Origin of the sequence: Streptomyces sp. NPDC093510 (assembly GCF_040683555.1) — a bacterium.
Taxonomy (GTDB): Bacteria; Actinomycetota; Actinomycetes; order Streptomycetales; family Streptomycetaceae; genus Streptomyces.
This window is the reverse complement of the sequence record NZ_JBFBEE010000005.1, coordinates 234,202-290,783: the sequence shown is the minus strand read 5'-3', so window position 1 is coordinate 290,783 and position 56,582 is coordinate 234,202. Positions and strand designations below refer to the sequence as shown.

Here is a 56,582-nt window from a genome sequence, read left to right as displayed (position 1 = left end):
CACCAGCATCACCGCCACCGCCGGTGTCGTGGACCTGCGGAGCCCCAGCGCGATCAAGGTCAAGTCCACCAAGGTCCTCCAGGCCCCCGGCTACAACGGCAAGGGCAAGGACTGGGCGCTCATCAAACTGGCGAAGCCGATCGACCTGCCCACGCTGAAGATCGCCAAGACCACCACGTACAACAAGGGCGACTTCACCGTCGCGGGCTGGGGCGCCGCCAGCGAAGGCGGCTCGCAGCAGCGCTACCTCCTCAAGGCGACCGTCCCGTTCGTCAGCGACGCCGACTGCAAGGCGGCGTACGGAAACGACCTCACGCCCAGCGAGGAGATCTGCGCCGGCTATATCGCCGAGGGCGGCATCGACACCTGCCAGGGCGACTCCGGTGGCCCCATGTTCCGCAGGGACGAGACCGGCGCGTACATCCAGGTCGGCATAGTCAGCTGGGGCAACGGCTGCGCGCGGCCGCAGTACCCGGGTGTCTACACCGAGGTGTCGACGTTCGCCGCGGACATAGAGAACGCGGCGGCGGGACTCTGACGTTCCGTGGCGGGGCGCCTGCGGCCGCGGGCGCCCCGCTCTGCCCTGCGCGTCCGCTTCCCCACGGGTCCTCTTCCTCCTGGGCCCCGCACGACGGTTACCCCCTCCACCGGTCGGACTCACGCAGGTGACCCGGACGGGTGCGGGCGGGTGTCGACGAGCAGGGTGCCGCTTGATACCGCTGACCTTCTCGACACCGTCGTACCCATGCAGGCCACCGCGCTCACTGGCCCGGACATGGTGAGGGACCCGGAGGCGATGTCATACGTGGATCTTCTGGGCTTCGGCAGACACGAGGCGGATCTCGTCGCGGTCCAGCCAGGTCATGCCGGCGTTACGCAGGAGGTTGGCGGTGACGTTGGCGTAGTAGGGCTCCTCGTGGTCGATACGGCCGAGGAGCATCGTGTCGTCGCTGACCGGTCGGAAGCCTTCCGAGACGAGGGTGGCGCGGGCGGTGTGCAGCTTGGTGCCGGTGAAGGTGGCGACGGCGACGCTGGGGTGCTGGGGGTGCAGGGTGAGGTGAAGGTGAGCGTCGGGTGCGATCGGGCGTAGGGGGCTCGTTTCGGGGTCCGGGCCGACGAGGGGTCCGCCCGGACCGGGGGTTCTAGCGGGTGGTTCGGACGGGGGTTGGGGCGGTCCGCGGTGGCGGCCCGGCCCGCGGGGCGGCCGCGGCCGGCCTGCGGGGTGCCGCGGGTGGCGCCTTCGGCGAAGAAGGGGGCACGGTCGCGGCAGACGATCTCGATGCCGGGCCGCTCGGCGAGCCAGGCCGCCAGCGTGTCCGGCTCCCGGCCCGGCAGGAGGTCCACAGGGCGACGTGTCTCGACGTCGACGAGCACAGTTCCGTAGATGTGTCCCTTGCGCTGGGCGTATTCGTCCACGCCGACCACGCGGGGCGTGGCGGTAGGCGGGTCCGGCAGCGAGGCGATCAGTCTCAGCAGGGTGTTGCGGCTCACCGGCGCCCCGAAGGTGTCCGTCATCCGGGCGCCGGCCCGGCCCGCGAGCGCAAGACCGACCGAGACCGAAGCCGATCGCAGTCGCTCGGTCCGCCGGCCGAACCGGCGGGCGAGCCCGGGCACCTGCTCGGCGAAGGTCTTGCGCGGACAGGAGTCCTCCGCGCAGACGAATCGACGCACCCGTAACGACACCACGACGAACTTGCCGACTGCTGGCAGATCACGGGGAAATCGCAGGTACGAACCGTGTATTCGGCCCGACCAGCACCCGCATCCCGGGCAGGCTGCCCGCCTGACGGTCGTGCGGGCCTCAACCTGGACACTCGTGTCGGTCACCTCGACCGACTCTACGAACACGCCCTCCACCGAGGAGAACAGCAACTCATCCAGCTGCGGCCGTACGTCGTTCACGGCGCGGCACTGTCGACCACACCGCATTCCGACTGGGCGATTTTCGGGCGACCTCAACCGCCGCCACACAAAGATCGACAGTCACGTTGCGTACGTGACCACAAGAAGTGGACCAGAGCCAAATGCAGGGGAGAGGAAGTCTCCTACCCCACCTGCCGCTGCGGGGGCCGCTGCCGCGATCCCGGGACCGAGGAGCGCCCGCAGATACGCAAGGCGTGGCTGGGCGCCGGCTACCGCACGACCGCCATCGACCACGGCGCCCGCCTGGGCATCGACGTCCACCGCGTTCAACGCCCCCCAGGCGTCAAGGGATTCACGGTCACCCGAGACGCTGGACGATCGAGCGGAGCATCGTGGCTCATGCACCACCGCCGACTCGCCCGCGACTACGAACCCCATCCGCACCATTCCGAAGCCATGGTCCACCTCGCGATGATCGACCTCATGGCCCGCCGTCTCATCGGCGAAGCCACCTTCAACTGGCGCGGAGTCTGACCCGGGATCAAACACACCTCGCAGGGCGAAACGCTCAGTCAGCTCAGACCTGGCAGAGGTGTCCCCGACGAATCCGCTGCCCGCTGCCCGCTGCCCGCTGCCCGCTGCCGAGGCTCAGCGCTGCGAGCGCTGCGGCTCCAACGGATTTCTCGCCTGGGCCGCGGGCGGCGCCGTGCTCGCCGAGCGGGTCACCGAGCGCGTCACCGCCAGGTCCCCGCTGTGCGCGGAGGTCCGGGCGAGCGCGCTCGGCGGCTCGGCGGTGTCGCGCGGCGCGCTGCCCGCCGCCATGGACGCGGCCCAGGACGAACTGTTCGGGCCGAGTCCCTGAACCGCCCCCGCTACCGCCCCTTACGCCTTGTGCCCTGCGGACCCGAACGGGCCGCTCTCGGGGGCCACGCACGCTTCGACGATCGTCCTCTCGCCGGCCGCGGAGCCCTCCACGCAAAGTCGTCCGCCCTTGTCGCGCAGGTCGAGGGTGAACCGCGTGGTCCCCCCGGACCGCTTGAGGCCGTGGATGCGCTCGTCGACATAGCCGAGGTCGTTCAGGACCGTCCTGACCTCCGCGGGGGTGGGGTCCGCGAGATCCCACAGTGCCCGGGTGACGCGCTCCTCATGGTGGGCGGCCGCGCACCAGTCGCGGGCGTTCAGCTCCACTTCCGGCCCCGAGGTCGGGGTGACGGGCTCGACGGGACGGTCCGACGGCGTCTCTCCCGGGGCGGGCGACGCCGGGTTCACCGGTGCGGCGGGTGGCGTCTTGGGCGGTGCGCTCGGGGGGCACGACCGCGCGATCCTCTCCAGCATCGCCGGGAACGCCGCTTCGGCCCGGCCCCCGACCGTGTCCGCGCGTCCGGCCCGCTCTCCACCGTCGTGCTTCGTCGCGGTGTTCTCGGTGCCGCACGCGCCTAGTGCCAGCAGGGCGACGGCGGTCGCCGCGCAGGCGAACCACGGGCGGCGCGAGGAGCGGCGGGCGACCGCGTTGGTCGAGGAAAGGTTTCGTCTCATGAGGGCAGTCTCTGATCAAACGACCGCCGTCCGCGTGAGTACGCGTACTCGCGCGGACGGCGGTACTCACTCAGATCGGGGCTCGAACTACCCGGCTAGGAGGGGGTGTTGCGCGCACGGGTCAGCAGGCGCCGAGGCCCTGCCAGACGCACCACTGGCCACCGGCGCCGGGCTCCTCGCTCTTCGTCCACCACTTGGTCTTCCAGGGCGCGACTTGTGGGAGACGGTCGTCCCCGAGCCGCACTCAGACGACGGCCTCCACTGTGGATGTAATCGACATCAGCAGGGGCACTGTGCAGAGGTTTTGCCACCGGAGCCCTTGAGGGCCTCGCCCAGACGGAGACCGCCTGTACGCCGGTGCCCGTCCTGATTCACGTCAGCGTGCCGAAGGATGAGTTGGATGCCGAACGCGATGAGGCCCACGCTCGCCCCCCCCGACACGCCCACCAGCCACCACTGGGCGTTGCTGGTGAACGATGAGGTGAACAGGCCAAACAGCAGTGCCGTTCCGCTGCCCCAAGGGCGGACGACTCAGCCATGGGAGCGGGCCTTGGCACTACGCTGCCCGGCAGAGTAGGTGAGCAGCTGGCTCCACTGATCGTCGCCGAGGTCGGGAGCGGTCGCGGTTTGAGTGGTCATGTCGACGGTGGTGCTGCCCGAGACCACCTGGTACTTCGGGCAAGAAGCCATTGCGTCGAAGATACGGCCGACGCCGTGGAACTTCGTGGGCCGCTCGCAGGAGGAGATCGAGACGGCCCGCACCGACTGGATGACGTGTTCCCGCTTCGGCGAGGTGAAGGGCTACGACGGCCCCGCACTGCCCACCCCGGAACTGCCGCCGGTGGCCCTGAAGCCGCGGGGGCGGATGCGCTGAACCGTCGGACTCTCGCTGACCCAACTGGCAAGTAGTCAGGTGGGTGCGCTCGCACGGCTCCGCGGCCGCGAGCCCGGTGTCCTACGTGATGGGGAAGTCGAAGTAGGTGTCCGGATAAGGCTCGCCCTTGAGCGTGTAATGCCACCACTCGCACTCGTACGCACTGAAACCGCAACTCTCCATGAGGGAACGCAGGTGCTGCCGATTCCGTGCTTCGAGAGGTGTGATCCCTTGTGCGCCATGATGCGAGATGGAATCCATCAGGTCGTGGTCGCCGCCCATGGGAACGAGCTCACCGGTGGCCAAGTCGTAGAGGGTGAGGTCGACGGTGCTGCCTCGGCTGTGGCCCGACCTGGCGGCCACATAGCCCTTCTCGAACATCTCGGCCCTGTCGATATGGGGATAGTGCCGCGCCTTGGTACGGCCGTCCTCCGGCTGCTGCGACCAGCGCAGGAAGCAGTCGACGGCGTGCTGCGGGCGATAGCCGTCCCAGAGCAGCAGGCCGAATCCCCGGGTTTCGGCCTTCTCTCTGGCCCGTTCCAGAGCCGCGCACAGAGCCCTCGTACCGACGACTCGATTGGCCAGGTACCCGTCCACTGGCTTTCCGGTGAAGTTGTCCCACGTGGCGTACTTGGCATCCCAGCGTATGCCGGACGCCAGCTCGTCCACGAAGACGAAGTCACCCTTCGCCGACTCCGCCGACTCCGCCGACCCCACGGGCTCCATCGACTGCACCGGCTTCATCGGATTTGTCCCGTCAGGGCGAGTGACACCATCCGGTCGATCACATCGGTGAGCAGCAGCCCCGCTGCGGCCATCATCCTCGGATAACGGCTGTACGAGGTCATTCCGGGGAAGGTGTTGACCTCGTTGAGGACTACTTTTCCGTCCTCCTTGAGGAACATGTCCACTCGCGAAAGACCGCTGCATCCAAAGGCGCGGTACACGGCCTTGGCCGTCTCCTGCACAAGCCTCCGTGACTCGTCCGGAATGTCGGCGGGAACGATCGCCATGGAGTTCTCGGAACCGGTCTCGGGGGAGTCTTCCTGGTGGATCCTGAAGAATCCGTGCGAGAGCGCGATCCGGTCCACCTCGCCGACGATCAGATCCGACTCGTTCCCGAGGATGGCGCAGCCGATCTCGTCGCCGACGACCGCCTCTTCGATCAGCACCTTCGCGTCGTACTGTCGTGCCGTTTCCACCGCACTTGGAAGTTCCTCTTCCCGGGACACCTTGGTCACGCCGAAGGACGATCCGGATCGGGCCGGCTTCACGAAGACCGGATAGGTGAGCCGGGCGGGATCGATGGTTTCGTCCGCCGTGACGGTCCAGAAGTCCGGCGTGGCGATTCCCGCACTTCGGGCGACGACGTAGGCAAGGGCTTTGTCCATGCACAGAGCGGAACTCTGGATGTCGCAGCCGATGTAGGGGATGCCGGAGAGTTCCAGCAGACCCTGCATCGCGCCGTCCTCGCCGAGGGTGCCGTGCAGCACCGGCAGTACGACGTCCAGACGTATCGTTCCGTAGCTCCCCTGCCCCGGGATGAGCAGCCCGTGCACGCTGCTGTCCGGCGACAGGACGACGGCGCGACAGTTTCTGTTCTCCCACTCCGCGTCGGGACTGTCGCAGAGCTTCCAGGCGCCGCTCTTCGTGATCCCGATGTAGAAGGGTTCGTACTTCTCGAGATCGAGGTTCCGGGCCACCTCACGCGCCGATTTGACGGAGACGGAGTGCTCCTCGGAACGGCCACCGAAGATGACGCCAACCTTCAGCCTAGCCATGGTGATTCCTGCTTTCGAATGTCAGACAGTTGGTGAGGGAATTCTCCACGGTGTCGCGCAGGGCGTGGTCCGTGTAGTAGGCGGTGTGCGGACTGATGAGCGCGTTCGGCAGCTCCTGCAGTCGCAACAGCCCTTTGTTTTCCATGGGTTTGTCCCGGCGGTCGGCGTAGAAGATTCCTTCCTCGCCTTCGATGACATCCAGTGCCGCGCCACCCAGCCTGCCGCTTTCCAATTGCTGCACCAGTGCCTCGGTGTCGATGAGCGCACCACGTGCGGTGTTGACGATCAGCGCACCGTTCTTCAGCTGTGCCAGGCGCTGCCGATTCAGCAGATGGTGCGTCTGCGCGGTGAGCGGCACATGCAGCGTGACCAGGTCGCTCCGCCGCAGCAATTCATCGAGCGGAATGAGCTCGACAGCGGCACCGGATCGCTCCACGGGTCGGTTGTCATGGGCCAGGATGCGGCAGCCGAAACCCCGGAGACGGTCCATGACCGCCGCGCCGATACGGCCCGTCCCGATCACTCCGACAGTCAAGTCGCGCAGTTCTCTCCCGCGCGCATCGCTCAGCCGGTAATCGTGCATGTCCGTGCGCCGGATGATGGCTTTCGCATCCCGTACCGCCATCAACATGAGCATCAGCGTGTAGTCGGCCACGCTGTCCGGTGAATAGGAGACGTTTCCGACAGAGATGCCGATGCTGTCCGCGTATTCCACGTCGATGTGGTTGTAGCCGATGCTCCGCGTGGAGATATAGCCCACGTCGGCTCGGCCGAGCGCACGCAGAGTGGCGCGGGTGATGGGCGTCTTGTGGCCGACGCTGATGCACCGGCTGCCGACGGCCAGTTCGGTATTGGCTTCGGACACCGGCGCGTCGGTGATGACCGGCTGTACACCGAGGCCGGGCGCCAACTCGCGGAACAGAACGGCTTCGTCCGGGCCGCACCCGTACATGGTGATGCGGGTTGTTTCGCTGTGGGTCATGCCTCCAGTCAAGGCGGCGTGCTGTTGCCGGAACGTATGTGGTTTTCGATATGCCCGCGATACGCCCCATTGCCTTGGCTGGAGCCATGACTTACACAACAACGGACATGACGTCCAGGGAATCGGCATGATCCCGCTCAGCCTCGGCCGGATCGCCGAAATCGTCGGCGGGACGGTCGAGGGTGATGGTGCCGTGACCGTGACCGCGCCAGGCGTGCTCGACAGTCGGCAGGCCAAACCGGGCGGCCTCTTCGTCGCCTTCGCAGGCGAGCACGTCGACGGTCATGACTACGCGCGCCAGGCCGGCCGAGCCGGCGCGGTGGCCGTACTCGGCTCGCGGCCGACGCCGCTCCCCACCGTCGTGGTCGAGGACGCCCGGGCCGCGCTGCAGTCCCTCGCCGCCCACGTCGTGGCCCGGCTGCGCGACAAGCTGACCGTCGTCGGGCTGACCGGTTCGCAGGGCAAGACCAGCACCAAGGACCTGCTGGCGGCGGTGCTTTCACCCACCGCGCCGACGATCGCCACCATCGGCTCGCTCAACAACGAGCTCGGCGTGCCACTCACCATGCTGCGCGCCGACGCCGCCACCCGCTTCCTCGTCCTTGAGATGGGAGCCCGCCGCGTCGGCGACATCGCCGCACTCACCGGCCTGGTCGCACCCGACATCGCCGTCGTACTCAATGTCGGCCAAGCCCACCTCGGCGAGTTCGGCTCACGCGCGGCCATCGCGACGGGCAAAGGCGAGCTGGTACAGGGGCTGGCGCCCGGCGGCACCGCCGTCCTCAACGCCGACGACCCCCGGGTGGTCGCGATGCGCGCGCTCACCGACGGCCCGGTGCTGACCTTCGGCGAGGCGGCCCACGCCGACGTACGGGCGCTCGACCTGGAGCTGGACCGGCTCGGCCGGCCTTCCTTCACGCTACGTACCGCCGGCGCCTCGGCCCCCGTAGCGCTGCCGCTCCTGGGCGCTCACCAGGCGCTCAACGCCTCGGCTGCTGCGGCGGCCGGGCTGGCGGCCGGCGTATGCCTCGACCTGGCCGCGGCGGCGCTGGCCACCACCGCGCTGTCGAAATGGCGCATGGAGCTGCGCACCCTCGCAGGCGGCGCGACCCTGCTCAACGACTCCTACAACGCCAACCCCGACTCGACCCGCGCCGCCCTGGACGCGCTGGCGGCGGTCGCGGGCGGCCGCCGTATCGCCGTACTCGGCGAGATGCTCGAGCTCGGCGAGGAGAGCGAGGCCGGACACCGCGCCGTCGGGGAGTACGCCGCCTCCCGGGCCGACGTGGTGGTCGCGGTCGGCGAGGCCGCCCGGCTGATCGCCGACGGCGCGGGAGAACGGGCGGTGGCACTGGCCGACAACGCCGCGGCCGTCGACTGGCTGCGCGTCCGCCTCGCCGCCGACGACGTGGTGCTCGTCAAAGCCTCCCGCGGGGCGCGCCTCGACGAGGTCGCCGCCGCGCTCGCGTAGCTCGGCGGGACGGAAGCGGACGCTCGACGGCATGGCCAGGACCCGTCTGTTGGCAGGCTGCTGGCAGGTTTCGCAGGCACCGGGACGACTTCCCGCTCGGTCGCATGTGTCCGCAGCACCGGTCGAACCTTCATGATCATCGCGTGCGCCGCCGCATGTAGAGGTCGAAGGCCCGGTAGATCATCGGCCGCAGCGGCAGGTCCCACTCGCCGACGTACCGCACAGCCCGACCGCCGGTGCCGACCTTGAACTGGACCAGCCCGACATGCGGGTCGTCCGCATCGAGGGTAGGGGTGATGCCACGCAGGTCATAGACGTCGCAGCCGGCCGCGAGCGAGTCGCGGATCATCGCCCACTGGCAGGCGTTGGAGCCGCGCACCTCGCGCTTCTCGGTGGCGGAGGCGCCGTAGGAGTACCACGCGTGGACGCCGACGCGGATCAGGACGGCAGCGGCCACCAAATCGCCCTGGTGGCGGGCCAGGTAGAGCCTGATCCGCTCGGAATCCTCGGCCCGCATCTCCGCGAACATGGTCTCGAAGTAGCGCAGCGGCCGGGGCGTGAAGCGGTCGCGCTCGGCGGTGTGGACGTAAAGGTCGTGGAACGCCTTCAGGTCCTCGCCTAGGGTCACCTCGCCGACCGTGACCTCGACCCCCGCCCCGGCCGCCTTCCTGATGTTGCGGCGCCACTGCTGATTCATGCCCCTGAGTACGTCGTCCTCGGTCCTGCCCGTCAGCGGAATCTCGTACTTGAACTGCGGATGCCCGACCCCGAAGCCGTCCTCGGGACTCTGCGGAAGCCAGCCGGCCCCGCTGAGCCGGCCGGTCACCCGGGCGCCGACCGGGTCGCCCCACTGTCCCGGCAGGTCGGTCAGCCGCCGGATGTCCGGTCCCGCGATGCCCTCCTTGACCTGGGCGGCGCTCCAGGTGTCCGTCACCACCGGCGGGCCGAGCCGGATCGCGAACGCCCCGTGCTCCTTGAGATACGCCGCCAGCGGGTCGAGCCACGCACCGATCTCACCGCTCCAGTCGATGACCGGTCCCTCGGGCAGATACGCCAGCGTGAAGCGGTCGAGCCGCGGCACTGGCCGGTGCATGACGAGTCCGGCGCCGACCAGGCGCCGGCCGTCGAACCAGCCGAGGGACTCGCTGCGCCACTCGGTCTTGACACGGCCCCACGCCGGAGTCTGCAGAAAGCTGACCGACCGCTGGGCCCGCACGAACGCCAAATGCTCGGCGGCGCTGATCGGCCTGACGACCGGATTCCCGGCTGCTCGTACTGGTTCGCTGTAGGACATGCCGCGAGTCAAGGCGGCGGAGTGTTGCCTGCGCGTATGCACATCTCGATACGCGGACGATATGTGCCGACTCATAGTCTTGAGAACATGCGTGTCTTGATCGTCGAGGACGAGCCCTACATGGCAGAAGCCATCCGCGATGGCCTGCGCCTGGAAGCGATCGCGGCCGACATCGCCGGTGACGGCGACACCGCTCTGGAACTACTGAACATCAACACCTACGACATCGCGGTCCTCGACCGCGACATTCCCGGCCCCTCCGGCGACGAGGTCGCCAAACGCATCGTCGCCTCCGGCAGCGGCATGCCCGTCCTCATGCTCACCGCCGCCGACCGTCTCGACGACAAGGCATCCGGGTTCGAACTCGGCGCCGACGACTACCTCACGAAACCCTTCGAACTCCTGGAGCTCGTGCTCAGACTCAGGGCCCTCGATCGCAGGCGCGCCCACAACCGGCCGCCGGTGCGAGAGATCGCGGGCCTGCGCCTCGATCCGTTCCGCCGCGAGGTGTACCGCGACGACCGCTACATTGCGCTGACCCGCAAACAGTTCGCGGTCCTTGAAGTCCTCGTCGCCGCAGAAGGCGGTGTCGTCAGCGCCGAAGAGCTCTTGGAGCGGGCGTGGGACGAGAACGCCGACCCGTTCACCAACGCCGTACGCATCACGGTCTCCGCCCTGCGCAAACGCCTCGGCGAACCCTGGCTCATCGCGACCGTGCCCGGCGTCGGCTACCGCATCGACACAGCACCCGCCCCCGGGCATGGGGGCGGTGGCCGTGGATAGGCGGCCCGGCCTGAGCGTCCGCCTCAAACTCACCCTCAGCTACGCCGGATTCCTCATGCTCGCGGGAGCCTTGCTGCTCGTCGCCGTGGGAGTGTTCCTCCTGCGATCGGGGTGGTTGCAGACCAACGAACAGGGGGCGCTGCGAGAAAATCCGGCCACCCTCTTCCTGCGCGCTTTCGCCCCGACGGCAGCCACGGCAATGGTGTTCCTCCTGGTATTCGGCCTCCTGGGCGGCTGGATCCTCGCCGGACGCATGCTCGCCCCCCTGGACCGGATCACCCACGCCACCCGCACAGCCACGGCCGGATCACTGGGCCACCGGATCCGTCTGCCGGGCCGCAAGGACGAGTTCCGCGAACTCGCCGACGCCTTCGACATGATGCTCGCCCAGCTCGAAGCACACGTCGCGGAACAGCAGAGATTCGCCGCCAACGCCTCGCACGAGCTGCGTACTCCGCTGGCGATCTCGAAGACACTCATCGACGTCGCCCGCGCCGATCCGAACCACGACACCGGCGAACTCGTCGACCGCCTCCACACCATCAACACCCGGGCCATCGACCTCACCGAGGCGCTGCTCCTGCTCAGCCGCGCCAACCAGTGGTCCTTCACCCGAGAACACGTCGACCTGTCACTCGTCGCAGAGGAAGCAGCCGAAACGCTCCACCCTCTCGCGGAAAAGCACGGTGTCACCCTCGAGACCAGCGGCGACATCGCCCCCACGAGCGGTTCGCCCGCGCTCCTGCTGCAGCTCACCACGAACCTCGTCCACAACGCGATCGTCCACAACGTGCCGCAACAGGGCACCGTCCGGGTCCACACCGGCGTCCGCCCCAAGACCGTGGTGCTCACCGTGGAGAACACCGGCGAGCAGCTCACTCCCCAGCTGGTCGCGACCCTCACCGAACCCTTCCGGCGCGGCACCGAGCGCATTCACACCGACCAGGCGGGCGTCGGCCTGGGCCTGGCCATCGTAAAGACCATCACCGAGGCACACGACGGAACCCTCACGCTCACCCCACGCCCTGCCGGCGGGCTCCGCATCACCGTGGAATTGCCCGCGTCATCAGGAGCGTGAGCCCCGAGCCGTACAGGTGTCAGTGACGGGCCTGCCGGACACGGACCGGAGCCAGGCGCAGGCTTGGCGGCTCAGATACGCGAGGAACGCGGTGGCAACCCGCTGGGCGCGGTGAGTCGCGCGAGCGCGGTCATCTCCGCTTCGGGGTCCGCCACGGGCTGGATCACGAGCTCGTCGACCCCTGCCTTCTCCAATGCGTCGATCTTCTGTCCGATCTCGTCCCTGGTGCCGACCAGACCGAACTTGTCCACCAGTGACGGCACGACGAGATCGCGGTCCTCGGTGGACAGCCGGCCGAGGTAGTTGCGGTAGAGCGTGTGGTGGCGGCCGGGGTCGGTGGCGGTGGTGCCGCGCAGGCGGAGGAGGCGGTCGACGGCCGCGGACTCCTCGGGGGGCAGGGCCGCGCGGAAGGCCGGGTTCTCCACCGCGAGGATCAGCGCGCTCACCGCGATGTGCCCCATCGCGTCCTTGACGGCATCGCCGTACCGGTCCTCGCCGTCGGCGAGAAGGTACAGGGAGGAGATGAGGTACGACTGCGTCTTCTCGCTGTTGCCCGCATTGCCTGCGGTGCCTCCGTTGTCAGCGTTGTCAGCGTTGTCAGCGTTGTCAGCGTTGTCCGTGGCCTGTGCCGCCGCCCTGCGTGCCTGGACGAGCGCGGACCAGGCCGCGGGGGCGTGCAGCGCGAAGGAGATCATTCCGGTGTTCAGGCGGCCGGCGACGGCGGCGACTTTCGGGCCGAACGCCGCCACGACGAACTCCACCGGGTCCTCGGTGTTGACGTGGCCGCCGGTGTGCAGGAAGCACACCCTGCTGGTCCGGTCGCCCTCGCGGTGGTCCGTCTCGCGGCCGGCGGTGAGATCTTGCAGGGCGGCCGTGAACGACTCAAGCTCCACCGTTTTCGTGGGGCGCATGCCCAGCGTGCGGCGTGCGGTGTTGCCGGTGCCGACGCCGCAGATGACGCGGCCGGGAGCGAGGGCGTTGAGGCTGCCGAGCGCCGCCGCCGCGGCGGGCGCGGAGCGCAGTGCCGGTGAGGTGACCCCGATGCCGAGCCTGATCCGACTGGTGGACCTGGCGCAGAGAGCGAGGGCGACGAACGGATCACCATGGACCATCGGCGTGTCGTACACCCAGAAGCTGCTGAAGCCGAGTTCCTCCGCGCGTGCGGCCAGGTGCTCCAGACCCGGGCGCGCAGCCATGACGATGCCTGTCCGCATGCTGATCCCTCTCGCCGCCGGGTTACATGGCTGAACGACTCACGTTGCGGTTCTCCCGGTGGTGGCTGTGCGTGCGCCGTTGTCGGTGACGGCACGCCGGCCCGGCCCGGGCCTCTCGGTGCGCCAATCCAAGCGCTCGGCTCCACCGACTGCAATGGGAGCGCTGCCAGGGAACGAACGCGAGTGAGGGCTTCGCCGCTGCAAGCAACCGTCAGCGCGGCGCGGGGGCACGGGAATTGGGGCGGCGGCCATGGATGTGCCCCCGACTCGCGCGTGCAGGGATGCCGCGGCCCGGGGTGCGGTCGGCCACCACCGGTCGGCGGCTATCGGTCGGCCACAACCGGTCGAACTGCGCCGCTTCTCACGGCAATTGCGGCACCCGGAACCCGCGCCGGTACTCGCTCGGCGTCGTGTTCAGGCGGCGGCGGAACGCCCGCACCAACGTGTCCACGGTGCCGAAACCACAGTCGGACGCGATCCGTTCGAGCGTGGCGTCCGAGGACTCCAGGCTGTGGCGTGCCTTTTCCACCCGCACCGATTCGATGTACGCGTGCGGGGTCACGCCCAGTTCGGTCTTGAACAGGCGCGTCAGGTGCCGGTCGCTGACATGCGCGTACTCGGCGAGACCGGCGACGGTCAGCGGTTCGGCGATGTGGCGCAGGATGTGGTGACGCAGGTCCTCGATGCGCCGGGTCGTGGACACCTGGGTCAGCGGGACGCTGAACTGGCTCTGCCCGCTGGGGCGTTTGAGGTACATCACCAGCTGGCGGGCCACCCTCAGCGCGACTGCCTCGCCGAGATCGTCGGCGATGAGCGCCAGCGAGAGGTCGAGGCAGGCGCTGATGCCGGCTCCGGTCCACACGTTGTCCTCGCGGATGAAGATCGGGTCGGCGTCGACCCGGACCGCCGGGTGATCGGCGGCCAACTGCTGCGCGGTCGACCAGTGCGTGGTCGCCCGCTTGCCGTCCAACAAGCCCGCCGCGGCGAGCAGATGGGCGCCCACGCACACAGAGGTGATCCGGTGCGAGCGCCCCGCGAGGATCTTCACCCACTCGACGAGCCGGGGATCCACGAGCGGGTGCACGCGGCCTTCCCCGTCCACCTCCACCGCGCCGGGGACCAGCAGGGTGTCGATGCTGCGGTCTGCGGCTTCCTCGAAGGTGAGGTCGGGCAGGATGCGCACGCCCGCCCCCGTGGTGACCGGGTCCATGGTCGCGGCGGCGAGCACGACCTCGTAGCCCGCCGCCTCGTCGGTCTCGCGCAGCGCGAGCGAGAACACCTCGGGGGGCCCGGTGACGTCGAGCAGGTCGACGCCGTCGAAGAGAACGATGGCGATGAGCCGTCTGGCGGCGGTGTCCGGCACGGATCTCCCCGGTCAGCTGGGCGATGGGCGACACGCATGTCTGAATCTGCAGGTTACACGTCATTGCCGACCTCCCGGCCCCGTCATAGCGTGATCGATGCAGCTCGACGGAACACCGCGAACTGCACATCCTACGTACCTCTACGCATCTGCACTTACCTCTGCGTATAGCTGCGCATCTATGAAGGCGGTTTCCCATGTCCAGAACGACGCTGCGCGAACTCAACGGCTTCGACCAGACGGCCGCGAAGCTGTCCGACGCGACGCTGATCCTGATCGACTTCCAGAACACCTACACCCAGGGCGTCATGGAGCTCGACGGCTGGGAGCAGTCCCTCGACGCCGCCGCTCGGCTGCTGGCACGGGCCCGCGCGGCCGGTACCGGCATCGTGCACGTCATCAACGACGGCGGCGAAGGCACCCCGTACGACATCCGCGCCGAGATCGGCAGCATCCACCCTAAGGTCGCGCCCCATGACGGTGAGCCGGTCGTCGTCAAGCAGGCGCCGAACGCTTTCGTCGGCACCGACCTCGACACGCACCTCAAGGAGGGCCAGGACGTCGTCATCGTCGGCTGGATGACCCACATGTGCGTGGCGTTCACCGCGCAGGGCGCCTTTCTGAACGGCAACCGCCCCACCGTCGTCGCCGAAGCCACCGCGACCCGCTCGCTCCCGGTCACCGGCACCGACCTCGACGCACGCCAGGTGCACCACAGCGCCCTGGCCACCATCGCCGACCTGTACGGAGTCGTGGTTCCCACGCAGAAGGAGATCGTCTGATGCGGACCAAGCTGCTCCGTCCGGCCGCCGCCCTGGGCGCCGCCGCCGTGCTCGCCGCCACGCTCACCGCGTGCGGCGGAAGCTCCGAGGCCGCCACGCGCACCGACAGCCGCGACCAGCGCCACGAGAAGAACCACGGGAAGAGCCACGAGAAGAACCACGAGAAGAACCACGCCAAGGACACCACGACGCTGCGCCAGTTGATGAAGCTGGACGAGACACCCGCGAAGCTGTCCGACGCGACACTGGTCCTCGTCGACTACCAGAACGTCTACACCCACGGCACGATGGAGCTCACGGACTGGCGCGACGCGGTCAAGAACACCGAGGCCCTCCTGGAACGTGCCCGCAAGGCCCACACGCCTGTCATCCACATCGTGGAGAAGGGTTACGACCTCAAGTCGCGGGCGGGCCAGATCATTCCGGCCCTCGAGCCGGCCGAGGGAGAGACCGTCGTCGAGAAGGCGGTCCCCAATGGCTTCCACGACACCGACCTCGCCGCCGAGCTCAAGAAGACCGGCCGCAAGAACGTCATCATCTCCGGCTTCATGACCCACATGTGCACCCTCTTCACCGCCGAGGGCGCCGTCTACAACGGCTACAACCCGACCGTGGTCGGCGACGCCTCGGCGACCCGCCCGCTCCCGGTCAACGGCAATCCGCGGGGCATCCCCGCCCGGCAGGTGCACGAGAGCGCCCTCGCGACGATCCAGGACCGATTCGGCGTCGTGGTCCCCAAGCAGCGCGACCTCAAGTAGCCCGCGTGCACTTCGGCCGTCTTCACTCCCTTGACCTGCGTGAAGCAAGTCACTATTTTGCGATGACACCGACCCGCGCCGCGGCACGGACCCACGGCATCGACCCACGGCACCGAAAGGAGGCGGCCAGCAGATGTGCGCCAGCTCTGATCTCGGTCGCCTCGCCCAGTGCACCGCCTGGGTCCCGGGTCGGATCGCGCACGGCTGCTGAGCACGCCGTCCTGATGTGCCCCTCCGCGGCACGTTCCGGTTTTCTCCTCTTTCTTTTCACCACGTTTCGGCACGTCGCTGTCCCGTGCCTGCCCGCGCCCGCTGCTCTCGCGAGGCGCGTCTGAACACAGAAAGCTGCCTGAAATTGGCGAACACGACATCGACCGATCACGCGCCGGAACGGCTGTCCGGTGTGACAGAGGCACGGATCACGGTCAACGGGCAAGAGACACCGCTCTCGCCGGCCACACCCCACACCACAGCGCTGGACTTCCTGCGCGAGCGCGGCCTCACCGGCACCAAGGAGGGCTGCGCCGAGGGCGAGTGCGGCGCCTGCTCGGTCATGGTGGCCAGGCCAGGAGTGAACAAGCCCACCGACTGGGTCGCGGTCAACGCGTGCCTGGTGCCGGCCGCCGCACTCGACGGCCAGGAGATCATCACCTCCGAGGGTCTCGCCACGGCCGGTGAGCCCGGCACGATGCCCTCCCTACACCCCGTACAGGAGGAGATGGCGGTCCGGGGCGGCTCCCAGTGCGGCTACTGCACACCGGGGTTCGTCTGCAGCATGGCCGCGGAGTACTACCGCCCGGGCCGCTGCGAGCCCCCCGCAGACAGCCCAGACAGCCCAGACAGCGCAGACAGCCCAGACAGCGCAGACAGCGCAGACAGCGCAGACAGCGCCGGAACAAACGGTGGCGCGGCAGCCGGCCAGCGCGCGGAGACGGACGCGAGCGCCGACCCCGAGCACGGGCCGAACGGCTTCGACCTGCACGCCCTGAGCGGAAACCTGTGCCGCTGCACCGGCTACCGCCCCATCCGCGACGCCGCGTTCGCCGTCGGCGCGCCCACCGAGGACGACCCGCTGGCCCAACGCCGCGAACAGGCCCCGCCCGTACCGGTCGCCACCGAGTACACCAAGGACGGGTCCACGTTCCTGCGCAAGCACACCCTCAGCGAGACGTTGCAGCTGCTGCGCGAGCGGCCCGATGCCGTCGTGGTCGCCGGTTCCACCGACTGGGGCGTCGAGGTCAACATCCGTTCCCGCCGGGCCGATTGCGTGGTCGCCGTCGACCGGCTGCCCGAACTGCGGGAGCTGCGCGTCGAGTCCGGCCACATCGAGATCGGGGCGGCGCTGACGCTCACGGAGATCGAGCGCCGCCTGGGCACAGGCATGCCGGACGTGCCGGGCATCCCCCTGCTCGCCGACCTCTTCCCGCAGTTCGCATCCCGGCTCATCCGCAACGGCGCCACCCTCGGCGGCAACCTGGGCACCGGCTCGCCCATCGGCGACAGCCCGCCGGTGCTGCTCGCACTCGACGCGTCGCTGGTGCTCGCCGACGCCGACGGCGAGCGCGTGGTCCCGCTCGCGGACTACTTCACCGGATACCGGCAGAGCGTCCGCCGCCCCGATGAGCTGATACGAGCGGTCCGCATCCCCCTGCCGCTGTCGCCGGTCACGGCCTTCCACAAGATCGCCAAGCGGCGTTTCGACGACATCTCCAGCGTTGCGGTCGCCTTCGCGCTCGACATTGAGGACGGGATCGTACGCAAGGCGCGCATCGGCCTGGGCGGCGTGGCAGCGACACCCATCCGCTCCCTCGCCACCGAGGCGGCCCTGGAGGGCGAACCGTGGTCGGCGGAGACCGTCGAGGCCGCGGCCCGGGTGCTGCGAGGGGAGGGCACCCCGATGAGCGACCACCGGGCAAGCGCCCTCTACCGTTCCGCGATGCTCGGCCAGAGCCTGCTCAAGCTGCACGCACAAACCACCGAGGCGGTCCCCTCATGAGTCACCTGTCCGAGCGTCCCGAAAAGCCCGTGGTCGGCGTCTCCATGCCGCACGAGAGTGCCGTCCAGCACGTCACAGGCTCCGCGCTCTACACCGACGACCTGGTCCAGCGCACCAAGGACGTACTGCACGCGTACCCGGTGCAGGTCATGAAGGCTCGCGGCAGGATCACCGCACTGCGCACCGCGCCCGCGCTCGCCGTGCCCGGCGTGGTCCGCGTGCTGACCGGCGCCGACGTGCCGGGCGTCAACGACGCGGGCATGAAGCACGACGAGCCCCTCTTCCCCGACGAGGTCATGTTCCACGGCCACGCGGTCGCCTGGGTGCTCGGCGAGACCCTCGAAGCAGCCCGTCTCGGCGCGGCGGCCGTCGAGGTGGACCTGGAGGAACTGCCCTCCCTGGTCACCCTCCAGGAAGCGATCGAGGCCGGCAGCTACCACGGCGCCCGGCCCCTGATGGAGACCGGCGACATCGACGCGGGCTTCGCCGACTCCGCACACGTACTCAGCGGAGAGTTCCAGTTCGCCGGACAGGAGCACTTCTACCTCGAGACACACGCGGCGCTGGCCCAGATCGACGAGAACGGGCAGGTGTTCATCCAGAGCAGCACCCAGCACCCGTCGGAGACGCAGGAGATCGTCTCGCACGTGCTCGGCGTGCCGGCTCACGAGGTGACCGTGCAGTGCCTGCGGATGGGCGGCGGCTTCGGCGGCAAGGAGATGCAGCCGCACGGGTTCGCCGCCGTCGCCGCGCTCGGCGCCAAGCTGACCGGCCGCCCGGTCCGCTTCCGGCTCAACCGGACCCAGGACCTGACCATGTCCGGCAAGCGGCACGGATTCCACGCCACGTGGAAGGTCGGCTTCGACGCGGATGGACGTATCCAGGCCCTGGACGCCACCCTCGTCGCCGACGGCGGCTGGAGCCTGGACCTCTCCGAGCCCGTCCTCGCCCGGGCGCTGTGCCACATCGACAACACGTACTGGATCCCCAACGCGCGGGTAGCCGGCCGTATCGCGAGGACCAACACCGTCTCCAACACGGCCTTCCGCGGCTTCGGCGGCCCTCAGGGCATGCTGGTGATCGAGGACATCCTGGGACGCTGCGCGCCGCTGCTCGGCCTGGACCCCATGGAGCTGCGGGAGCGCAACTTCTACCGGCCCGGCCAGGGCCAGACGACGCCCTACGGCCAGCCCGTCACGCAGGCCGAGCGGATCTCCACCGTCTGGCAGCAGGTGCAGAAGGACGCCGGCATCGCCGACCGCAAGCGTGAGATCGCCGCGTTCAACGCCGCGCACCCGCACACCAAGCGGGCCGTCGCGGTCACCGGCATCAAGTTCGGCATCTCCTTCAACCTCACCGCCTTCAACCAGGGCGGCGCGCTGGTGCTGATCTACAAGGACGGCTCGGTCCTGATCAACCACGGCGGCACCGAGATGGGCCAGGGCCTGCACACCAAGATGATGCAGGTGGCCGCGACCACGCTCGGCATCCCGCTGCACAAGGTACGCCTCGCCCCGACGCGTACCGACAAGGTGCCCAACACCTCCGCCACCGCCGCGAGCGCCGGCGCCGACCTCAACGGCGGGGCGATCAAGAACGCCTGCGAGCAGCTGCGTGAGCGCCTGCTCCAGGTGGCCGCCACCCGGCTGGGCGCGAACGCGTCGGACGTACGCATCGTCGAAGGTGTCGCACGCGCCCTGGGCAGCGACAAGGAGGTGGCCTGGGACGACCTGGTGCGCACCGCGTACTTCCAGCGCGTCCAGCTGTCGGCGGCGGGCTTCTACCGCACCGAGGGCCTGCACTGGGACGCGAAGACGTTCCGGGGCTCGCCGTTTAAGTACTTCGCCCACGGCGCCGCCGCGAGCGAGGTGGAGGTCGACGGCTTCACCGGTGCCTACCGCATCCGGCGCGTCGACATCGTGCACGACGTCGGCGACAGCCTCTCCCCGATGATCGACATCGGCCAGGTCGAAGGCGGATTCGTCCAGGGCGCGGGCTGGCTGACGCTCGAGGACCTGCGCTGGGACACCAGCGACGGCCCCCACCGCGGCCGACTGCAGACCCAGGCAGCAAGCACCTACAAGCTCCCGAGCTTCTCCGAAATGCCGGAGGAATTGAACGTCACGCTGCTCGAGCGTGCCACCGAGGAGGGCGCGGTCTACGGCTCCAAGGCGGTGGGCGAGCCTCCACTGATGCTCGCGTTCTCGGTACGTGAGGCACTGCGGCAGGCCGTCGCGGCATTCGGACCGGGCGGCATCAGCGTCGAGCTGGCCTCGCCGGCGACGCCGGAGGCGGTGTTCTGGGCGATCGAAGAGGCGCGGCGCGCCGCCGTCCGGCACAACGACGCGCCCGACGCACCGTCGGACGACGCTTTCACCGAGCCCGTCGGGGCTGCCGAGCCCGCCGAGCCCACCGAGCCCACCGGGGCCGCCGCGGCCTCGGCGAGGGCCGACGCTGCAGCGGTCAACGGTGCCTGACATGACGTGGATCGCCGCGGTCACGCGGTTGCGGGCACGCCGGGAGTCCGGCGTGCTGGTGACCGTCGCGACCGTGCGCGGTCATGCTCCGCGCGAGGCCGGCGCCAAGCTCGTCGTCGGACACGACGAGACATGGGGCTCGATCGGCGGCGGCAACGTGGAGGCCGTCGCGATCGACCGCGCCCGGGAGATGCTCACCGCGGCCAAGGCGGAGCCGGAACTGATGGACTTCGCCCTGAACGACAAAGTGACCAACCAGCACGGAGTGCAGTGCTGCGGCGGTACGGTCTCGATCCTGCTCGAACCGCTGCCGGTCGTACGGGCGGTGGCGATCTTCGGCGTGGGACACGTCGGACTGGAACTGGCGCGCATCCTGGCCCGCCAGGACCTCGACCTGCATCTGATCGACAGCCGCGCGGACATGCTCACGGACACCCGGCTCAACACGCTGTCGGACGCGGTGGCACAGCTGCACGTGCACCACACACCCCTGCTGCCCGAGGAAATCCTGGAGGACCTGCCGCACGGCACCCACATCCTGATCATGACCCACGACCACGCCGAGGACGCGGCCCTCTGCGACGCGGCCCTGCGCACCACGCACCTCGGCTCCGTGGGGCTGATCGGGTCGGCGGCCAAATGGGCGCGCTTCCGCAAGCGCCTCACCACCGAGGGCGGCCACGACGACCCCGTCATCGACCGGATCAAGACCCCGATCGGCCTGTCCGACATCACCGGCAAGGAGCCCGCGACGATCGCGGTGAGCGTGGCGGCGGATCTGTTGCGAACGTTCGAGAACGAGGGGGAGTAGTCCTGCTACTACACGGCTCCCACGCCGATCGTTTCGGGAACCGGCTCTTGGGCGCCGTCCGGGCGCACCGAGTCAGGTCCCGGTCATGGCGGAACGCCCCGCCTCGGCTTCTGCTGGTGGAGAGCGCGACGCAGCCCCGCCGTCGGACAGGCCCTCCGCGCGATACCGGTACACACACCAGGATGCGACTGCCGCCGTGCCCCGCCCGAGCAGGCCGCTTCGTAGAGGTGCGCGCACCCGCCCGCCACGTCACCCACGCCGCGTCATCGAGCAGCCCCTCCGCGTCCGGCAGACCGAACCGGCCGCGCGGGCAGGCGCGCTGGCTCGTAGGGCGGCCTCGACCGTCATGTCGTGGGCACGGTGGCCCGGGGGTCTTCCTGCGGCGCCTCGGAAGCCGAGGCGAGTCGCTGCTGCATGCGCAGGTGACGGAACTCGTAGTGAGCGCCGGACTGCCGTAGCACTCCCCGGCGGTGCGCTTCGTCGAGGAACGTCATGATCCGCCAGGGCAGCCGCCCCGTCAGAGCCAACCAGACACGGGCAACCGCCAGTTGCCCCCAAGCGGTGAGGGCGAGCGCGGCGGTGCCCATCGGCACCCACATCTGCGCCGCGACATGGTCGAGCCCACCCTGTGACGCGAACACCCAGGCCAGGACGGCACACACCCCGCCCGTCGTGACCGCCACAACTCCGGACCGGGACAGCGACGCCATGCGGTCCGTGCGCAGGGTGACCTGTGGATTGGCCGCCCGGATGAGATCGGAGGGAGTGCTGAGCGCCCGGTAGAGACCCGAGGCGGGGCCACCGATCAGCGCGATCAGGACTCCGCCCATGGCACCGGGGAGCAGGAACCGATCGACCGGGTGCCGGGCGGCGCTCTGAGCGAGCCAGGTCCGGGACTGCTCGGGCAGCTCCGGCAGCATGTTCACCGCATCGGCCGCGGTACTGCCGTCGACGAGAATGCGCAGGTCGCCCTCGGCAACGCGGAAGGTCACCGGTGTGTCGGACGACTCGCACTTCTGGCCGCAGCTCGGCGGACGGCTGCCGTGAGGATAGGCCGTGGGCCGGGCGCCCTCGTGTGGGTACACCAGGATGACAGCGATCTCCGTCGAGGACTCGACGGTGCGGACGCCGTCAGGTGTTTCCTGGTGCGACCACTTCCCAAGCCGCCTGCCGTCCAGGTCGGGCGCCCTCGAAGTCTCCACCGCGGAGAACGCGCAGGCGACGGCGCCCACCGTCCCGCCCGCCGCCACTCCGACGAGCAGGCACACAGCCCAGCCGTGCAGCAGCCCGGTCATGAAACGCCGGGTGATACGGCCCTCACCGGCAGGGGAAACGCCCGTCCGTACGCCTTGCCGCCCCGATGCCGCCCACAGGCACAGGGCCGCCGCGAAGCACAGGGCGCCGGCCACCTTCGGCCACGTGCCGAGGCCCTGCCCGAGCAGCCACGGCTTCACGACGACGAGCCCCGTCAGGGCGAGAAGGCCACTCCCGGCCTGTGCCGCGAGCCGACCGGTCGGGCTGCCCGCCCAAGGCAGTCCGAGTGGCACCGCGTGGCGGGCCAGCCCCGCGACCCCGAAGTACAAGGCGATCAGCACGCCGAAGACCGCACCGCCGAACAACTCGGCCGCCCAGCCGTCCGTGACCGTCCCGAACTGCAGCCCGAACTGCACGGAGCCACCCGTGAGGCCGTACCCGAGGGTGGCCGCGGCGGCCGTCGCCATGCAGACCGTGAGCTGCCGGATCACGGCCGTACGCCCTTCGCGCCGCGTCGCCGACACGGGCAGGAGCAGGGCCAGCCCGCCGGCGAATCCGACCAGGTTGCCGACCAGATTGGCTGCCAGCGACGGCCGGTCGTCGAAGACGAAGACGTCGCCTCCGACGCTGGAGAGCAGGATGGGGACGGCCAGGACGAACGTGAGCGTCTGCGCGAGCAGGGCGGGCGCCGCCAGCCGCAGCACCCGCGGCACCCATAGATACAGCTCCCACCAGGCGAGCCGCTTGGACTCCCGCCGCTCCAACTCCACGGCCAGCCAGGCCAGCCAGCGCCTGGCATCCGCCGCGCGCCACCGTGAGTCGACACCTCCGTCGGCGAACGCGGCCGGTACGAACGCGTCGAGGAGGTGCTTCTCGATCCCGGCCACCGTCCCGAAACGAGGGTCGTCAAGGAGCTCTTGGGGGTCGCGGGACGCATCGCCGTACACCGTGCGGGCCAGGGCCACCATGAGCGGGTTGGCCAGAATCTGCAGGAGCGCGTCGGCTGCCGGGGCGCGCGAGTCCTCCTGCAAGGATTCCAGCACCGGGGACCACACCGTCGTACGGCGACCGGAGGGGCCGCGTAACGGACGCGCGGTGCGCTCCAGATATGACGTCGCCTCGCCGAACTCCAGCGGCAGCAGCTCGAGAACCTCCGCCCCTGTGAGCACGTCGCTGCACGCGACCGTGGAGCGCCAGGCCGTGGTCCGCGAGGTGACGAGCACCGGCATGCCGTCGTCCAACTCGGCGTTGAGCCTGCGCATCGCGGTGCCGTACAACGCCGGGGGCAGTTCGTCGAAGCCGTCGAGGACAGGCGCGATCAGCCCGGCGTCGAGCAGCGCCCCGGCCAATGAGGTGCCGTCGGTGGTGGCCGCCAGCGGCCGGTACTCCGCCATGAGCCGCTCGAGGAGCCAGGTACGCAGCGGAGTGGTGCCCGGGTCCCAGGTCGCGAGGGGGAAGATCACGGGCACCGCCGTGCCGGACGTGCGGTTCTTCAGAAGATCGAGCGTGCAGCACACGGCAAGCACACTCTTGCCCGAACCAGGGCTTCCGAGCACGACCATGCGCCTGGACGGCACCTCCTCGAAGGCCGTGGCGATCGACGCCAGACAGTTGTCGCCGGGCCAGGGCTCCGGCACCGGGCGACCACGCCGGATGTTCCGGGTGTCGTCCGCGAGCAGCCTGTCGGCCCACCGCCAGCGGACGTTCAGCGGCTTCGGGTCCTGCAGCCTTCGCAGCCGCGCCTCCTGCGCCCACTGGACCCGTACCGCCTCGGCGAGCGCATCAGCGGTCTGCCGCAGCACGGCGCCGGGTTCCGGGGGTGGGTCCGTGCGACGCAGGATGTCCACGAGCAGTGCTACGACGGACACCATGACGCCGACCACGGATACGACGAACGCGGGGCCGTCGTACTGCACCTGCTCACCGTGACCTCCGCCGACCCGGCGGAGGGTGAGGGCCAGCACGACCAGCGCCGCACAGCCGACGCCGACCCACAGCCTGCGCCGTGTCCAGACTTCCCGCCCACGCATGCCGTCCCCTCCGTGCCTCTCGCCTCGTCCGGAACTGAGCGTTTCAAGGAAGAAGCACCTGGCGGCGGGTCAGTGCACCTCTACGGAGGGGCGCTTAGTGGTGAACCGGGGGCGTGTACGCCGTGCGCGCCCCGGACGGGGTGTGTGGCCAAGTGGTCGGCTCCGGATAGCCGCTCTCCCCTCTGGTCAAGAACACCGAGCGCACTCTTGACTGGCTGGAACACGGCAACAGTGACGTGAAGGAGCGATGACGTGCGCGCACGGGGCATCAACTACGACACCGGTTTCCTGCCTGGGAAAGAGCTCTCCCGCAAGAACTTCACCCCTGAGACAGTCCGGCACGACATGGCGGTGATCTCCGGGGATCTGCACTGTGACGCCGTCCGTATCTCTGGGAGAGAGCCCGAACGGCTGAGCATTGCTGCCCGACACGCTGCGGGCACCGGACTTGAGGTCTGGTTCGCTCCCTTTCCCGTGGACCTGCCGCCCGACCAGTTACTCCCGTTCTTCGCCGACTGTGCCCGTCGGGCCGAAGCCGTACGGGAGGCCGGCGCCGATGTGGTGTTCGTGGCCGGCTGCGAGATCAGCGCGTTCTGCGGCGGTTTCATCCCGGGCGACACCTACGGCGACCGTCTGCGGGCCATGGCCGCCGCCGACATGGAGTGGTGGTCCTCCCTCGGGCCGGTGCAGGAGCGCATCAACGTGCTCCTCGCCCAGGTCGCCGCGCGTGTCCGCACGCACTTCGGCGGGCGGGTCACGTATGCCTCCGCTCCCTGGGAGTTCGTCGACTGGAGTCCGTTCGACATCGTCGGCATCGACGCCTACCGGGCCGCCTACAACGTCGACAGCCTCCGGGAGGAACTGCGGGCGCACCTCGCCCACGGCAAGCCCGTCGCGGTGACCGAGTACGGAACCTGTGCATACCGGGGCGCGGGAGAGCGCGGCGGCATGGCCTGGCAGGTGCCGCACGGCGCGGTACCGGATGAGGAAGAGCAGGTGCGCTACCTCACCGAGCTGCTGGACATCTTCGAGGCGGAAGGCGTGGACACCGCGCTCTGGTTCACCTTCGCCGGTTACAGCAGGCCCGGCGAGCAGGACCTTGGCTCCTACGGCGTCGTCCGGATGCTCGACGAGACCCGCTGGGAACCGAAGGAGGTATTCCACACGATGGCGGCCAGGTATCGACGGAGCTGAAGCACCAAGCCCCAGCCACTGACTGCACCTGCTCCGCAGCGCCCGATCGGAGCGAGCACCGGCTGCGGGTGCGGGCACAGGTGGTGTTGCATGCCGCACGCGGACGCTCCAACGCGCGCATCGCGAGGGGGACGGGAGTGCACCTGGACACCGTGCGCCGCCGGCGCGGCCGGTTCGCCCAGGCAGGTCCGCCCGGGCGCACGGGCCGTCAACGCCGAGGATGTCCCGCCTCGTTCACACCACTGCAGGCCACCGAAGTCAAGGCCCTGGCCGCCTACGACGTCCACGTCGCGTTCGAACTCCGGCCGTGAGGCACCGGCGCCTGGATGCTGTCGGCGTCCAGGATGGCCTGCACGTTCGCGGGGGAGCCGGTGCTGTGGCCGAGGGATTCGTCCTTGTGGTCGCGGATCGTGGCCGGGGTCCTGGCCACGATCCGCGACCGGTCAGCTGCCTCGGCTGGTCGGGACACGGGCTCCAGTGCCGACAGCGGACCCGGCTTCTGGATCGCCCGGCACACCATCGAGGAGGAGCCCTCGAACCGTGGGCGCAGCTGCCGCGCGGTCAGGTTCGTCCGGTAGTGCACCGCCACAACCAGCTCCCGCTCGGCCGACGAGAGACTTCACTGCCGCATTCGCCACGCTTCAGTGCAAGCCGTCGACGCACTGGCTCATGTTGCGGTAACAGGTCTGTCCTTTGAGGTAGGTCTGGTTTTCGTCGGTCATGTAGACCCAGACCTTGTTGGCCCCACCGACGACATTCGCCGAAAGGTCGAAGCGCACCGGTCCGGATCGGTTGCACCAGGTGCTGCTGCTCTTGAAGTCCAGTGAGGTGCTGCCTGCGAACGCCCGCGCGTAGAACCGCCGACATCCGCTGGCCTTGGCCGTTCCGTCGACGCCGACCGACCGGTTGGTCCAGGTGACCGTGCCCTTGTAGTAGCTCGCCCCGTACTCGATCACGAAGGAGCTGGTGGGGTACTCGGCGACGGCGGCAGTGGCGGTGGCGGGCGTCGTCGCGAAAATCGTCCCCGCGGCAACCGACGCGACTGCGGTCACGGCCGCGCCGGCCTTCCTCGTGCGGCTGTTCCCCTTCGATGTGCCCTTCAGTCTCACCATGACAACCACTCCCAGGTTCTTCGAGTGACGGGTGCACAACCTCACCGTCGTGCGGAGACGATCGCTTCAGATCCGCCTCGGCTCGGGGCAGTGAACGTTGTTCGCCGTTGTTCGGCAGCACGACAGAACCACACGCGGCTCCCGCGCCGGAAAGGATTCGAGCCCGTTCAAATCCATCGCGACGGCTGCTACCGTCGGCTCGGTGCTCACCCTGCGTGTAGACGCCGAAACAGTGTCCAGAACGCGGTTTGCCCCTTCCCCCGCGTCGGAGTCCATGGCGTGGCTGAAACTCACCGCCGCGTCGGGACGGCACCCGGTCTTCGGAGATCCCGGACCGCTCGCCCGCGCGTCACTTGCCCATCCTGACGTGGCCCTCCTCGCGGACCTGTTGCCGCAGAACGGCGACACGTACATCCCTGACCTGCTCACCCCGCAACCAGGGACGGACGCGCAGCGGAGTGAGCTGATCGACGAGCAGATAGCGCGGATCGAGGCCGTGGCGCAGGACGACCTCGAGACCCAGGTCTTCACCTATACCGGGACCCACTGGAACAGGCCGCTGCGGGCCGCGACCCGTCGGATCGCGGAGTCGGGGCGCATGCAGCGACATCTCGCCAACGGCCTCGCCCGGTTCTGGCGGGACGCGCTCTCCGAGGGCTGGCCCGAACTGCGCTCGATCATCGAACAGGACATCGCCCACCGTGCGACAGTCATCGCCGCCCACGGCTTCGGCCAGGCGCTCGGAGCGCTCCACCCCGACCTGGACTGGGCAGGCGACGCGGTCACCCTCGCCAAGCCGTGGGACGGCGAAATCGATGTCACCGGCCGGGACCTGGTCCTCGCCCCCGGCGTGCTCAACTGGCCCGACGTCATCGTCCAGGTCGACACCCCCGGCCAGTTCGTCCTCTACTACCCCGCCCAGCGGATCGGAGCCGAACGGGATCGCAGGTCCGGAAGGATCTCGCAAGTGGTCGGCAACGCCCGAGCGGCCTTGCTGGCGGACCTCGGAACCGCCCGTTCCACCGCGGAACTCGCGACCCGGATCGGATGCACCCCTGGCACCGTCTCCTACCACCTCAGCGCACTGCACCGCGCCCGCCTCGTCACCAAGGTCAGAGACGGGCGCTACGTGCTGTACCGGCGGACCGCGCACGCGGCAGATCTGTTGCAAGAAGCCCGAGGATAGGGCCTGCTTTCGCCCCCCCACGGCGCGGTGCCGTACTGCTCGGGCGTCCCCCTACGTTTCTACAACGCGGCACAGCTCGTGACGGCTCCAGTTCTCGCTGCCTGCGCGAACTCACCCCTGCTGCTCGGGCGTTTCTGTGGGACGAGACCCGCATCACCCGGTACGAGCAGGCTTTCGGCTCGCCGCCCGTCAGGGGGTGCGCTGCTCCCTCCTGTGGTGGCCGCAACCCCATGGCGGACCGGAGCAGCAAAGCGCGCGCGAGTTGATCAGGCCCCTCCTCGATGCGCTGCCACCTCCGGTGTTGTGACCAGGGAGGCCGCGTAGCGGCCGGCGTCCCCGAATGAGACCTGTACGGGCAACGCAACGCCTCCAGATGGAAGGTCACCTTTCCGTAAGTCCCATCGCGCGCAGAGGCTCCGGCCTCACCGGGCCTTGCCGTCGCCCCGGCTGGTCAACTCCTCGGGGTGGCGCGGGCGTTGTCGGTGCAGTCCGTGTTCATGACGTGTTCGCATTGCGAATGTCGACCATCGCTCAACGGACCATATTCGGCCAACATCCATCCAAAATGCTGACATGTACCTGGCTCGAATGACACGCTTCCCCGCAACACGCTGCACGTACAGCAACACGCTGCACGCCCGCATCGCGTCTTTTTCTGCTCCGGGCGGCTCTCCATGCCTCCCGGGCCCCCACAGATGGAGCCCGCGTGACCTCTCACATATCCCGTAAGCGTTCGACGCTCGCGATCGCCACCGCCGTCGCGGCCGGCGCGATGCTCGCCGCCGGACTGTCCACTGGCGCGTCCGCCCAGCCGGGCAACGACACCGAGCCGTCCGGCTCCCCTGTTGCCCTCTCGGCGTCGGCCCGCGCGGACCTCCTCCAGGACGCGAACGCCGATAGACCGGCGACCGCCGAGCGGATCGGCCTCGGTGCCAAGGAGAAGCTGGTCGTCCGCGATGTCGTCAAGGACGCCGACGGGACCGTCCACACCCGTTACGAGCGCACCTACGACGGCCTGCCCGTCCTCGGTGGCGACCTCGTCGTGCACACCGCGAAGAGCGGCAAGGTGAAGAGCGTCACGAAGGCCACCGAGGCCGACGTGAAGGTCGCCTCCACCGACGCGAAGCTCGCCAAGGGCTCGGTCGCGAAGTCCGCCGAGTCCACCGCCGCGAAGGCGAAGACCGCCGAGGCCGACGCGCAGTCGCCGCGCAAGGTGATCTGGGCCGCCTCCGGCAAGCCGGTCCTCGCGTACGAGACCGTCGTCACCGGTGTGCAGAAGGACGGCACGCCCAGCAGGCTCCACGTCATCACGGACGCCGCGACCGGGAAGAAGCTGTACCAGTACCAGGCCATCGAGAACGGCACCGGCAACAGCCAGTACAGCGGCAAGGTCAAGGTCGGCTCCAAGAAGGGCACGAGCGGCTACGAGCTGACCGACAAGGCCCGCGGCGGCCACCGCACCTTCGACCTGAAGCACGCGGAGAGCGGCACCGGCAAGCTCTTCAAGGACGCCAACGACGTCTGGGGCAACGGCAAGCCCTCGAACGCGCAGACCGCCGCTGTCGACGCCGCCTACGGCGCCCAGCTCACCTGGGACTACTACAAGTCGGTCCATGGCCGTAAGGGCATCAACGGCGACGGCAAGGGTGCGACCTCGCGGGTCCACTTCGGCAACGGCTACGTCAACGCCTTCTGGGACGACAGCTGCTTCTGCATGACGTACGGCGACGGCGAGGGCAACAAGAAGCCCCTCACCTCGATCGACGTCGCGGCTCACGAGATGACGCACGGCGTCACCTCGGCGACCGGCAACATGGAGTACAGCGGCGAGTCCGGCGGCCTGAACGAGGCCACCTCCGACATCTTCGCCACCGCCGTGGAGTTCAAGGCCAAGAACCCCAAGGACGTCGGCGACTACCTCATCGGCGAGAAGATCGACATCAACGGTGACGGTTCGCCGCTGCGTTACATGGACAAGCCGAGCAAGGACGGCGGCTCCCTGGACAAGTGGACCGCCAACGCCGGGAACGTCGACGTCCACTACTCCTCGGGCATCGCCAACCACTTCTTCTACCTGCTGTCCGAGGGCAGCGGCAAGAAGCGGATCAACGGCGTTCAGTACAACTCGCCGACCGCCGACGGTTCCAAGGTGCTCGGCATCGGACGCGGCAAGGCCGAGAAGATCTGGTACAAGGCCCTGACGACGTACTTCACGTCGACCACCGACTACAAGGCGGCCCGTAAGGGCACGCTGCGCGCCGCGAAGGACCTGTACGGCGCGAACTCCACCGAGTACAAGCGCGTGGCCGCCGCCTGGACCGGCGTCAACGTCAAGTAACTCGCTGTCAGCCATGTAAGGGGCGGCGTCCGGACGGACGCCGCCCCTCTCGCGTTCACCACATCAGCACCCCCACCGCCTGCCTCCCCGTGCCCTGGGAACATCAGTCCCCGCAAGGGCCTGTACGGGAGGCCACTTGGGCAAGCAAATGGCAACTTCGACATGGTCCGCAGAGGCAGCTACCTTCACCTGGTCTTCGGCGACCGCCCACGGTCGCACGGGAGTTCCTCGCGCAAGCCAGTGAACCGGGTCCACACCAGGCACCTCCGACCAGGGAGAGACGCATGCCCCATCTCGCGCTGTACACATTCGGCGTCCTGAAGTCACCTCTCGCCGATCCCGCACCTCTCACGCGCGAGTTCTACGACATCGGGGCGGCCGTCTACCGGAAGATCAGTCAGCATCCCGGGTACCTCGCGCATGCTGAACCGGCGGACAACGACCGGGGCGTGCTCTTCGAGGCGAACTGGGGGGCATGGGGAGAGTTCGCCGTACCGACCTGGTACGACAAGGGCCGTACGGTGGAAACCACCGCCCTGGCCGCGACCCTCTCACTCTGGACCGACGTGCGCGCCGCCTTCGACGCCATCTACACCGGTCTGCACCGCGAGGCGCTGAACAGGCGTTACGACTGGTTCGAGAGGACAGGGCGCCCCAACTACGTGTTCTGGTGGGTCCCCGACGGCGTGATACCGACCTGGCGGGACGGGGTCGCCAAGCTGGAACACCTCCACGACCACGGGCCCGCACCGCACGCCTTCACCTTCCACCACGCGTTCGCCCAGGACGGAACTCCGACCAGGACCAAAGACATCGGGCCCAAGAGCGACCAGGTTCGCTGACATTGTTCAGCCAACTGGTGCGAAGGCCGTGATCGCGTCGACGAGGTCGGCCGGAGACTCCAGCGGGATCAGGTGACCCGAGTGCGGGATCACAAAGAAGTCGGCTTCGGAGAGATAGGGCACCAGGTTGTCGCGGAGCACGTCGACGGGTTCGACGCGGTCGTTCTCTCCGGCGACGACGAGTGCGGGGACGCTGATCATGCGGGTGTGCTCGGTGATGTCCTCCGCGATGCCGCGCAGCGGCCACTCCGTGCGGGCGGCATCGGCGCTGGAACGCGAGTCGGTCGCGATCTGCGACTTGACCGATTCGGGCAGCTCGGTCGCGGTGAGGATGTTGTCCCGCGCGTCGGCGGTCGATTCGTCGGAGTCGTAGGCGTGGGAGAGGGCTTCCCGGTACTCCTGAGTGATCTCGGTGGCGGGCTTCGCCGGGCCGGAACCTACGAGGACGATCCCTCGAAGGGCGGCGGGCCGGGTCGCTGCGATGAGCTGCGCGACCTTGCCACCCATGGAATGACCGACGAGGACGTAGTCGGTGACGCCCGCGTCGGCGATCACGGCGAGCGTGTCGTCCGCGAGCCGGCGGAGCGTGTAGGGGCCGGGCAGGCTGCTTGAGCGGCTCCACCCGCGGAAGTCGACCGAGAGGACGTCGCGCCCCGCGAGGCGGTCGACGACGAGGTCCCAAGTGCGGGCGGAACCACCCCAGTAGTGCAGGAACACCAGGGTCGGTCCGGCTCCCGACCGATGGTCGTAAGCGGGCAGCGTCGGCTGCTGTGCCGTGGTCATCGCAACTCCTCGATCAGTGTTCTGGGGGCGTGTCTTCCCAGCAATTGGATCTCTGCAGCCCTTTACGCGGCATTGGCGCGACTGGTCGACCGATGGTGGAAACTGGACACATGACCGCGATCCGGCAGATGACCTACCAGCCCGTCGGGCGCGGTGCCGCCGCTGTCGAGACGATGACGTTCGGCCGCCTTCGCGAGCTGAACGACGGCGGTACGCAGCGCGCCGACTTCCACGTCCTCGCCGTCGTCGATGCCGGGCACGGATCGGTCACCGTGGACTTCTCCGCACACCCGCTCCGGGAGCGGTCCGCGGTGTGGGTTGCTCCTGGCGCGGTGCACCGGTGGGATGACATCGCCGACGTGGCAGGCCACGTCGTGCTGTTCGTCTCGACCGCACCGGTCACCCATGCGACCCGGGCGCTCGTCGCGTCCCCGGACCTGGTCGCGCGATGGGACATTCCCGACGCCGACTGGCCGTTCGTCGACGCCGCGCGCAACCATCTTCTGCTCGAAGCATCCGCCGCGCCCACGGACACGTCGACGGAGCTGCCCGAGATCCTGCTCTCCGCGCTCATCACCCGGCTCCGCCCGCCGCACGGCGAAGCGTCGTCGACAAACCTGGTGTTCCGACTGTTCAGGGCCAGCGTCGAAGCGCACTTCCGAGAGCATCGCGACGCCGGTCACTACGCCCGGGTTCTGGGATACGCGCCCCGCACCCTCTCAAGAGCGGTGCAACAGGTCACCGGCCGCACCGCAAAGGCGTACATCGTCGATCGAGTTGTCCTGGAAGCCAAGCGGCTCCTCGCGCACGAGCGCCTGACTGCGGCCGGCTGTGCCGACAGGCTCGGCTTTCCCGACGCGTCGAACTTCTCGGTGTTCTTCCGAAAGGCGACAGGCATGCGGCCGGGCGCGTGGCAGACAACGGTGGCCGTCGAGTGAGGTCGCACCGCCGGTCCGGACACGGCGAGATCTGGATCTCACTCTGGCGGTGGCGGTGGCGGTCCGCTGTGGTGGTCGCGGTCGCTGTGGGCGGGGGCTGTCTGTCGGACGTCGGATCAGGTGGGGGAGGGGGCGCGCCTTTTCCGCTCACGGCGACGCGAGCCTGACCGTATGGTGGGCTCGGCATGCGGTGGCGCGGCCCGAACCGGTCCAGGTGCGGTCTCGCCGCTCGACGGGGGCGGGAGGGGGTGGACGTGGTGCCTTTGCGGGGTGACCGGCGCGCCGTCCTGATCACGACGATGCTGGTCCTCGCGGTCTTCGCCGGTGCGCTGTCGCTGCTGAGCTGGGACCGGGCGAATCAGGTGGCCGGGGTGGTCTCCGCGGTGGCCGGCGTGGCTGCCCTGGGGGTCGGCGTCTGCGCGCTGCTGGCCCCGTCCGGGAGTACGTCCGTGCAGGTGTCCGGGACCGGGCGTGCCACGGCCACCGGTGGCGGGGACGCCAACACGGGTGCCGTCACCTCCTCGTCCGCCGGTGCGGTCTCCGTCGAGCGGACCGGTGACGCGCGGGCGGACGGCGGCAGCGCGAACACCGGTTACCGCCGGCAGGAGTAGAGGCGCGTCCGATGTTCTTCCGCAGTCGCGCCGGGGTGCGCAAGTCAGGCGTATCCTCCGCCGAGGGAGCCGGGGCCTTCGCCAACAGCGGCGTGATGATCGACAGTCCCGTACAGATGGCCGTGCAGGTGATCGCGGGGCGCGCCGCCGCCTCCGGCTATCTCCTTCAGGTGGAACAGGCCCTCGCCGCCGCCGACTTCCAAGGGCGTGAGAGCGAACTCGCCCAGCTGGCCACCTTCTGCGCAGACGCAGCCCCCGCCGACCGTCCGGACGTCGGCTACTGGCGCTGGGTGGCCCCGGCATGGGCGGGAAAGTCTGCCCTGCTGGCGCACTTCGTCCTGCATCCCCCACCCGGCATCGATGTCGTGTCGTTCTTCATCACCTCCCGCCTGGCCGCGCAGAACGACGCCGCGGCGTTCTGCGAGGTCGTCCAGCGGCAGGTGTACGCCTTGCTGGGCGAGGAGGAGCCGCTGAACACCCCCGCCACGCGTGACGAACAGATGCTGCTCGCGCTGCACCGCGCCGCACACGGATGCTCGGCACGCGGCAGGCGGCTCGTGCTCGTGGTGGACGGGCTGGACGAGGACCGCGGAGTGACCGCCGGTGCCGACGGCCACAGCATCGCGGCGCTGCTGCCCCGCGTTCCTCCGCACGGCATGCGGATCGTCGCCGGCCGCCCGCATCCGCCGGTACCGGGGGACGTGCCCGCGGACCACCCGCTGCGGACCACGCGGATCGACCACCGGCTTCAGCCGTCCCCGTACGCCCGCGCGGCGCGCTGGGACGCGGAGCGGGACCTGCTGCGACTGCGAGAGGGCGGCGGGCTCGGCTGGGGCCTGGCCGCTCTGACCGTCGCGGCCGGCGGCGGGCTGAGCGCGCCCGACTTCGCGGAGCTGACCGGGAGCCCGGCGCGGCTGGTCGAGCGCGAGCTGTCCGCGGTGAACGGCCGCAGTTTCCGTCGGCGGGCCGGGCACTGGATGTCTGCCGGTCCGCCCGTCTTTCTCCTCGCGCACGAGGAGATCCGGCGCGGCGCGGCGGAACTGCTCACGGGGCGGGAGCTGGCCGCCCACCGCATCCGTCTGCATCGGTGGGCGGACGCCTACCGGCGCGCCGGGTGGCCGGAGGGGACGCCCGAGTACCTGCTGCGCGGCTACACCTACTTGCTGCGCGAACAGAAGGACACCTCCAGGCTGGTGGCGCTGGCCTGCGATGCCCGGTGGCAGGAGCGGCTGTGGCGGGGGTCCGGCGCGGACCTGGAGGCGCTCAGCGCGGTGTCGGCCGCGTTCGACCTGGTGCTTGCGGACGGTGGGCGCCGCGGCGATCAGGACGTGTCCGTGGCCCTGCGGCTCGCCGCTGCGCGGGACGCGCTGCACGATCGTACGGCGTCCCTCTCCTCCGGCCTCATCGCCTTGTGGGCCCGGTGCGGGCACCCGGCGCGCGCCGTTCATCTGGCCGAGTCGCAGCGCGACGCGTGGGACAGGGTGGACGCCCTGAGCGCCATCGCCGGTGCCTTGGCCGTCGGTGCGCACCCGGAACAGGCGGCCGCTCTGCTCGATGGAGCGGACACCACCGAGGACCGGGACCGTTTCCTGACGGCGATCGCCAAAGGTTTGGCGGACTCCGGCCGGCCCGCCGAGGCCCTGCGACCGACCCGCCGCATCAGCGACCCGGAGCGCAGGGCGGAAGCTTTCGTCGCTGCTGTCGCTGCTGTCGCTGCTGTCGCTGCTGTCGGGGCCGTCAGGGGCCTGGCGGCCGGGGTGGCGAGCGACGCCGCGGCGGCTCAGGAGGAGACCGGGGCCCCGGGCGCCGAAGCGGTGTCTTGGGCGTTGGAAGCCGTCGACGCGGTCATGGCGGTGCCCAACTACGTCTCCCGGAGCGCCCTGGGCGCCTCGCTGGCCGCCGCGCTCTCCCGGCTCGGCGAGCATCGTGAGGCCCTGGCGCTCGCGGAACGCGTCATATCCCGTTCGGACGGCTCCGGTGACGTGGTCCGGCGCGCGCAGTACCTCGCCCTGTTCGCCCGGGGGATGGCCACGGCATCGGGGCTCGCCGAGCAGGCCGCCGAGTTCGCGGTGACGTCGGCCCGGCTGGCGACGGACATCGACGACCCCGATGACGTGGACTGGGTCTACCCCACCGTCGCTGCGGGCCTGGAGGCGACCGGACACCACCAGCAGGCGATCGACTTGGCCGGCCGTTTCCTGCACGATCCGGAGGACGGCCTGGTCGAGATCGGCATCGCAGCCGCGGAGGCCGGTGACCTCGACCGGGCATTGGAGCTGGCCGAGCGGCTCACGGAACCCATCTACCGGGCGCGGATCCTCAACGCCGTCGGCCGGATGACGGCGGGGTCCCCTGAGCCGGAGCGAACGCTGAGCCTGGCCCGGCAGGCCCGCGACGCCACCGACGAGGTGACCGAACTCCACTGGCGGGTGGCGCTATCGGCCGGCACCGCCGACTTCCTGCTCCGGGCGGGCCAGGAGGAACACGCCCACGCCGTGGTCAAGCGGGCGACGAACGTGGCGCGGAGGAGCCGAGGGCCCGGGGTGAGCACCCTCATCAAGCTGGCCGTCGCGGCTGGCCGATCCGGTCGGCCGGGCGACGCGGCCCGCCTCATCCACCGCGCGGAACGGGCCACCGACGCGTCCGCCGGTTACGCACGCGTCCTCGGCCTCGCGGAGGTAGCCGAGGGCCTGCACCACACGGGCCGCCCCGCGGAGGGGGCCGAACTCCTGCGCCGCGTACTCCACGAGAGCCGGACCCGGACAGATCGGGCCGAGCGCGCCGAAGAGCTGCGACGGGTGGCCGAGGCATTCGGCCGCACCGGCAGACCGGGCGGGGCGGCAGAGCTGGCTCAGGAGATCCTGGGCCTGGCAGACACTGCCGACAGCCTCTCCCGCCGGCGCTGGGACACGCACGCCGCCGCCTGTGCGCTCCTCGCCGCCGGCGATATCGACGCGGTGCTCGGCCTTGAGGGCTACCTGCCGGAAAACACGGCCGACGAGATCCTCATCGGTGTCGTGGAGAAGCTTGTCGTTGCCGGTGATCTGGCCGCAGCAGAGCAGATCGTCGACAGGCAAGGAGACGAGCGCGCCCTCGGCCACCTCGCGGCGGGCGTCGCGGCCACGGGGGATGGCGCCCGCGCCGTCGCGCTGCTGGAGGAGATCAGCACCCCTGTCCTGCGCGAGGCGGCCACGCCGGGCGTCGTCAAGGCGCTCTGCCGGGTGGATGCCCGTGCGACGGCCCGCGCCCTGGCCGACGCCCTCACGGCGCCCGAGCACCGCGGCAAGGCGCTCGCAGCGATCGCCCAATCACTCGGCCCTTGCCCGCAGGGACGCCTCGTGCTGGTCGAGGCACTGTGCTGGGGCCCGTGGGAGCAGGTGATCGAGGAGATCGCCGGTGTGGTGCCGGAGCACTTGCCTCTCCTGGCGGCCTTTGTGCAGGCGGAGGGCTAGGGGCCTGCCCGGCGGATCGTGGGCCGAGCCAGGGCCGGACCGAGGCGAGGGCCGGTCAGTGCCTTAATCATGTTGACCGCCTCCGGCGGGCAGTGCTGGAGTCGGCACGTGGACAGCATCCCCGCCAACCGGCGGCTCTGGAACCAGATCAGCAGCGCCTACCAGCACGAGCACGACCCGCAAATCGGCGCCGCGCCCCGGCTGTGGGGCATGTACTCCATCTCCGACGCGCACCTGCACGCCTTGGGTGACGTCACCGGCAAGCGCGTCCTCGAACTCGGCTGCGGCGCCGGCCAGTGGTCCAGGGCGCTCGCCGCCGAGGGCGCCTCCGTGGTCGGGATCGATCTGTCCGAAGCCCAACTCGCCGCGGCATCCCGCGCGATGGGAGCGGCCCGCTACCCGCTGGTGCAAGGCGCAGCCGAACAACTGCCCTTCGCCGACGACAGCTTCGACCTGGTGTTCTGCGACTTCGGTGGGCTCAGCTGGGCGCCCCCGCACCTGGCCGTCCCGCAGGCCGCACGCGTCTTGCGCCGAGGCGGGCGCCTGGTGTTCAACGTCGCCAGCCCATGGTTCGAAGCTTGCTACGACGAAGCCGCCGCCCGCGTGACCACGACGCTGCAGCGGGACTACTTCGGGCTGAACACCATCGCCGAAGGCGACGGCGCGACCAGCTATCAGCTCACCTACGGCGACTGGGTCAGGGTCCTGCGCGGCGCGGGCCTCATCATCGACGACCTCATCGAGCCGCGGCCCGAACCCGGAACACCCAACGGCTACAACGAAACCGACCCGCCCGACTGGGCACACCGCTGGCCGGCGGAACTGCTCTGGGCAACCCACAAACCGTAAGCTCCGCCGCGCCGACCTGACGGCACGGACACATGGAACTGGCGAGATGCGTTTCGGCGGGTGCGTTCGGCGAAGCGGTGGCCCCGAGTTCGACGCAGTCGCCGCAGCCGTGCCCGATCGCCGGCAAGGGTCACCCGGAGGCGCGGGGGCGATGCCGCATCTCGTGCAGGGCAGTGATCAGGGAGCGTTCGCGGACGAAGTCGGCGTGGACATTCACAGCTGCTGGAGACAGATGCTCGACAGCCTCGTCGATTGCCGCCAGCGCTTGTGCGTACTGCCCCAGACCACGGTGAGCCGTCGCCTCGCGGAACAACGCGATCGGATCGACGCGGTCGGCGAACGCTTTCCCGCCCAAGATGGTGAGCATGGCTTCTTCGCGGCCAGAGAGGCCGTGTGCGAGCCACAGCCCGTGCAACAGCACGTGCAACGTCTTGGCATGGTCGTCGGCCTCCGCGAGCACCTCTTCCATGAGCGGGTATCCGCTGCTGTGGGACTGGGCCAGCAAGGAGAACGCCCATAGCGCCCGTGTGTAGCAGTCCAGTTCGTGTCTCCCCGGCGAGGTGAGCGTGTCGAAGAGGGCTTCAATGCTGTGACACCGAAAGTCATAGCGCAGACCATTGAGGTAGAGGTGACACAGTGCACGGCGCGTAGTCGGGTCGCCGTGACGGGTGATCTCCCGCGGGTCCAGGAACAACAGCGCGCTGCGTCCGATGGAGCGCGCCTGCCACGCGGCATCGGCACAGACCTCGGCCGACTCCTGCCACGTTGCCCCTACGCCGCCGAGCAGATCTGCGAGCAGCAGAGGCCAGTTCTCGCCCTGCGCGGCTGAGGCTGCTGCGGCGGCACGAAGGCGCTGCAGCAGTTCCTCACGCCCGTTCGGGGCCGTGGCCTGACTCATCGGGTTCTCTCCTCGCCGATCTAATCGCCGTCGTTGCCGGCGGGGCTGCTGATACGCATGTGAACCTCCAGTGTTCCTGCCTGCGCCGCGATGCGGTGTCGGATGTCAGCGCACTGCCATGCCACCGGACCCGGGCCGCCGGCGCACGCGGGCAACGGGCATCCGGGTGCTGACATTGGCTCGTCGCGAATGAGCCCTAGAGAGCACTGCCGCCCATTGCTCTGGCCGACGACGCACAGCGAAGGGCGCCCAGACCGCAAAGACTTGTTCGCAAAGAGTCTTTGCGAACAAGTCTTTGCGGTCTAGAGTGCTCGCTATGACTGACCCAGAAGTGACTCCGGACGGCCCGCGAACCGAAGGTGACTCGGTCGTGCTGGATGCCAAAGGGCTGCGAGCCCTCGCGCATCCGGTGCGTGTGCAGTTGGTTGCGTTGCTGCGGAAGTACGGCCCGTCGACGGCGACCCGCCTCGCGGAGCGGCTGGGCGTGAACTCCGGTACGGCCAGCTACCACCTGCGGCAGCTGGGCGCGGCCGGTTTCGTCGAGGAGGACACCGAACGCGGAAACGCGCGAGAGCGCTGGTGGCGTTCGGTGCACCGGACCACCTGGTTCAACGATCCGGAGCTTGCGGAGCGGGAGCCCGAGGCCGCAATGGCCTACGAGCAGTCCGTCGCCGCCATCCACACCCTGCGCACACAGCAGACCCTGAGCGAGCTTCAGACGATGCCCCGCGCATGGCGGAACACCTTCGACATGAGCGATTGGGCTCTGCGGCTCACGCCCGAGGAAGCCGCCGCCCTGTACCGGGAGTTGGCGGCAGTCATCGCGCGCTACCGGCGAGACGCGCCGGAAACCGCAGCGAGTGCCCCCGAGGGAGCGGAACGGGTCGCCGTGATCACGCAGATCCTGCCCGAACTGGATGCGCCTGCCGTGTCGTCGCTCCTCTCCGGTCCTCAGGAAGAGGAAGGAAACCCGACGGCATGACCTACGACGCTTCGGAGGCCGGCGGCATACCCGGCAAGAGGTCCTTACGCCCGCTGGGCGGGGTGCTGGCGGCCATGGCTGTGTCGCTGACCGGCACGCGGATCTCCGTGGTGGCACTGCCCTGGTTCGTCCTCGTCACAACGGGCAGCGCCACCCAGACCGGACTGGTCGCCTTCTGCGAGATGGCGCCCTACGTGGTGGTCAAGGCGTTCACCGGACCGCTGGTGGACCGGATCGGCCCGCGGACCATTTCCTGGACGACCGATCTGGCCAGCGCGACCGCCGCTGCCGCGGTTCCCCTGCTCCACGCCCTGGACCTGCTCTCCTTTCCCCTTCTGCTGGTTCTGGTCGCGCTGATCGGCGCGGCCCGGGGACCTGGCGACCTCGCCAAGGAGGTCATGGTGCCGGAAGCGGCCGAGCGCGGCCGGGTGCCACTGGAGCGGGCCACCGGTCTGTCCGGTGTGACCGAGCGGCTCGCCTCCACCCTCGGCCTGGCGGCCGGCGGATCCCTGGTGGCAGTGCTCGGTCCCCTGACCGGACTCGCCGTCAACGCGGGCTGCTTCGCCCTCGGATCGGTGATCATCAAACTCGCACTGCCACGCGACATGGGACACGCGATCGAGGAAACCCCCTCACAGGTCGAGGGAACGGAACCGGGCTACTGGCGGCGATTCGGCGAGGGCTTCACCTTCCTGCGTGGCGAGCCACTGCTGCTCACTGTCATCGTCATGGTCGGCATCACCAACCTGCTGGACGCGGCGATGACCTCGGTGCTCGTACCCGTCTGGGCCAGGGAGTCCGGCAACGGGCCGACCTCCATCGGCCTGATGGGCAGCGTCATGGGCGCCGCGGCGGTCGGCGGCAGCCTGATCGCCGCGGTGGTCGCGCACCGGCTGCGGCGGCGGGTGATGGTTCTCACCGGGTTCCTGCTGGCCGGGGCACCGAGATTCCTGATCCTCGCCTTCGATGCCCCGCTGGGAGCAGTACTGGCCGTCTTCGCGGTCAGTGGGTTCGGTGCCGGCTTCGTCAATCCAGTGCTGGGAGCCGTCCTCATCGAGCGGGTGCCGCGTCACATGCTGGGCCGGGTCAACGCGCTCGGTGACTCTCTGGCCTGGGCAGGCATCCCTCTCGGCGGGCTTCTCGCAGGAGCGGCGGTGACCGCTGTCGGACTCGTGCCGGTGCTGCTGACCTTCGCCGCCGCGTACTTCCTCACTACGAATCTGGCCGGACTGCGGCCGGAATGGCGCGACATAGACCGTATGCGTGGGCGGGGAGTCCTGAAGCCGCACTCCGAGGAAATCGCCTCACAAGACAGCGCGAAGGCAGCGACATGACCCTCCCGGAGGAGGGTGGACAACATCGAGACGTCGAGCTTCGGCCGCGCATCGAGGAGCCTCGCGTTCCCGCCGAGATGGCGTCGCGCGTACCCGCACTGCGCGGGCGTGCAGGCCGTCTCCACGTACTGCGTGGGCGATGACGCCGTCTCACCGCTGCTGAACATGTCCGGAAACAGACTGCTGGTCAGTGCGATGACCTGGGGAGCGATCATCATTGAGCTAGTGATCGCGGCGGTGCTGATCGACCCGGAGCGCTGGCGGAAGCTGACCTTCCGTCTGGAGCCCCCGGACCGCATAACCGCATAACCGCGTAATACCGGGGACGCCGGTGAGGCCGAGAGCCGACAGGCAACCGACACAGAACCGACCCCCACCCCCCACCTCGGCTGAAGGAGAGACACATGACCGCGGACACCGTCATCGCGTGCGGCAAGGGCCACGTCTTCTGGGGAACGTGGGTGCCCGGCGCCTCGGTGACCACCATCCGGCTCGGCCCGCGCCGACTGGGCATGTGCAAGGCGGGCCGGCACCTGTCGCTGCTGCGTCGCGTCGACGAGAGCGAGCTGACGGCCGAACAGCGCACCACCCTCTTCGACGCGCCGTGACGGGAGGCCTATGGATGTGAGCGCAGGAGAGATGGTCGCCATCTCCCCGGGGCAGGTGACACTGTCGGACCGGCGCACACAGCGCAGTTGGTCGGTTGAGCTCGCGCCCTACGAACTCTCGGCCTTCCCCGTTACCCAGACGCTGTACGCGCAGGTCACCGGTCTGCGGCCAAGCACCGCCCAGGGGCCCACGTTGCCCGTCGAAGGCGTTTCCTGGTGGGACGCGGTTCGATTCTGCAATGCGCTGTCCCAACGCGACGGGTTCGCACCCGCCTACTGTCTCCACACCGACGGCGAAGGCATTGAGTGGGACACATCCGCTGACGGGTACCGGCTGCCGACCGAAGCCGAGTGGGAGCACGCCTGCCGTGCCGGTACGACCGGACCGCACTACACGCCTCTCGACGAGATCGCTTGGTACGCACTGGAGCTGTCGGGCCTCCGCGGGGCGCCGCAGCCACCCGACTTTCCGGGTCGACGACGTGGGATTCCGCGTGGCACGTTCCGATCGCAGTCAGCGAACGCGCGGGCGACAATGGCGTAGTTCGGGGGTCGGTCTGCCGGTCAGGAGTTCCTCTGCGACGAGCCGTCCGGCGGTGGGGGCCAGGCTGATGGCGGAGTGCATGACGGCGACGTAGACGGATCGATCGTGTGTCGCGTAGCCGATGACGGGGCCGTGCGCGGGCATGGGGCGTTGGCCGGTGCGGTAACCCAGCAGGCGGCACTGCTCGCTTCCTTGGAAGGCTGCCTTCAGGTGGTGGAGCGCGTTTTGAGCGGCCTGCTCGAGGGCTGCTGCCGTGCCTTCACCATGCGGCACGACCATCAGGAGGTCGCCGTCCCGAACTTCTCGGACCTCGAAGTCAGGTCTGGCCACGATCGTCCTGACCAGGCCGGGCGGTGCTGTGACCCACGCGAGGGTGGCCGGGGAGGCGGCAATGGCCAGGTCGGCCGTCAGCGGCTCGCAGAGCTTGGGGACGTCCGTTCCGGCAGTGAGGACGACGGTTGCGGCGGCGTGGAGTCCGGTCGACGTCCGTACTCCCTGGGCGCGTCCGTTGGTCATCTGCAAGGAGGTGACCGCGGTGTTGTGGAGGACGGTTGCTCCGTGGGCGGCTGCGGCTGCCACGAGCGCGTGGGTCAGGGCTGTCGGGTCGACGCCTGCGTCGCTCGGGGTGTGGACGGCCTGGTCGGGTGGGTGTCGGAGGTTGGGCTCCAGGGCTGCGATGTCGCTTCGTTCGACGCGGAACTGGCCCGGCCCCGGCCGTGAGCCCTGCGCCGGCGTGTCGGCCCAGGAGAGCGAGCCGGTCCGGCGGACGGTGACATGGGGCAGTTCGTTCTCCAGGCGCCGGTAGTCCGCCAGGACGTACTCACGCAGGTCTTGCGCTCCGCCCGGCCAGTGACGTCCCGAGCTGCCGATCCAGGCGAAGGAGCTTCCGGTGGCCCCGGTGGCCGGTGCGGGTCCTTGTTCGAGCAGGGTGACCGGGACGCCCCGACGTGCCAGGTGGTAGGCCACTGAGGAGCCGACGATCCCAGCACCGACAACGACAACGGCTGACATGAGGTCCTATCCGATAGGCCAACGACCGTTCAGGCTGTGGCTGCAGCCGTACGGACACAGTCGGGCAGCTGTCGGCGTGACGCAACGGGATTTGCTGCGCCTGATCGTGTTCAGCTGGCTTCGGTTCGTTCGGCCCGGCTTTGGTGTGGGCGTTCCGGGCGGCCCGGGCTACTCACGCGGTCAATGGTGGCCCTGCGTGAGCGCTGCACCTCACCATGCCGCCCACCGATGGTCACCCCACCGCGACCAGTCGTTTGACCTGCATCAACCCATCGATTGTACGAGACGTGGTGGTGTGCCGGGACGGGCGGGTGCTGTTGAGCGTTCGCGATGCGGGGGGCATGGTACTCCGCCTGTCGATGGCCGAAGGTGGCCCCTGCGAGAGCACGGCCGGGGCGCCACATGTTTGCATATGCCCATGATCATCAACGCACAGCAAACAGCCGCGCCGCGGACATACGTGGACCACATCCTGGAGCACTGGCACGAGGACGAGAACGCCGAGGCGCTCGTCCAGGGTGCGCAGCGGCTGACCCGGGGCGAGGCTCGGCGGCGCCTGTTCCGGTTGGGGCACGCGCTGCGTCGCCAGGGGCTCGAACCCGGCGACGGAGTAGGGCTGTTCCTGGCCAATCGTGTGGACTCCGTCCTGGTGCAGCTCGCGGTCCACCTCATCGGCTGCCGCGTCGTGTTCCTGCCACCGGAGCCAGGCCCCGGCGAACTCGCCGCGCTGGTCGAGCAGTCCCGGGCCCGCGTGGTGGTCACCGACCCGCTCTTCGCGCAGCGTGCCGCCGACGCGGCAGGCCGCAGCGTCCACGCTCCCGTGCTGCTCGGCCTCGGCCCCTGCGAGCAGCGGTGCGACGACCTGCTGGCCCTCGCCGCCGAGTGCCCGGAGGTGCGCCCCGAGGGCGTGCCCGCCCCGGGAGCGGACGAGGCCGTCACCGTCCTCTACACCGGCGGCACCCTGGGCCGGCCCAAGCTCGCCGCGCACAGCCACCGGCTCTACGACACGGTGGTGGACCTGGCGGAGGGCCCCCGGGAGGACTCCGGCTCCGCCTTCTTCCCGGCCATGGACGCGGGCACGGACCGGGTGCTCGCCGCCACCCTGCTCACGCACGGCAGCGGCCATCTCACCTCGATCCAGGCGCTGGTGACGGGATCGGCCCTCGTCGTGCTGCCCGAGTTCGAGCCGGGCGCCGCGCTCCAGGTGCTTCGTGAGGAGCGGATCACCGCCACCATGTTCGTACCGCCCATGCTGTACGCGCTTCTCGACCACCCGGAGTGCGTGCCGGGCGTCCTGCCCGCGCTGCGGCGGATCGTCGTCGGCGGCGCGGCATCGTCGCCCAGCAGGCTCCAGCAGACGGTCGAGGTCTTCGGCCCCGTGCTCAGCCAGGGCTACGGACAGTCCGAGGCGCTCGGCATCGCCGCCTTCGGCGCGGAGGAGCTCGCCTCGGAAGGAGCCCGGCGGCCCGAGCTCTGGCGCAGCTGCGGTCGCGCGATATCCGGCACCGAGATCGAGATACGTGGTGAGGACAGCGCGACGGCGCTGCCCGCCCGGCAGGTCGGCGAGGTGTGTGTCCGGGGCAAGGCGGTGATGCTCGGCTACTACGAGGACCCGGAGCGCACCGCGGAGGCGCTGCACGACGGCTGGCTGCGCACGGGGGACATGGGCTATCTCGACGCGGAGGGATACCTCTACCTCGTCGACCGGGCCAAGGACATCATCGTCACCGGCAGCACCAGCGACAACGTCTACTCCCGGGTCCTGGAGGACTTCCTGCTCACGCTGCCCGGCGTGCGCAACGCGGCGGCGCTGGGCGTGCCGGACGAGGAGTTCGGGGAGGCCGTGCAGATCTTCCTGGCCACGGCCGAGGACGCCGCCGTCGACCCGGACGCGGTCGCCGCGGCGGTGACCGCGGAGTTGGGGGACCTGTACACGCCGCGGAAGACGATCCTGCTGGACCGGCTGCCGACGACCAAGGTCGGCAAGGTCGACAAGAAGGCGCTGCGGGCCGCGTGGACGAGCGGGGTCTCCGTGTAGGACGAGTTGGCTCAGGGGGCGGGGGAGCGGGAGGTCTGAGCTGGGCGCGACTCGGCCTGGCTCAGCGGCGCATCAACGGGTGTCAGGGGAAGTCCGGGGGAGTTGTCCGCGAATTCTCCCGGAATTGTCCGTGATCCGTAACAGACGCATCCCCCGGCCGCAGTCCCTCGTCCTGTCGGGTGGTCACAGCGTGACCGGGGACGGACGAGGAACTGCGTGAAAAGGGGCGGGACATGGCACGGCACGGTGGCGGTCGGGGCTGGTACGGCAAGACGGTCGGCGCGGCGCTCGGGGTGACGATGCTCGCCACCGGTGCCTCCGTGTGGACCGCGCAGGCCGGTTCCGCGGGCGATGCGCCGGCCGAGAAGCCCGCGGCCGAACGTACGGTCAAGCCGGTCGCGGCCACCATCGCGCACGCCTCGGAGAAGGGGCCGCGCGGCGTCAACATCACCATCGACGACGGCCCGGACCCCAAGTGGACCCCGCAAGTCCTCGACCTGCTCCGGCAGTACGGGGTGAAGGCCACGTTCTGCATGGTGGGAACGCAGGCGCAGGCCCACCCGGACGTCGTCAAGAAGGTCGTCGCGGCGGGGCACCGGCTGTGCGACCACTCCGTGTCGCACAACACCGCCATGGACAAGGATTCCCAGAGCTACCAGTCGCGGCAGATACTCGACGCCGAACGCATGATCACCAAGGCGTCCGGGGGCGTACGGCCGATGTACTACCGGGCGCCCGGCGGGGCGTTCACCCCCTACAGCCGCAAGCTCGCCGCTTCCCGGGGCATGCGCCCGCTGGGCTGGAACGTGGACACCAAGGACTTCGAGCGTCCGGGTACGGACGCCATCGTCGCCACCGTCGAGCGCGAGCTGCCCAACGGGCCGACCCTTCTCTTCCACGACGCGGGCGGTGACCGCACCCAGACCGTGGAGGCCCTGCGCCGGCTGCTGCCCCGACTCAAGGAGCAGGGCTACTCGTTCGGCTTCCCGGTGCGCTGAGGGCCTGTCCGGGCCTGTCTTTGAGGGCCTGTCCTTGAATCCCCGCCTCGCTCTACGCGGCTACTTGGACTCGACTCGCCCCATCGGATCGGGACGGGTCGTGAGTGCCTCGACGGCGGCCAGCCAGATGTCGGTGTCGGTGCCGGTGTCGGTGTCGGTGTGGAGGCGGGCACGGAGGTAGGCCGCGGTGAGCCGGGCGAGGGCGGCGACACGTCCGGGGTTCTCGTCGGTGGTCTCGGCGGCGTCGTAACCGGCGATCCCGCCGAGTCCGTGCTCCGCGTCGAACAGGGTGAGCAGGGTCTTGGGGCCGGGGGCGAGGGTGTAGGAATCGGCGTGCCAGTCGGGCCCCATGTCCGTGAAGTGCCGGGGGTCGTCCTTGTCGCCCGCGACGACCAGCGTGGGGGTGGCCATGGTGGAGAAGTCGACGGCCCCGACGATCGGCCACTGCTCGGCCATGGGCCCGTTGAGGACGTCGCCGCCCCTGCCGGGCGCGGCGAGCAGGACGCCCGCCTTGATCCGGTGATCGACGAGGTGCACCACGTCCCCGGTGCCGGGATCCGTGATCCCCGCGCCGAGCAGGAGGGCGGCCGTGAAGCCGCCGAGCGAGTGCCCGGCGACGGCGACCTCGGCGTGGTCGACGCGCCCGGCGAGCTGCGGCACGGCCCGCTCGATCACGTCGAGCCGGTCGAGGATGTGTGACATGTCCTCGGCGCGGGAGCGCCAGAAGTCGGGGGCGCCCGGCGCGTCCGCGACCAGGTGGCTCAGTGTCCTGGAGGTGAGGTGGGTGGGCTGGACGACGACGAATCCGTGGGCCGCCCAGAAGTCGGCGAGCGGCGCGTAGCCGTTGAGGGAGGAGAGGTTGTTCGAGGGGCCGTGGCCGTGGGAGAGGAGGACGACGGGGAGGTCGGTTCCGGTCGCGGGAGCGGAGACGCGGACCTGGAGGTCCACGGGGCGTCCGGGCACGGACAGGACCACGGGGCTGAAGGACAGGACCGGGGCGGGCGTGCCCAGGATGTCGGCGCCGGGAGTGGGTGTGCTCACGATGTGGGTTCCCTTTCGGTGGCATCCGCCGTCCGCCGAGGCCGCCTGCGACCGGGGACGGGCAAGATGGTCAGGACCGGATGGTCAGGAGCGGCCCGCTTCGGATAACCTGAAGTGGAACACTGCTCCACTTACTATCCGGAGCGGCGATCCGTTTTGTCAAGCGGTGCCGAAGGAGAACGTGATGCCCGCCGAGCGCCCCGCCATGGAGTCCACCGAAGCCTCCGCAGTGGAGTCCACCGAAGCCCCCGCCGTGGAGTCCGTCGAACCCCCCGCCGCCGGCGAGCCGCCGTCCCGAAGCAAGCGGGCCGACGCCCAGCGCAACCGGCAGACGGTGCTCACCGCCGCCGCCGAGGTCTTCGCCACGTCCGGCGTCGACGCGCCCATCCGCCGGATCGCGGCGCGGGCAGGTGTCGGAATGGCCACGATCTACCGCCACTTCCCGACCCGGGCGGATCTCGTCACCGCCGTCTACCGTCACCAGATCGAGGCGTGTGCCGAGGCCGGCCCCAGCCTGCTGGCCAGTGCCGGTTCACCACTCGACGCGCTACGCCAGTGGATCGACCTCTTCGTCGACTTCCTGGTCACCAAGCACGGGCTCGCCGACGCCCTGCAGTCCGACACCGACCGCTTCGCCGCGCTCCACGCCTACTTCCTCGACCGTCTGCTGCCCGTCTGCGCCCAACTGCTCGACGCCGCCGCCGAGGCCGGTGAGATCAGGCCCGGCACGCAGCCCTACGAACTGATGCGCGGCATCGGCAACCTCTGCATCGGACGCGACGACGACCCCCGCTACGACCCCCGACGCCTGATCGCCCTCCTCCTCCAGGGACTCCAGCGACCGCAGACGTCCTGAAGCCGGCCGGGTCTCAGCCCGGCGACATGCCCCGTTCGACATCCACGAAGGTCGGCCGCCGGGACTCCGCCTCCAGCACCCTCATCCGGGGGCACACCGCCTTCAGCGCCGAGACGGCCCGAGCCATCGCGGACGTGCTGTGCGGGGAGTTGTACGTGGTGTAGAGCCGCCTGCCGACGCGCAGCTCCAGCACTACTTGGTCCTTCTCCTCGTACTCGTCGTGCTCCCCGGGCCCGACGGAGACCCAGGAGGCCGGGCCGACCTGCACGGGCCGCAGCTCGGTCAACGAGTCCAGCGAGTGGGCACGGGTCCGACCGTACCGTTGCCGCAGCATCAGCCGGTTGGCCTGCTTGTCCACCCGTATCTCGACGACCGTGGCCCAGTGGCGCAGCCAGCCGGTCAGGCGGACGCACATCCACAGAACCGCGACCAGGCCGAGCGTGCCCCCTCCGTCCTGCCAGAGAGGGGTCAGGGCAGCGGCCAGCGGGAGCAGGACGCCCACGGGAAGACCACCGGGCTCGAAGAGCCAGAGTTTGGGGTAGGCGACCCAAAGCGCTCTGCCCGCACGGGAGTTGTCATCCATGGCTACAGGATGAGCGAGCGCACGCGCCGGCACCAGCGTCCCCGCGCCCGTCGGCACCAGCGTCCCCGCTTCCGCCGGCAGCAGCGTCCCTGCTTCCGCCGACACCCGCGTTCCCGCTTCCGCCGACACCAACTCCCCGCGCCCCGTCGGCCGTGACTACTCACGCCCCTCCCGCCATACGTGACGCACGTAGCCCCAAAGGAGCGCTCGACGCGCTCCCGCGCCAGGGCGGTCATAGCGTTGCTGTCATGTGCTGGAGCGCGAAGGCCGATCTCGTGGCGGGTGCGGGCATCGCGGCCGTGGGTGTCGCCTCGGTGGCCCTGGCCGCCCGCCGCCCCCGTGACCTGCCGCTGGCCGCGTTGCCGCTGCTCCTGGGGGTCCACCAGATCATCGAGGCCGCCGTCTGGCGCAACGGAGGCGGCACCGGGCCCGCCACCGTCGCCTGGGCCGTCATCGCGCTGCCGCTGCTGGCGCTGTGGGTACCGGCGGCCGTGCTGTGCGCCGCGCCGCCGAGCGCCCGCCGCCGTCTGCTCGTCCCCCTGGCGGCGGGGATCGCGACGGCGGCGGCGCTCGCGTACGCGCTGGCGACCCGCACCGTGACGGCCGAGATCCGCGGGCATACGGTCGGGTACTCCCTGGGACTGCCCCAGGCGGGGCTGATCGTCGTCGGCTACCTCGTCGCCACCATCGGATCCCTCCTCCTGTCCGGCGACCGGGGCCTCGTCCTGTTCGGTGTCCTGGTCGCCGTCGGCGCCGCGGTGACCGTCGTGCTGTGGCGGCAGGAGTACATCTCGACGTGGTGCGCGTTCGCCGCGGTGTGCTCGGTGGTGCTGTTGCTCTGGGTCAGGAGGCGCCGTCCGCCGGTTCCCCGGCCGTGAGGCCCTCGGAAGGCGTCGGTCCCGTCGCGGCCCGCACGAATCTCCGCAGGTGCGCGCCTACGGCATCGGGTTGTTCGAGCCAGGGTTCGTGGCCCGCGTGGGCGACTCGGGTCAGCGGTACGTCGAGGCGATGCGCGAGTGAGGCGAGTGCCGACAGTGGGCGCGGGTCCTCGACGCCGCCGAGGATCTCCACCTGTGCCGGCAGACACGTATGCAGGGCGTCGAGGTGGTGGTCGAGCGGGTCCGCGTGTCCTTCCTCGCCGAGTTCACGGTTCATGAGCCAGTTGACGGGACGGCGTTGCCGGGCGGCCCGGGCCGCCCGACGGCGGCCGTGCTCGGGATCGGCGTGGTCCGTGAACCAGGACAAGGTGAGCAACTCGGCCTCCTGGTCCTCCGTGCGGTGCGGCACCTGCTGCAGCGCGTTGTACCGCTCCAGCTGTGCCGCCGACATGCGGCGGCCGCGCTCCGCCCGGTAGCCCGTGCGCCAGTCGCCGACGAACGGTCCGCACATCAGCAGCATCGCGGCCACCCGGTCGGGGTGAGCCATACAGAACCGGGCAGCCAGGTCGGTGCCATAGGAGTGCCCGATCAGTACGGCAACGGGCGCGTCCCATGCGTCGAGCAGCTCGGCGAGATCGTCGACATGCCGGGCCAGGGTGTGGCGACCCTGCCACGGGGATCTGCCGGTGCCGCGCTGGTCGTAGCGGTAGACGGGTGCGAGGTCCGCGATCATCGCGGCGGCATCGCCCAAGTAGTCCGGCAGTCCGGGGCCGCCGTGAAGCATGACGACGGGTGGCTTGCACGTGGTGTCACCCAGGGCGGCCCAGCGTATGCGTGCCCCGTCGGTCATCGGTGCGCGCCCCTGAGTCTCCATCGGATGCACCGTCACCCGGCGGCCGAAAAGGACCCGGCGGCGAGGTAGGCCTTTTCGAGCAGCTCCTCCACCAGGTCGCTCTTCGCCTCCGTATAGCCTGCCCGCCCCGTGCGGTCACCCGTGAACTGTCGCGCCAGCGTTCTCTTCAACTCGCTGTAGCGCCGCACGTCGTCGGGGTGCAGCCGGAGGTAGTCGCGCAGCAGTACGTGATCCAGGTGTGGTTTCGTTCCCTCGACAACGCCGTACAGGTGGTGCGGAATTGCCCCTTCGGGTGTCTCGAACGCTTCGCGCCCCGTGATCCCCAGGTCGCCCACGTGGCGGTAGCCCTGAGTGGCCAGTCGCGCGATCAGTACCGTCATGGCGGATGCGTCCGCCACCACGATGTCCAGGTCGATGATCGGCTTGGCCGCACACCCGGGCACGGCGGTGCTGCCGACATGCTCGATGACCACGGCGGTGTCCGCGACGTGCGGTGCGAGCCGGTCACGCAGCTCTCGGAACTGCTCGGCCCAGTACGGGTTGTGGTCGCTGACCACGATCATGTCGCTCACGGGATCAGTCTCACATCGCCGCCTCGACGTCGTCTCCCGCTCGGGTGAACTCCGGGACTGGGGACGTGGCGCGACGTGCCCACAACAGGGCTCCCGCGCAGAGCACGGTTCCTCCGAGGAGCCAGGGCAGAGGGCCGGCCGGGAGCACCCCGATGGCCAAACCCGTGAGGGCGGCGGTCAGTTGGAGAGCCAATGACTGGAGGGACAGGGCGGTGGCCCGCCCCTTGGGTGTCACGCGGCGGTGCAGCAGGTCGTTCTGGTTGGGGCCCGCCGCGCCGAGCCCGAGATAGACCAGCGCGAAACCGGCGGCAGCGAGGACCAGGGACGCCGGGCCCTCGGCCGTCGCCGTGGCCGCAAGCAGGAGCAGGCCGCTTGCCCCGGCGCCGAGACCGACCAGGACCGCGCGTCCGCCGCTGCCCGTGAGGCGGGCGGCGAGCGGCGCCATGTGGCTGCCCAGCGCCGAGCAGACGAAGCCGGCGCAGGCCAGCCCGGAGAAGAGCACCGCACCTGTCTCGACGTCCCCGGTCAGGTCCGCGGCGCGGCCCGGGGTGAGCAGTTCGACCGTGGCCAGGGCGGCACCCGCGGCGCCCGCGCTGAGCAGGACCCGGCGTACCAGCGCATCGCGTCCGCCCAGGCGAAGGCCGGCCACGATGGTGACCGGGACGTCCCGCAGGACCTCGCGCAGACCGGCGGCGGCTCTGGCGGGCTCGGGCAGCGCGGTCACGACGTACAGCACGAAGACGATGTCCACGACGGCTGCGAGCAACACGGGGACGGAGAGAGGCAGTATCAAGTCCGATGTGGCCCGGCTCAGTTGCGCGCCGAGGTCGGGGCCGAGTCCCAGCAGCCACGGCAGTGCGCCCCCGACCAGGGTGCCGGCGGCGAGCGCCGCGGAGGTGGCCGCGCTGCCGCGGGCCAGGCCGGTGCGCAGTTCGGCGTCCGGGCCCGCCGACGCCTGCACGGTGTCGACGTACCAGGCCTCGGCAGGTCCGCTGGACAGGGCGCGGCCCGCGCCCTTGACGGCCATGCCGAGCGCGAGGACCCAGGCGGTGGTGCCGAGGCCCACCAGGGTGAAGGCGACCAGATCCAGGAGGCCCGCGGCGACCAGGACCGCACGCCGGCCCAGCACGTCGGAGAGCCCGCCGGTGGGCAACTCCAGAGCGGCCGCGGTCAGGGAGTGCGCGGCGAAGAATCCGGCGATGGCCGCGAGAGTCATGCCGCGTTCGGTGAAGAGCAGCAGCTGCGGGGCGATGGCCAGCCCGATGGGCAGCCAGAAGAGCGCGCAGACCGTCGCATAGCGGCGGCGCGCGGAACGTATGTCCAGCGGCTCCGTCACGCCGTGCCCTCGGCGTCCGGCGCAGAGCTTGTCCGCTGCTCGTCCTCTCGTGCGGCGGAAGGGGCATGTTGGGCGCCGGGCGTGCGGGGCGCCAGGGGCAGGCCGGCCGTGAAGAGGATGACCTGGGCGGCGCGTGGGTCCGACTCATCGTGCGCCGTCAGTTCCTCGAGCTTCTCCTCGAAGGTCCGCCACAGCTCTGTGAGTGACTCCGGGGTCAGACGGGGCATCAGGTCGCTGATGCCGGACGGCTCCAGCCACTCCTGGCCCAGGCGCCCCTCCGCGAGGTCTCCCTCGTACCGGGCCAGAGACTCTTCGAGGTGCTCGACCTGGCGCCTGCGCATGGTGTTGACGAAGACGTGGCCGCCCTCCGCGGCGTCCATCGCCCGGTGGCTCCAGGTGGTCACCTCGTGCACGGCCCGCCAGCGGCGCTCCCGGCCGTCGCGCTGCTCCGCCTCGGCGACGAACGCGTACTTCGCGAGGACCCGCAGGTGATAGCTGGTGGACGCGGACGACTCGCCGGTCACGACGGCCAGTTCACTCGCGGTGGCGGGCCCCTCCATCCGCAACAGGCCGAGCAGTCGTATGCGCAGGGGATGCGTGAGCGCCTTCAAGGCCGCCGCATCGCTCTCGGGGTCGAGGACGCGTCTCTTGTCTTCACTGACCATGGCCGGAGCGTAGGGCAGGCAACCATGTCTCCCAAAGTCTTTTTGCAAAATTAGTTTGGGGAATGTGGCGGCGGCACTCCGTGAAGCGCTGCCGAGGCATCCGTGCTGCTTCTAAGCTCTGCGGAGGGCGAGTTGACACTGGGGGGCGCATGGCGGCGGGGCTGGACGAGGGGCGGATACGGCATCTGGAGCTGATCCAGACGATCGTGACCCGGATGGGGAACAACTCCTTCCTGATCAAGGGGTGGTCGCTGACGGTCACAGGCGCACTGCTCGCCTACGCCGTCGGGAACGACAAGAGCGACGTCGCGGTGGTGAGCTTCGTTCCGGTGCTGGCCTTCTGGCTCCTGGACGGCTACTTCCTGTACCAGGAGCGGCTGTTCCGGCGACTGTACGAACGCGTGCGCAGCCCCGGGACCACGATCGAGCCGTTCGCCATGGACGTGGCACCGGGCAGGGAGAAGGCGGGCGCGCTCAAGGCCGCCGGCTCCTTCACGCTGGCCGGCTTCTACGGAGGCCTCACCCTGGCCCAGGTGTTCGCCCTGTTGTTCGTGCTGTGACGCCCGAGCCTGCGACGCCCGAGCTGCGACGGCCTGCTACTCCATCGCCGCGCGCAGGCGGCGTACCGATTCGTCGAGCCGTTCCGGGTCCGTCTCGACCGGGTCCGGCCACAGTCGCGGCATCCCGTCGCCCTCGTAGCGCGGTACGACGTGGACGTGGAGGTGGAACACGGACTGTGTGGCGACCGCCCCGGACGACTGGATGACGTTCAGGCCCTCGGGGCGGTGGGCGGCCCGGACCGCGTGGGCGGCACGGAGCACCGCGGCGCCCACGGACGCCGCCGTCGTCCCGTCCAGGTCCCAGATGTCCACGACATGACGCCGGGGCGCGACGAGGACATGCCCCGGATGCACCGGGTCGAGGGGCAGGAAGGTCAGGGTGTCCGCAGTCTCCGTGACGATACGGGCAGGCCGTCGCCCGTCGACGATCCCGCAGAAGGCGCAGTCGGCGTCGTGATGATCGGCTCTCATGGGGCGGTCGGCTCTCATGGGGCGAACGATAGGCCCGAGGGCCGGCGTGCCCGTCAGAGGCCGCCGTTGACGTCACGGAACGCCAGCGGAACCTTCTTCACCAGGTCCCTGCGGAGGTGGGGCAGGGGAGTGTCGGCTTCGGCGACCATGGACTTGGCGAGCGTGGACACGTACATGTTGAGCTCCGTGTCCAGGCGGTCCGCCACCAGGTCGTAGACGTCCCCGTCGTACTCCTGCTTGCCCTCCGAGTGCACCCAGTGCTGGTAGGGACCGAAATCGTCCGGCATCGTCCAGCTGCCCAACGGCCTGACCCAGAACACCGGCATGATGGCGATCGGTTCCTGGCCGGGCAGGGCGTTGAGGCTCGTCATCCGCCGCACCATGACAGCCCATTCGCGGCGGCACCACTCGCTCGTGAAGTAGCCCTCCGTGATGAGGGGCACCATCAGCCGCGTGGTGCGGATCGCCTCGATCAGCTTGGGCTCCCACGTCGTGCCGTGTTTCATGGTCTTGTCGAGGAACCCGGCCTTCTTCACCCGGCCCCCGAGCTTGGCCGTCACCCGCTTCTCCAGCATCTTGTGGAACCGGAGCACCTCTTCCAGATCGACGTCCCGGTTGTGCCAGCTGGTGAAGAAGAAGCAGGAGGGTTCCTCGGCCGGCTGTGCCGGAGACGCGGGCGCGGCCGGCTGTGTGCCGTGCCAACGTCCCACCAGTTCCTCGACGATCGCCTGTACGTTGTTGGCCATCTGCCGACCGGTGCCCGCCGTCTCGGTCGCCGCCGCCATCGTGTCGGCCATCGCCTGGAGAAGCTCCGCGTCCTCCCGGTCGAACACGCTGTCCAGCAGGAAGTCCACCCGCTCGGCCATCGACATGTCGACGGTCACGGCTTCGGGCGGAACGGTGCCCGGCGCCTGCTTCCGCAGGTCGGCCATCCAGCGCCGGTAGCTGCCGGAGTCCCGGCACACCGCCGAACGCAGCAGCTTGGAGCGCAGACTCGTACGAGCCCTGTCGAGCGCACCGGCCGAGCGCTGCGCGGGCAGCGTGGGCGACGGTGTCCTCCGCTCGGCCGGCGGGGGCGCCAAACGGACGATCTCCGTCGTGGCGACGAGCTGTTCCACGGTGACGCTGCCCGAGAGGACGGCTTCGCCGGCCCGCACGATCTGATGCGGATGCCCGTCGAAGGCGTCCGCGAGGCGCGCGGCCTGCCGCCGGTCGAGACCCATGTTCTCCTTGAGCAGTCTGACCGCGTCGGCACGCACCAACGGCCCCACGCACAGCCGGGCCGACGCCTCCCAGCCACCGATCCTGCGCGACGTCACCAGGATGCGCGCGTTGCCCTCCGGGAAGTGCGGGCGGATGTGGTCCGGCTCCTCCACGTTGTCGAAGATGTAGAGCCAGTCGGCCGCAGTGGGAGCGTCCAGCGGCTGCCCCAGCCTCTCATCGAGCTCGGCGCGCAGCCGCTCCGTCTCCTCCTCGACGCGTTCCGTCAGCAGGCCCGGGTCCGGCTCCCGGCCGCAGTCGAAGACCCACATCAGTTCGTAGTGCTGGGTGAAGAGGTGACCGTAGGAGATGGCAAGCTGCGAGGTGCCGTACCCGTACTGACGGCCCTCCGGGTCGTGCACCAGCACCGCACGCCGGTCCATCAGCAGCCGGTGGGCGTCCGCGATCTCCTCGTCCCTGCCGACGAACGGCGCGGGCAGCGGTGGCAGGTTGGATATGGAGGGGAGTTGCCGGGGCGGGCGGCGTGACGGACTCACCGGCCGCTCCCGCGGTCCTTCGACAGCTGCGGGCTCTCGGGCATTACCTCTTCGATCAGCTGCTCGGCCTCCGCGGGATCGGAACCGGCCAGCACGAGGACCTTCGCGTCACGCACGAGGAGCGGCCGGGGAGCCGCGTCGATCTGCACCAGAACGGCGCCCGGGGACCGGCCGGGGGACTCGACGAACGTGTCGGCCCACTCGGTGGGGCTGGTGTTCCCGGCGGCGAAGTAGTTGCGCGAGAAGATGACAAGCAGCCGCTCGGCCGCGGCCCGCGCCTGTGCGACCGCGTCCTCGAGGCTCTCGCGGCTGGCCCGCCAGCGCCGCTGCACGACACCGTGGCCGCGCTGCCCGAGCACCTCCGTCACCCAGTCGGCCCACGGCTGGTCGGCGCCGACATAGCTGATGGCGACCGAGCCGGGCTCGCGCTGCGCCGCCCCGGTGACCGGGGCGTCGAGTCTGCGCTGCCACCCTTCCCCGCCAGTGGCCATCGGCCGGCCGGCCTGCGCCACGCTCTCACTGCCGAACGCCGGATCGAGCTCCCGGGCGTCGGCCACGTCCAGTCGTTCCAGCTCCGTACGCCCGGCCTCCGCGATGCTCTTGCCCAGCTGCTCAAGCAGGGCGTAATACCGTACTTCGTCCTCCGCCGTCGGCGAGTCCGCCAGAGACTTCAGGCCGTATTTCCGTAACCAGTCGAAGGGGCCGGCCTCCTCCACCGATGCGCGTACGGACATCGGTACGTGAGCGCCGGACACGGGTTTCCAGCACAGCGGGATCAGGCAACCGCGCGCCGGAACGCCGCGGGTGTCCTCGTGGTGGCGCATACGGGCCCGGAAGACCGCCCACTCGCGTCCCGCGCCCCGGTTGGTGAAGTACTTGGGGGAATACAGCGCGATCATGACTCCGGCCCTGGTCACGTCCCCCTCACGGGCCGACTCATGTTGC

Annotated in this window: 49 protein-coding genes and 6 pseudogenes (2 of these 55 only partly in view); 31 read left to right on the top strand and 24 right to left on the bottom strand. The window is 69.9% G+C overall.

Translation table 11 applies throughout. The annotated features are described in order from the left end of the window. Positions 1-538: the 3' portion of a serine protease gene (locus tag AB0N81_RS10555; protein ID WP_365357386.1), read on the top strand. The gene continues 260 nt to the left of window position 1, outside the view; 538 of the gene's 798 nt are visible here — the last part of the coding sequence; its start codon lies off the left edge, out of view; its stop codon occupies positions 536-538. A 261-nt stretch (positions 539-799) separates the two neighbouring features. On the opposite strand, the gene AB0N81_RS10550 is transcribed toward AB0N81_RS10555, so the two are convergent. Together AB0N81_RS10550 and AB0N81_RS10545 are read right to left on the bottom strand one after the other, a co-directional pair. Then, positions 800-940 carry a hypothetical protein gene (locus AB0N81_RS10550; RefSeq protein WP_365357385.1) on the bottom strand — a complete coding sequence of 47 codons (141 nt, stop codon included), beginning with the start codon at positions 938-940 and terminating at the stop codon, positions 800-802. A gap of 284 nt (positions 941-1,224) precedes the next feature. After that, positions 1,225-1,929 (bottom strand): annotated as a pseudogene (locus AB0N81_RS10545) (ISL3 family transposase); the annotation flags it as partial. Positions 1,930-2,094: 165 nt separating this feature from the next. Here AB0N81_RS10545 and AB0N81_RS10540 point away from each other — a divergent pair. Next, positions 2,095-2,397: pseudogene (locus AB0N81_RS10540) on the top strand (transposase); the annotation flags it as partial. Positions 2,398-2,557: 160 nt separating this feature from the next. Then, positions 2,558-2,725: pseudogene (locus AB0N81_RS10535) on the top strand (ROK family transcriptional regulator); the annotation flags it as partial. A gap of 20 nt (positions 2,726-2,745) precedes the next feature. Here the strand turns inward: AB0N81_RS10535 and AB0N81_RS10530 are convergent. Then, positions 2,746-3,399 (bottom strand): hypothetical protein, encoded by a 654-nt coding sequence (locus tag AB0N81_RS10530; protein WP_365357384.1) that lies wholly within the window; start codon positions 3,397-3,399, stop codon positions 2,746-2,748. A gap of 715 nt (positions 3,400-4,114) precedes the next feature. On the opposite strand from AB0N81_RS10530, the pseudogene AB0N81_RS10525 reads away from it, so the two are divergent. Beyond that, positions 4,115-4,273: pseudogene (locus AB0N81_RS10525) on the top strand (pirin family protein); the annotation flags it as partial. An 81-nt stretch (positions 4,274-4,354) separates the two neighbouring features. Here the strand turns inward: AB0N81_RS10525 and vanX are convergent. From vanX to AB0N81_RS10510, 3 genes are read right to left on the bottom strand one after another with little or no spacing between them, the layout of a single operon-like run. Next, positions 4,355-4,999: a D-Ala-D-Ala dipeptidase VanX gene (gene vanX, locus AB0N81_RS10520; RefSeq protein ID WP_365357501.1), complete on the bottom strand. Its 645-nt coding sequence runs from the start codon at positions 4,997-4,999 to the stop codon at positions 4,355-4,357. A 14-nt stretch (positions 5,000-5,013) separates the two neighbouring features. Beyond that, positions 5,014-6,054 (bottom strand): D-alanine--(R)-lactate ligase VanA-Sc, encoded by a 1,041-nt coding sequence (gene vanA-Sc / locus AB0N81_RS10515; protein ID WP_365357383.1) that lies wholly within the window; start codon positions 6,052-6,054, stop codon positions 5,014-5,016. Further along, positions 6,047-7,036, bottom strand: coding sequence for a D-isomer specific 2-hydroxyacid dehydrogenase family protein (locus AB0N81_RS10510; RefSeq protein WP_365357382.1), 990 nt, complete (start codon positions 7,034-7,036; stop codon positions 6,047-6,049). The genes vanA-Sc and AB0N81_RS10510 overlap by 8 nt, the downstream gene beginning before the upstream one ends. Before the next feature lie 127 nt (positions 7,037-7,163). On the opposite strand from AB0N81_RS10510, the gene murF reads away from it, so the two are divergent. Further along, a complete protein-coding gene (murF, locus tag AB0N81_RS10505; RefSeq protein WP_365357381.1) occupies positions 7,164-8,507 on the top strand; it encodes a UDP-N-acetylmuramoyl-tripeptide--D-alanyl-D-alanine ligase in 1,344 nt (447 codons plus the stop codon). Between the two features lie 136 nt (positions 8,508-8,643). On the opposite strand, the gene AB0N81_RS10500 is transcribed toward murF, so the two are convergent. Then, positions 8,644-9,801, bottom strand: a complete 1,158-nt coding sequence (locus AB0N81_RS10500) for a peptidoglycan bridge formation glycyltransferase FemA/FemB family protein (RefSeq protein WP_365357380.1) — start codon at positions 9,799-9,801, stop codon at positions 8,644-8,646. An 87-nt stretch (positions 9,802-9,888) separates the two neighbouring features. Here AB0N81_RS10500 and AB0N81_RS10495 point away from each other — a divergent pair, with 87 nt between their 5' ends. Further along, positions 9,889-10,584, top strand: coding sequence for a response regulator transcription factor (locus AB0N81_RS10495; protein WP_365357379.1), 696 nt, complete (start codon positions 9,889-9,891; stop codon positions 10,582-10,584). Beyond that, complete coding sequence (locus AB0N81_RS10490) at positions 10,577-11,662, top strand: HAMP domain-containing sensor histidine kinase (protein WP_365357378.1); 1,086 nt, start codon at positions 10,577-10,579, stop codon at positions 11,660-11,662. Before AB0N81_RS10495 ends, AB0N81_RS10490 begins: the two co-directional genes overlap by 8 nt. Positions 11,663-11,733: 71 nt before the next feature. Here AB0N81_RS10490 and AB0N81_RS10485 read toward each other — a convergent pair whose 3' ends face one another. Beyond that, on the bottom strand, positions 11,734-12,876 hold the full coding sequence (locus tag AB0N81_RS10485; protein WP_365357377.1) for an LLM class flavin-dependent oxidoreductase: 1,143 nt from the start codon (positions 12,874-12,876) through the stop codon (positions 11,734-11,736). A 361-nt stretch (positions 12,877-13,237) separates the two neighbouring features. Continuing rightward, positions 13,238-14,239 carry a helix-turn-helix domain-containing protein gene (locus AB0N81_RS10480; protein WP_365357376.1) on the bottom strand — a complete coding sequence of 334 codons (1,002 nt, stop codon included), beginning with the start codon at positions 14,237-14,239 and terminating at the stop codon, positions 13,238-13,240. A gap of 197 nt (positions 14,240-14,436) precedes the next feature. Between AB0N81_RS10480 and AB0N81_RS10475 the strand changes: the two genes are divergently transcribed. The 5 genes from AB0N81_RS10475 (at position 14,437) to xdhC (ending at position 21,063) form a co-directional block, all read left to right on the top strand. Beyond that, on the top strand, positions 14,437-15,021 hold the full coding sequence (locus AB0N81_RS10475) for an isochorismatase family protein (RefSeq protein ID WP_365357375.1): 585 nt from the start codon (positions 14,437-14,439) through the stop codon (positions 15,019-15,021). Continuing rightward, positions 15,021-15,779: an isochorismatase family protein gene (locus tag AB0N81_RS10470; protein WP_365357374.1), complete on the top strand. Its 759-nt coding sequence runs from the start codon at positions 15,021-15,023 to the stop codon at positions 15,777-15,779. The genes AB0N81_RS10475 and AB0N81_RS10470 overlap by 1 nt, the downstream gene beginning before the upstream one ends. Before the next feature lie 403 nt (positions 15,780-16,182). Next, the gene (locus AB0N81_RS10465) at positions 16,183-17,775 is read left to right on the top strand and encodes an FAD binding domain-containing protein (protein WP_365357500.1); all 1,593 of its coding nucleotides are present in this window, start codon (positions 16,183-16,185) and stop codon (positions 17,773-17,775) included. After that, positions 17,772-20,252, top strand: a complete 2,481-nt coding sequence (gene xdhB, locus AB0N81_RS10460) for a xanthine dehydrogenase molybdopterin binding subunit (protein WP_365357373.1) — start codon at positions 17,772-17,774, stop codon at positions 20,250-20,252. Before AB0N81_RS10465 ends, xdhB begins: the two co-directional genes overlap by 4 nt. Before the next feature lies 1 nt (position 20,253). Next, positions 20,254-21,063: a xanthine dehydrogenase accessory protein XdhC gene (gene xdhC, locus AB0N81_RS10455; protein ID WP_365357372.1), complete on the top strand. Its 810-nt coding sequence runs from the start codon at positions 20,254-20,256 to the stop codon at positions 21,061-21,063. Positions 21,064-21,407: 344 nt separating this feature from the next. Here the strand turns inward: xdhC and AB0N81_RS10450 are convergent, their stop codons facing one another. Beyond that, complete coding sequence (locus tag AB0N81_RS10450; RefSeq protein ID WP_365357371.1) at positions 21,408-24,347, bottom strand: NACHT domain-containing protein; 2,940 nt, start codon at positions 24,345-24,347, stop codon at positions 21,408-21,410. A 252-nt stretch (positions 24,348-24,599) separates the two neighbouring features. Here AB0N81_RS10450 and AB0N81_RS10445 point away from each other — a divergent pair, with 252 nt between their 5' ends. Both AB0N81_RS10445 and AB0N81_RS10440 read left to right on the top strand, forming a co-directional pair. Continuing rightward, complete coding sequence (locus tag AB0N81_RS10445; RefSeq protein ID WP_365357370.1) at positions 24,600-25,541, top strand: hypothetical protein; 942 nt, start codon at positions 24,600-24,602, stop codon at positions 25,539-25,541. A 68-nt stretch (positions 25,542-25,609) separates the two neighbouring features. Beyond that, positions 25,610-25,852, top strand: a complete 243-nt coding sequence (locus AB0N81_RS10440) for a helix-turn-helix domain-containing protein (RefSeq protein ID WP_365357369.1) — start codon at positions 25,610-25,612, stop codon at positions 25,850-25,852. A gap of 116 nt (positions 25,853-25,968) precedes the next feature. Here AB0N81_RS10440 and AB0N81_RS10435 read toward each other — a convergent pair. Both AB0N81_RS10435 and AB0N81_RS10430 read right to left on the bottom strand, forming a co-directional pair. Continuing rightward, positions 25,969-26,160 (bottom strand): annotated as a pseudogene (locus AB0N81_RS10435) (IS5/IS1182 family transposase); the annotation flags it as partial. Positions 26,161-26,182: 22 nt separating this feature from the next. Further along, the gene (locus tag AB0N81_RS10430; RefSeq protein ID WP_365357368.1) at positions 26,183-26,653 is read right to left on the bottom strand and encodes a hypothetical protein; all 471 of its coding nucleotides are present in this window, start codon (positions 26,651-26,653) and stop codon (positions 26,183-26,185) included. A gap of 274 nt (positions 26,654-26,927) precedes the next feature. On the opposite strand from AB0N81_RS10430, the gene AB0N81_RS10425 reads away from it, so the two are divergent. The 3 genes from AB0N81_RS10425 (at position 26,928) to AB0N81_RS10415 (ending at position 31,019) form a co-directional block, all read left to right on the top strand. Continuing rightward, positions 26,928-27,839 carry a helix-turn-helix domain-containing protein gene (locus AB0N81_RS10425; RefSeq protein ID WP_365357367.1) on the top strand — a complete coding sequence of 304 codons (912 nt, stop codon included), beginning with the start codon at positions 26,928-26,930 and terminating at the stop codon, positions 27,837-27,839. A 706-nt stretch (positions 27,840-28,545) separates the two neighbouring features. Next, the gene (locus tag AB0N81_RS10420; protein WP_365357366.1) at positions 28,546-30,177 is read left to right on the top strand and encodes a M4 family metallopeptidase; all 1,632 of its coding nucleotides are present in this window, start codon (positions 28,546-28,548) and stop codon (positions 30,175-30,177) included. Between the two features lie 284 nt (positions 30,178-30,461). Further along, on the top strand, positions 30,462-31,019 hold the full coding sequence (locus tag AB0N81_RS10415) for a DUF3291 domain-containing protein (protein ID WP_365357365.1): 558 nt from the start codon (positions 30,462-30,464) through the stop codon (positions 31,017-31,019). Between the two features lie 6 nt (positions 31,020-31,025). Here the strand turns inward: AB0N81_RS10415 and AB0N81_RS10410 are convergent, their stop codons facing one another. Then, entirely contained in the window at positions 31,026-31,802 is a 777-nt protein-coding gene (locus AB0N81_RS10410; protein ID WP_365357364.1) for an alpha/beta hydrolase, read from the bottom strand. A 110-nt stretch (positions 31,803-31,912) separates the two neighbouring features. On the opposite strand from AB0N81_RS10410, the gene AB0N81_RS10405 reads away from it, so the two are divergent. The 4 genes from AB0N81_RS10405 to AB0N81_RS10390 all read left to right on the top strand — a co-directional run bounded on the left by AB0N81_RS10405 (position 31,913) and on the right by AB0N81_RS10390 (position 37,652). Then, positions 31,913-32,740 carry a helix-turn-helix transcriptional regulator gene (locus AB0N81_RS10405; RefSeq protein WP_365357363.1) on the top strand — a complete coding sequence of 276 codons (828 nt, stop codon included), beginning with the start codon at positions 31,913-31,915 and terminating at the stop codon, positions 32,738-32,740. A gap of 254 nt (positions 32,741-32,994) precedes the next feature. Next, entirely contained in the window at positions 32,995-33,351 is a 357-nt protein-coding gene (locus AB0N81_RS10400) for a hypothetical protein (RefSeq protein ID WP_365357362.1), read from the top strand. An 11-nt stretch (positions 33,352-33,362) separates the two neighbouring features. Continuing rightward, the gene (locus tag AB0N81_RS10395) at positions 33,363-36,803 is read left to right on the top strand and encodes a hypothetical protein (RefSeq protein WP_365357361.1); all 3,441 of its coding nucleotides are present in this window, start codon (positions 33,363-33,365) and stop codon (positions 36,801-36,803) included. Between the two features lie 108 nt (positions 36,804-36,911). Then, entirely contained in the window at positions 36,912-37,652 is a 741-nt protein-coding gene (locus tag AB0N81_RS10390) for a class I SAM-dependent methyltransferase (protein ID WP_365357360.1), read from the top strand. A 130-nt stretch (positions 37,653-37,782) separates the two neighbouring features. Here AB0N81_RS10390 and AB0N81_RS10385 read toward each other — a convergent pair whose 3' ends face one another. Beyond that, positions 37,783-38,550, bottom strand: a complete 768-nt coding sequence (locus tag AB0N81_RS10385) for a hypothetical protein (RefSeq protein ID WP_365357359.1) — start codon at positions 38,548-38,550, stop codon at positions 37,783-37,785. 316 nt (positions 38,551-38,866) lie between these two features. On the opposite strand from AB0N81_RS10385, the gene AB0N81_RS10380 reads away from it, so the two are divergent. The 5 genes and pseudogenes from AB0N81_RS10380 to AB0N81_RS10360 form a co-directional block, all read left to right on the top strand. Beyond that, on the top strand, positions 38,867-39,532 hold the full coding sequence (locus AB0N81_RS10380) for a winged helix-turn-helix domain-containing protein (protein WP_365357358.1): 666 nt from the start codon (positions 38,867-38,869) through the stop codon (positions 39,530-39,532). After that, entirely contained in the window at positions 39,529-40,866 is a 1,338-nt protein-coding gene (locus tag AB0N81_RS10375; protein WP_365357357.1) for an MFS transporter, read from the top strand. The genes AB0N81_RS10380 and AB0N81_RS10375 overlap by 4 nt, the downstream gene beginning before the upstream one ends. Positions 40,867-40,881: 15 nt before the next feature. After that, positions 40,882-41,175, top strand: a complete 294-nt coding sequence (locus tag AB0N81_RS10370) for a hypothetical protein (RefSeq protein WP_365357356.1) — start codon at positions 40,882-40,884, stop codon at positions 41,173-41,175. Positions 41,176-41,270: 95 nt separating this feature from the next. Then, positions 41,271-41,474: a hypothetical protein gene (locus AB0N81_RS10365; RefSeq protein WP_365357355.1), complete on the top strand. Its 204-nt coding sequence runs from the start codon at positions 41,271-41,273 to the stop codon at positions 41,472-41,474. A 10-nt stretch (positions 41,475-41,484) separates the two neighbouring features. Next, positions 41,485-41,980, top strand: a pseudogene (locus AB0N81_RS10360) (SUMF1/EgtB/PvdO family nonheme iron enzyme); the annotation flags it as partial. Between the two features lie 8 nt (positions 41,981-41,988). Here the strand turns inward: AB0N81_RS10360 and AB0N81_RS10355 are convergent. Further along, positions 41,989-43,029, bottom strand: coding sequence for an FAD-binding oxidoreductase (locus AB0N81_RS10355; RefSeq protein ID WP_365357354.1), 1,041 nt, complete (start codon positions 43,027-43,029; stop codon positions 41,989-41,991). Positions 43,030-43,447: 418 nt separating this feature from the next. On the opposite strand from AB0N81_RS10355, the gene AB0N81_RS10350 reads away from it, so the two are divergent. Together AB0N81_RS10350 and AB0N81_RS10345 are read left to right on the top strand one after the other, a co-directional pair. Continuing rightward, complete coding sequence (locus AB0N81_RS10350; protein WP_365357353.1) at positions 43,448-45,067, top strand: AMP-binding protein; 1,620 nt, start codon at positions 43,448-43,450, stop codon at positions 45,065-45,067. Positions 45,068-45,300: 233 nt separating this feature from the next. After that, on the top strand, positions 45,301-46,065 hold the full coding sequence (locus AB0N81_RS10345) for a polysaccharide deacetylase family protein (RefSeq protein ID WP_365357352.1): 765 nt from the start codon (positions 45,301-45,303) through the stop codon (positions 46,063-46,065). A 60-nt stretch (positions 46,066-46,125) separates the two neighbouring features. Here AB0N81_RS10345 and AB0N81_RS10340 read toward each other — a convergent pair whose 3' ends face one another. Next, on the bottom strand, positions 46,126-47,106 hold the full coding sequence (locus tag AB0N81_RS10340; protein WP_365357351.1) for a chlorophyllase: 981 nt from the start codon (positions 47,104-47,106) through the stop codon (positions 46,126-46,128). 184 nt (positions 47,107-47,290) lie between these two features. Here AB0N81_RS10340 and AB0N81_RS10335 point away from each other — a divergent pair, with 184 nt between their 5' ends. Further along, positions 47,291-47,962, top strand: coding sequence for a TetR/AcrR family transcriptional regulator (locus AB0N81_RS10335; protein ID WP_365357350.1), 672 nt, complete (start codon positions 47,291-47,293; stop codon positions 47,960-47,962). 13 nt (positions 47,963-47,975) lie between these two features. Here AB0N81_RS10335 and AB0N81_RS10330 read toward each other — a convergent pair whose 3' ends face one another. After that, entirely contained in the window at positions 47,976-48,545 is a 570-nt protein-coding gene (locus AB0N81_RS10330) for a hypothetical protein (RefSeq protein ID WP_365357349.1), read from the bottom strand. Between the two features lie 248 nt (positions 48,546-48,793). Between AB0N81_RS10330 and AB0N81_RS10325 the strand changes: the two genes are divergently transcribed. Beyond that, positions 48,794-49,423: a DUF6629 family protein gene (locus tag AB0N81_RS10325; protein WP_365357348.1), complete on the top strand. Its 630-nt coding sequence runs from the start codon at positions 48,794-48,796 to the stop codon at positions 49,421-49,423. Here AB0N81_RS10325 and AB0N81_RS10320 read toward each other — a convergent pair. Genes AB0N81_RS10320 through AB0N81_RS10305 form a run of 4 tightly spaced genes read right to left on the bottom strand, consistent with a single transcriptional unit; the run spans position 49,389 to position 52,849 of the window. Then, positions 49,389-50,273 carry an alpha/beta hydrolase gene (locus tag AB0N81_RS10320; RefSeq protein WP_365357347.1) on the bottom strand — a complete coding sequence of 295 codons (885 nt, stop codon included), beginning with the start codon at positions 50,271-50,273 and terminating at the stop codon, positions 49,389-49,391. The two genes, AB0N81_RS10325 and AB0N81_RS10320, sit on opposite strands and share 35 nt — an antisense overlap. 35 nt (positions 50,274-50,308) lie before the next feature. After that, a complete protein-coding gene (locus tag AB0N81_RS10315; protein ID WP_365357499.1) occupies positions 50,309-50,839 on the bottom strand; it encodes a GrpB family protein in 531 nt (176 codons plus the stop codon). 19 nt (positions 50,840-50,858) lie between these two features. Beyond that, a complete protein-coding gene (locus AB0N81_RS10310; protein WP_365357346.1) occupies positions 50,859-52,184 on the bottom strand; it encodes an MFS transporter in 1,326 nt (441 codons plus the stop codon). Next, complete coding sequence (locus tag AB0N81_RS10305) at positions 52,181-52,849, bottom strand: helix-turn-helix domain-containing protein (protein WP_365357345.1); 669 nt, start codon at positions 52,847-52,849, stop codon at positions 52,181-52,183. Before AB0N81_RS10305 ends, AB0N81_RS10310 begins: the two co-directional genes overlap by 4 nt. Before the next feature lie 149 nt (positions 52,850-52,998). On the opposite strand from AB0N81_RS10305, the gene AB0N81_RS10300 reads away from it, so the two are divergent. Continuing rightward, the gene (locus AB0N81_RS10300) at positions 52,999-53,409 is read left to right on the top strand and encodes a hypothetical protein (protein WP_365357344.1); all 411 of its coding nucleotides are present in this window, start codon (positions 52,999-53,001) and stop codon (positions 53,407-53,409) included. Positions 53,410-53,445: 36 nt separating this feature from the next. Here the strand turns inward: AB0N81_RS10300 and AB0N81_RS10295 are convergent, their stop codons facing one another. The 3 genes in view from AB0N81_RS10295 to AB0N81_RS10285 are tightly spaced (at most 35 nt apart) and all read right to left on the bottom strand, a layout consistent with a single transcriptional unit that may run on beyond the window. Continuing rightward, complete coding sequence (locus AB0N81_RS10295; RefSeq protein ID WP_365357343.1) at positions 53,446-53,898, bottom strand: HIT family protein; 453 nt, start codon at positions 53,896-53,898, stop codon at positions 53,446-53,448. A 35-nt stretch (positions 53,899-53,933) separates the two neighbouring features. Next, positions 53,934-55,637 (bottom strand): TIR domain-containing protein, encoded by a 1,704-nt coding sequence (locus AB0N81_RS10290; RefSeq protein WP_365357342.1) that lies wholly within the window; start codon positions 55,635-55,637, stop codon positions 53,934-53,936. Beyond that, positions 55,634-56,582, bottom strand: the 3' portion of a protein-coding gene (locus AB0N81_RS10285) for a toll/interleukin-1 receptor domain-containing protein (protein WP_365357341.1). Its footprint extends 140 nt past the window's final position; only the last 949 of its 1,089 coding nucleotides appear in the window; its start codon lies off the right edge, out of view; it ends in the stop codon at positions 55,634-55,636. Before AB0N81_RS10285 ends, AB0N81_RS10290 begins: the two co-directional genes overlap by 4 nt.

Bases quoted from the DNA above. Each gene is read 5' to 3' on its own strand.
- AB0N81_RS10550 (WP_365357385.1), bottom strand. From the start codon at position 940: ATGCTCCTCGGCCGTATCGACCACGAGGAGCCCTACTACGCCAACGTC.
- AB0N81_RS10530 (WP_365357384.1), bottom strand. From the start codon at position 3,399: ATGAGACGAAACCTTTCCTCGACCAACGCGGTCGCCCGCCGCTCCTCG.
- vanX (WP_365357501.1), bottom strand. From the start codon at position 4,999: ATGGAGCCCGTGGGGTCGGCGGAGTCGGCGGAGTCGGCGAAGGGTGAC.
- vanA-Sc (WP_365357383.1), bottom strand. From the start codon at position 6,054: ATGGCTAGGCTGAAGGTTGGCGTCATCTTCGGTGGCCGTTCCGAGGAG.
- AB0N81_RS10510 (WP_365357382.1), bottom strand. From the start codon at position 7,036: ATGACCCACAGCGAAACAACCCGCATCACCATGTACGGGTGCGGCCCG.
- murF (WP_365357381.1), top strand. From the start codon at position 7,164: ATGATCCCGCTCAGCCTCGGCCGGATCGCCGAAATCGTCGGCGGGACG.
- AB0N81_RS10500 (WP_365357380.1), bottom strand. From the start codon at position 9,801: ATGTCCTACAGCGAACCAGTACGAGCAGCCGGGAATCCGGTCGTCAGG.
- AB0N81_RS10495 (WP_365357379.1), top strand. From the start codon at position 9,889: ATGCGTGTCTTGATCGTCGAGGACGAGCCCTACATGGCAGAAGCCATC.
- AB0N81_RS10485 (WP_365357377.1), bottom strand. From the start codon at position 12,876: ATGCGGACAGGCATCGTCATGGCTGCGCGCCCGGGTCTGGAGCACCTG.
- AB0N81_RS10475 (WP_365357375.1), top strand. From the start codon at position 14,437: ATGTCCAGAACGACGCTGCGCGAACTCAACGGCTTCGACCAGACGGCC.
- AB0N81_RS10470 (WP_365357374.1), top strand. From the start codon at position 15,021: ATGCGGACCAAGCTGCTCCGTCCGGCCGCCGCCCTGGGCGCCGCCGCC.
- xdhB (WP_365357373.1), top strand. From the start codon at position 17,772: ATGAGTCACCTGTCCGAGCGTCCCGAAAAGCCCGTGGTCGGCGTCTCC.
- xdhC (WP_365357372.1), top strand. From the start codon at position 20,254: ATGACGTGGATCGCCGCGGTCACGCGGTTGCGGGCACGCCGGGAGTCC.
- AB0N81_RS10450 (WP_365357371.1), bottom strand. From the start codon at position 24,347: ATGCGTGGGCGGGAAGTCTGGACACGGCGCAGGCTGTGGGTCGGCGTC.
- AB0N81_RS10430 (WP_365357368.1), bottom strand. From the start codon at position 26,653: ATGGTGAGACTGAAGGGCACATCGAAGGGGAACAGCCGCACGAGGAAG.
- AB0N81_RS10425 (WP_365357367.1), top strand. From the start codon at position 26,928: ATGGCGTGGCTGAAACTCACCGCCGCGTCGGGACGGCACCCGGTCTTC.
- AB0N81_RS10415 (WP_365357365.1), top strand. From the start codon at position 30,462: ATGCCCCATCTCGCGCTGTACACATTCGGCGTCCTGAAGTCACCTCTC.
- AB0N81_RS10410 (WP_365357364.1), bottom strand. From the start codon at position 31,802: ATGACCACGGCACAGCAGCCGACGCTGCCCGCTTACGACCATCGGTCG.
- AB0N81_RS10405 (WP_365357363.1), top strand. From the start codon at position 31,913: ATGACCGCGATCCGGCAGATGACCTACCAGCCCGTCGGGCGCGGTGCC.
- AB0N81_RS10395 (WP_365357361.1), top strand. From the start codon at position 33,363: ATGTTCTTCCGCAGTCGCGCCGGGGTGCGCAAGTCAGGCGTATCCTCC.
- AB0N81_RS10385 (WP_365357359.1), bottom strand. From the start codon at position 38,550: ATGAGTCAGGCCACGGCCCCGAACGGGCGTGAGGAACTGCTGCAGCGC.
- AB0N81_RS10380 (WP_365357358.1), top strand. From the start codon at position 38,867: ATGACTGACCCAGAAGTGACTCCGGACGGCCCGCGAACCGAAGGTGAC.
- AB0N81_RS10375 (WP_365357357.1), top strand. From the start codon at position 39,529: ATGACCTACGACGCTTCGGAGGCCGGCGGCATACCCGGCAAGAGGTCC.
- AB0N81_RS10365 (WP_365357355.1), top strand. From the start codon at position 41,271: ATGACCGCGGACACCGTCATCGCGTGCGGCAAGGGCCACGTCTTCTGG.
- AB0N81_RS10355 (WP_365357354.1), bottom strand. From the start codon at position 43,029: ATGTCAGCCGTTGTCGTTGTCGGTGCTGGGATCGTCGGCTCCTCAGTG.
- AB0N81_RS10350 (WP_365357353.1), top strand. From the start codon at position 43,448: ATGATCATCAACGCACAGCAAACAGCCGCGCCGCGGACATACGTGGAC.
- AB0N81_RS10345 (WP_365357352.1), top strand. From the start codon at position 45,301: ATGGCACGGCACGGTGGCGGTCGGGGCTGGTACGGCAAGACGGTCGGC.
- AB0N81_RS10335 (WP_365357350.1), top strand. From the start codon at position 47,291: ATGCCCGCCGAGCGCCCCGCCATGGAGTCCACCGAAGCCTCCGCAGTG.
- AB0N81_RS10330 (WP_365357349.1), bottom strand. From the start codon at position 48,545: ATGGATGACAACTCCCGTGCGGGCAGAGCGCTTTGGGTCGCCTACCCC.
- AB0N81_RS10325 (WP_365357348.1), top strand. From the start codon at position 48,794: ATGTGCTGGAGCGCGAAGGCCGATCTCGTGGCGGGTGCGGGCATCGCG.
- AB0N81_RS10320 (WP_365357347.1), bottom strand. From the start codon at position 50,273: ATGACCGACGGGGCACGCATACGCTGGGCCGCCCTGGGTGACACCACG.
- AB0N81_RS10315 (WP_365357499.1), bottom strand. From the start codon at position 50,839: ATGATCGTGGTCAGCGACCACAACCCGTACTGGGCCGAGCAGTTCCGA.
- AB0N81_RS10305 (WP_365357345.1), bottom strand. From the start codon at position 52,849: ATGGTCAGTGAAGACAAGAGACGCGTCCTCGACCCCGAGAGCGATGCG.
- AB0N81_RS10300 (WP_365357344.1), top strand. From the start codon at position 52,999: ATGGCGGCGGGGCTGGACGAGGGGCGGATACGGCATCTGGAGCTGATC.
- AB0N81_RS10295 (WP_365357343.1), bottom strand. From the start codon at position 53,898: ATGAGAGCCGACCGCCCCATGAGAGCCGATCATCACGACGCCGACTGC.